At 64.4% G+C, this 57,671-nt stretch carries 49 protein-coding genes (1 of these 49 running past the window's edge); 25 read left to right on the plus strand and 24 right to left on the minus strand.

Annotated features, from left to right (window positions below; translation table 11 throughout):
* Positions 1-72: 72 nt before the first annotated feature.
* The gene (locus tag QA609_RS07130; RefSeq protein WP_278301904.1) at positions 73-1,515 is read right to left on the minus strand and encodes an O-antigen ligase family protein; all 1,443 of its coding nucleotides are present in this window, start codon (positions 1,513-1,515) and stop codon (positions 73-75) included.
* 209 nt (positions 1,516-1,724) lie between these two features.
* Between QA609_RS07130 and aglF the strand changes: the two genes are divergently transcribed.
* The 4 genes from aglF (at position 1,725) to QA609_RS07150 (ending at position 6,089) form a co-directional block, all read left to right on the plus strand.
* The gene (gene aglF / locus QA609_RS07135) at positions 1,725-2,462 is read left to right on the plus strand and encodes a UTP--glucose-1-phosphate uridylyltransferase AglF (protein WP_278301905.1); all 738 of its coding nucleotides are present in this window, start codon (positions 1,725-1,727) and stop codon (positions 2,460-2,462) included.
* Positions 2,463-2,540: 78 nt separating this feature from the next.
* Entirely contained in the window at positions 2,541-4,346 is a 1,806-nt protein-coding gene (locus tag QA609_RS07140; RefSeq protein WP_278301906.1) for an ABC transporter ATP-binding protein, read from the plus strand.
* Positions 4,347-4,351: 5 nt separating this feature from the next.
* Positions 4,352-5,110: a hypothetical protein gene (locus tag QA609_RS07145; RefSeq protein WP_278301907.1), complete on the plus strand. Its 759-nt coding sequence runs from the start codon at positions 4,352-4,354 to the stop codon at positions 5,108-5,110.
* A 250-nt stretch (positions 5,111-5,360) separates the two neighbouring features.
* Positions 5,361-6,089 (plus strand): phosphatase PAP2 family protein, encoded by a 729-nt coding sequence (locus QA609_RS07150; RefSeq protein WP_278301908.1) that lies wholly within the window; start codon positions 5,361-5,363, stop codon positions 6,087-6,089.
* Between the two features lie 28 nt (positions 6,090-6,117).
* Here the strand turns inward: QA609_RS07150 and QA609_RS07155 are convergent, their stop codons facing one another.
* Positions 6,118-7,566, minus strand: a complete 1,449-nt coding sequence (locus QA609_RS07155) for an O-antigen ligase family protein (protein WP_278301909.1) — start codon at positions 7,564-7,566, stop codon at positions 6,118-6,120.
* 228 nt (positions 7,567-7,794) lie between these two features.
* On the opposite strand from QA609_RS07155, the gene QA609_RS07160 reads away from it, so the two are divergent.
* From QA609_RS07160 to QA609_RS07170, 3 genes are all read left to right on the plus strand, one after another.
* Complete coding sequence (locus QA609_RS07160) at positions 7,795-8,781, plus strand: SDR family oxidoreductase (RefSeq protein WP_278301910.1); 987 nt, start codon at positions 7,795-7,797, stop codon at positions 8,779-8,781.
* Between the two features lie 109 nt (positions 8,782-8,890).
* Complete coding sequence (locus tag QA609_RS07165) at positions 8,891-10,099, plus strand: hypothetical protein (RefSeq protein ID WP_278301911.1); 1,209 nt, start codon at positions 8,891-8,893, stop codon at positions 10,097-10,099.
* A gap of 34 nt (positions 10,100-10,133) precedes the next feature.
* A complete protein-coding gene (locus QA609_RS07170) occupies positions 10,134-11,597 on the plus strand; it encodes a flippase (protein WP_278301912.1) in 1,464 nt (487 codons plus the stop codon).
* 14 nt (positions 11,598-11,611) lie between these two features.
* On the opposite strand, the gene QA609_RS07175 is transcribed toward QA609_RS07170, so the two are convergent.
* Positions 11,612-12,283, minus strand: a complete 672-nt coding sequence (locus QA609_RS07175; RefSeq protein ID WP_278301913.1) for a hypothetical protein — start codon at positions 12,281-12,283, stop codon at positions 11,612-11,614.
* A gap of 150 nt (positions 12,284-12,433) precedes the next feature.
* On the opposite strand from QA609_RS07175, the gene QA609_RS07180 reads away from it, so the two are divergent.
* From QA609_RS07180 to QA609_RS07190, 3 genes are read left to right on the plus strand one after another with little or no spacing between them, the layout of a single operon-like run.
* On the plus strand, positions 12,434-13,390 hold the full coding sequence (locus QA609_RS07180; RefSeq protein WP_278301914.1) for a glycosyltransferase family 2 protein: 957 nt from the start codon (positions 12,434-12,436) through the stop codon (positions 13,388-13,390).
* A gap of 50 nt (positions 13,391-13,440) precedes the next feature.
* The gene (locus QA609_RS07185) at positions 13,441-14,538 is read left to right on the plus strand and encodes a glycosyltransferase family 4 protein (protein ID WP_278301915.1); all 1,098 of its coding nucleotides are present in this window, start codon (positions 13,441-13,443) and stop codon (positions 14,536-14,538) included.
* A 46-nt stretch (positions 14,539-14,584) separates the two neighbouring features.
* Positions 14,585-15,328 carry an AAA family ATPase gene (locus QA609_RS07190; RefSeq protein WP_278301916.1) on the plus strand — a complete coding sequence of 248 codons (744 nt, stop codon included), beginning with the start codon at positions 14,585-14,587 and terminating at the stop codon, positions 15,326-15,328.
* 12 nt (positions 15,329-15,340) lie between these two features.
* On the opposite strand, the gene QA609_RS07195 is transcribed toward QA609_RS07190, so the two are convergent.
* From QA609_RS07195 to QA609_RS07210, 4 genes are all read right to left on the minus strand, one after another.
* Positions 15,341-16,555, minus strand: coding sequence for an MFS transporter (locus QA609_RS07195; protein WP_278301917.1), 1,215 nt, complete (start codon positions 16,553-16,555; stop codon positions 15,341-15,343).
* A 117-nt stretch (positions 16,556-16,672) separates the two neighbouring features.
* Positions 16,673-17,770 carry a glycosyltransferase family 4 protein gene (locus QA609_RS07200; protein ID WP_278301918.1) on the minus strand — a complete coding sequence of 366 codons (1,098 nt, stop codon included), beginning with the start codon at positions 17,768-17,770 and terminating at the stop codon, positions 16,673-16,675.
* Positions 17,771-17,915: 145 nt separating this feature from the next.
* A complete protein-coding gene (locus QA609_RS07205) occupies positions 17,916-18,848 on the minus strand; it encodes an SDR family oxidoreductase (RefSeq protein ID WP_278301919.1) in 933 nt (310 codons plus the stop codon).
* The gene (locus QA609_RS07210; protein WP_278301920.1) at positions 18,848-20,320 is read right to left on the minus strand and encodes a sugar transferase; all 1,473 of its coding nucleotides are present in this window, start codon (positions 20,318-20,320) and stop codon (positions 18,848-18,850) included. The genes QA609_RS07205 and QA609_RS07210 overlap by 1 nt, the downstream gene beginning before the upstream one ends.
* Before the next feature lie 369 nt (positions 20,321-20,689).
* On the opposite strand from QA609_RS07210, the gene QA609_RS07215 reads away from it, so the two are divergent.
* A complete protein-coding gene (locus QA609_RS07215) occupies positions 20,690-21,268 on the plus strand; it encodes a hypothetical protein (protein ID WP_278301921.1) in 579 nt (192 codons plus the stop codon).
* A 248-nt stretch (positions 21,269-21,516) separates the two neighbouring features.
* Positions 21,517-21,735, plus strand: coding sequence for a hypothetical protein (locus QA609_RS07220; RefSeq protein WP_278301922.1), 219 nt, complete (start codon positions 21,517-21,519; stop codon positions 21,733-21,735).
* Positions 21,736-22,080: 345 nt separating this feature from the next.
* Here QA609_RS07220 and QA609_RS07225 read toward each other — a convergent pair whose 3' ends face one another.
* The 3 genes from QA609_RS07225 to QA609_RS07235 all read right to left on the minus strand — a co-directional run bounded on the left by QA609_RS07225 (position 22,081) and on the right by QA609_RS07235 (position 24,321).
* On the minus strand, positions 22,081-22,959 hold the full coding sequence (locus QA609_RS07225) for a hypothetical protein (protein WP_278301923.1): 879 nt from the start codon (positions 22,957-22,959) through the stop codon (positions 22,081-22,083).
* Positions 22,956-23,171, minus strand: coding sequence for a hypothetical protein (locus QA609_RS07230; RefSeq protein WP_278301924.1), 216 nt, complete (start codon positions 23,169-23,171; stop codon positions 22,956-22,958). Before QA609_RS07230 ends, QA609_RS07225 begins: the two co-directional genes overlap by 4 nt.
* Positions 23,172-23,313: 142 nt before the next feature.
* Complete coding sequence (locus tag QA609_RS07235; protein WP_278301925.1) at positions 23,314-24,321, minus strand: Cdc6/Cdc18 family protein; 1,008 nt, start codon at positions 24,319-24,321, stop codon at positions 23,314-23,316.
* A 181-nt stretch (positions 24,322-24,502) separates the two neighbouring features.
* Here QA609_RS07235 and QA609_RS07240 point away from each other — a divergent pair, with 181 nt between their 5' ends.
* Entirely contained in the window at positions 24,503-24,688 is a 186-nt protein-coding gene (locus QA609_RS07240; protein ID WP_278301926.1) for a hypothetical protein, read from the plus strand.
* 97 nt (positions 24,689-24,785) lie between these two features.
* On the opposite strand, the gene QA609_RS07245 is transcribed toward QA609_RS07240, so the two are convergent.
* The gene (locus QA609_RS07245; protein ID WP_278301927.1) at positions 24,786-25,250 is read right to left on the minus strand and encodes a winged helix-turn-helix transcriptional regulator; all 465 of its coding nucleotides are present in this window, start codon (positions 25,248-25,250) and stop codon (positions 24,786-24,788) included.
* A gap of 160 nt (positions 25,251-25,410) precedes the next feature.
* On the opposite strand from QA609_RS07245, the gene QA609_RS07250 reads away from it, so the two are divergent.
* Positions 25,411-27,105: a transposase gene (locus QA609_RS07250; RefSeq protein ID WP_278301928.1), complete on the plus strand. Its 1,695-nt coding sequence runs from the start codon at positions 25,411-25,413 to the stop codon at positions 27,103-27,105.
* Positions 27,106-27,387: 282 nt separating this feature from the next.
* Positions 27,388-27,768 (plus strand): hypothetical protein, encoded by a 381-nt coding sequence (locus tag QA609_RS07255; RefSeq protein ID WP_278301929.1) that lies wholly within the window; start codon positions 27,388-27,390, stop codon positions 27,766-27,768.
* Between the two features lie 162 nt (positions 27,769-27,930).
* Here the strand turns inward: QA609_RS07255 and QA609_RS07260 are convergent, their stop codons facing one another.
* Positions 27,931-28,131: a hypothetical protein gene (locus QA609_RS07260; protein ID WP_278301930.1), complete on the minus strand. Its 201-nt coding sequence runs from the start codon at positions 28,129-28,131 to the stop codon at positions 27,931-27,933.
* A 513-nt stretch (positions 28,132-28,644) separates the two neighbouring features.
* Here QA609_RS07260 and QA609_RS07265 point away from each other — a divergent pair.
* Positions 28,645-29,622, plus strand: coding sequence for a formyltetrahydrofolate deformylase (locus QA609_RS07265; RefSeq protein WP_278301931.1), 978 nt, complete (start codon positions 28,645-28,647; stop codon positions 29,620-29,622).
* Positions 29,623-29,787: 165 nt separating this feature from the next.
* Positions 29,788-31,038 carry a serine hydroxymethyltransferase gene (gene glyA / locus QA609_RS07270; protein WP_278301932.1) on the plus strand — a complete coding sequence of 417 codons (1,251 nt, stop codon included), beginning with the start codon at positions 29,788-29,790 and terminating at the stop codon, positions 31,036-31,038.
* Positions 31,039-31,170: 132 nt separating this feature from the next.
* Here glyA and QA609_RS07275 read toward each other — a convergent pair whose 3' ends face one another.
* The 5 genes from QA609_RS07275 to QA609_RS07295 form a co-directional block, all read right to left on the minus strand.
* Complete coding sequence (locus QA609_RS07275; protein ID WP_278301933.1) at positions 31,171-32,811, minus strand: BCCT family transporter; 1,641 nt, start codon at positions 32,809-32,811, stop codon at positions 31,171-31,173.
* Between the two features lie 198 nt (positions 32,812-33,009).
* Positions 33,010-34,254, minus strand: coding sequence for a threonine ammonia-lyase (gene ilvA / locus QA609_RS07280; RefSeq protein WP_278301934.1), 1,245 nt, complete (start codon positions 34,252-34,254; stop codon positions 33,010-33,012).
* A gap of 17 nt (positions 34,255-34,271) precedes the next feature.
* Positions 34,272-36,821 (minus strand): FAD-dependent oxidoreductase, encoded by a 2,550-nt coding sequence (locus tag QA609_RS07285; protein ID WP_278301935.1) that lies wholly within the window; start codon positions 36,819-36,821, stop codon positions 34,272-34,274.
* Between the two features lie 194 nt (positions 36,822-37,015).
* The gene (locus QA609_RS07290) at positions 37,016-37,909 is read right to left on the minus strand and encodes a bifunctional methylenetetrahydrofolate dehydrogenase/methenyltetrahydrofolate cyclohydrolase (RefSeq protein ID WP_278301936.1); all 894 of its coding nucleotides are present in this window, start codon (positions 37,907-37,909) and stop codon (positions 37,016-37,018) included.
* Positions 37,910-38,359: 450 nt separating this feature from the next.
* Positions 38,360-40,927 carry an FAD-dependent oxidoreductase gene (locus QA609_RS07295; RefSeq protein ID WP_278301937.1) on the minus strand — a complete coding sequence of 856 codons (2,568 nt, stop codon included), beginning with the start codon at positions 40,925-40,927 and terminating at the stop codon, positions 38,360-38,362.
* A 314-nt stretch (positions 40,928-41,241) separates the two neighbouring features.
* Here QA609_RS07295 and QA609_RS07300 point away from each other — a divergent pair, with 314 nt between their 5' ends.
* The 4 genes from QA609_RS07300 to QA609_RS07315 all read left to right on the plus strand — a co-directional run bounded on the left by QA609_RS07300 (position 41,242) and on the right by QA609_RS07315 (position 45,481).
* On the plus strand, positions 41,242-42,459 hold the full coding sequence (locus QA609_RS07300) for a hypothetical protein (protein ID WP_278301938.1): 1,218 nt from the start codon (positions 41,242-41,244) through the stop codon (positions 42,457-42,459).
* Between the two features lie 215 nt (positions 42,460-42,674).
* On the plus strand, positions 42,675-43,760 hold the full coding sequence (locus QA609_RS07305) for an aromatic ring-hydroxylating dioxygenase subunit alpha (protein ID WP_278301939.1): 1,086 nt from the start codon (positions 42,675-42,677) through the stop codon (positions 43,758-43,760).
* Positions 43,757-44,134, plus strand: a complete 378-nt coding sequence (locus tag QA609_RS07310; RefSeq protein WP_278301940.1) for a hypothetical protein — start codon at positions 43,757-43,759, stop codon at positions 44,132-44,134. The genes QA609_RS07305 and QA609_RS07310 overlap by 4 nt, the downstream gene beginning before the upstream one ends.
* 336 nt (positions 44,135-44,470) lie before the next feature.
* Positions 44,471-45,481 carry an SRPBCC family protein gene (locus QA609_RS07315; protein WP_278301941.1) on the plus strand — a complete coding sequence of 337 codons (1,011 nt, stop codon included), beginning with the start codon at positions 44,471-44,473 and terminating at the stop codon, positions 45,479-45,481.
* Positions 45,482-45,498: 17 nt separating this feature from the next.
* On the opposite strand, the gene QA609_RS07320 is transcribed toward QA609_RS07315, so the two are convergent.
* Entirely contained in the window at positions 45,499-46,782 is a 1,284-nt protein-coding gene (locus QA609_RS07320; protein WP_278301942.1) for an MFS transporter, read from the minus strand.
* 322 nt (positions 46,783-47,104) lie between these two features.
* A complete protein-coding gene (locus QA609_RS07325; RefSeq protein WP_278301943.1) occupies positions 47,105-47,758 on the minus strand; it encodes a bifunctional 4-hydroxy-2-oxoglutarate aldolase/2-dehydro-3-deoxy-phosphogluconate aldolase in 654 nt (217 codons plus the stop codon).
* Between the two features lie 579 nt (positions 47,759-48,337).
* Here QA609_RS07325 and QA609_RS07330 point away from each other — a divergent pair.
* Positions 48,338-48,523 (plus strand): hypothetical protein, encoded by a 186-nt coding sequence (locus tag QA609_RS07330; RefSeq protein WP_278301944.1) that lies wholly within the window; start codon positions 48,338-48,340, stop codon positions 48,521-48,523.
* 57 nt (positions 48,524-48,580) lie between these two features.
* Here QA609_RS07330 and QA609_RS07335 read toward each other — a convergent pair whose 3' ends face one another.
* The 4 genes from QA609_RS07335 to QA609_RS07350 all read right to left on the minus strand — a co-directional run bounded on the left by QA609_RS07335 (position 48,581) and on the right by QA609_RS07350 (position 54,178).
* Entirely contained in the window at positions 48,581-49,357 is a 777-nt protein-coding gene (locus QA609_RS07335) for a methyltransferase domain-containing protein (protein ID WP_278301945.1), read from the minus strand.
* 96 nt (positions 49,358-49,453) lie between these two features.
* Positions 49,454-50,590 (minus strand): dehydrogenase, encoded by a 1,137-nt coding sequence (locus tag QA609_RS07340; protein WP_278301946.1) that lies wholly within the window; start codon positions 50,588-50,590, stop codon positions 49,454-49,456.
* Between the two features lie 6 nt (positions 50,591-50,596).
* Positions 50,597-51,199, minus strand: a complete 603-nt coding sequence (locus QA609_RS07345) for a 4Fe-4S dicluster domain-containing protein (protein WP_278301947.1) — start codon at positions 51,197-51,199, stop codon at positions 50,597-50,599.
* A 9-nt stretch (positions 51,200-51,208) separates the two neighbouring features.
* The gene (locus tag QA609_RS07350; RefSeq protein WP_278301948.1) at positions 51,209-54,178 is read right to left on the minus strand and encodes a molybdopterin-dependent oxidoreductase; all 2,970 of its coding nucleotides are present in this window, start codon (positions 54,176-54,178) and stop codon (positions 51,209-51,211) included.
* 253 nt (positions 54,179-54,431) lie between these two features.
* Here QA609_RS07350 and QA609_RS07355 point away from each other — a divergent pair, with 253 nt between their 5' ends.
* Positions 54,432-54,593: a hypothetical protein gene (locus tag QA609_RS07355; protein ID WP_278301949.1), complete on the plus strand. Its 162-nt coding sequence runs from the start codon at positions 54,432-54,434 to the stop codon at positions 54,591-54,593.
* A gap of 47 nt (positions 54,594-54,640) precedes the next feature.
* Positions 54,641-56,629 (plus strand): serine hydrolase domain-containing protein, encoded by a 1,989-nt coding sequence (locus tag QA609_RS07360; protein ID WP_278301950.1) that lies wholly within the window; start codon positions 54,641-54,643, stop codon positions 56,627-56,629.
* 48 nt (positions 56,630-56,677) lie between these two features.
* Here the strand turns inward: QA609_RS07360 and QA609_RS07365 are convergent, their stop codons facing one another.
* Positions 56,678-57,121, minus strand: coding sequence for a hypothetical protein (locus tag QA609_RS07365; RefSeq protein WP_278301951.1), 444 nt, complete (start codon positions 57,119-57,121; stop codon positions 56,678-56,680).
* 306 nt (positions 57,122-57,427) lie between these two features.
* Here QA609_RS07365 and QA609_RS07370 point away from each other — a divergent pair, with 306 nt between their 5' ends.
* On the plus strand, positions 57,428-57,671 hold the 5' portion of the coding sequence (locus QA609_RS07370; RefSeq protein ID WP_278302016.1) for an MFS transporter. It continues 929 nt past the right edge of the window; only the first 244 of its 1,173 coding nucleotides appear in the window; the start codon lies at positions 57,428-57,430; the stop codon falls past the right edge of the window.

Below are 57,671 nucleotides of genomic sequence, written 5' to 3' on the forward strand. Positions count from 1 at the left end.
ACTATCGACCGCCGGTCGCCGACCGTCGATCCGCGGCGCTCTCCAGACCGATCCCCGCGAGTCGATCCGCCGCTACGGGCGCGGCTCGGTTCGGCGTCCGAATACGAGGTAGCCGACGGCGGCGGTCGCGAGCACCGCGCCGACGGACCAGTCGAACAGGGTGTAGGACTCGAAGAACTGGTGGATCGCCCAGCCGACGGCGAGTGCGAGCATCGCGACGTCGACCTCGCGGTAGTCGACCGTGCGTGCGACGATGCTGCCGGCGACGAGCCCGACGTAGGCGATCCCGCCGACGAGTCCGGTCTGGATAAGGACGACGAGATAGGAGTTGTGCGGCGTCGGCGCGCCGTCGCCGGGGAGGTAGGGCTCGATGACGGTGCTGGCCGGTCCGCTACCGTGCCCGAACAGCAGGGGGCCGTCGCCGATCGCGCTCAGGCTCGCGGCCCAGAGTTCGAACCGACCCGTCGCGGAGACGCCGACGACTTCGAGTGCCATCGCGGCGATGAGCCCGAACACGCCGAGGACAGTCGTCGCGACCGCGATCGGGACGAGCTTTCGGTCGCCGACGGCGTAGGCGGCGTAGATCGCCGTCGCAACCGCCGCGGCGAGCATCGCCGCTCGAGCGTTCGAGAGGAAGAGTCCGATCCCGCAGGTGACCGCGAGAATCGCGGCGACGGGCGTGCCGATCGGTCGTCGTTCGTCGAGCGAGCGGTGGAGTTCGACGACGGCGGCGACGAAGCCGGCGAACGACAGCAGGCCCAGCCCGTTCGGATTCGGGAAGATCGACTGCAGCGTCAGGATATCGGGGTCGAATCCGGGAACGCTCGGCGAGGACGGGGTGTACCGGCCGACTTCGAAGAGCCACAGCGTGTAGTCGCCGACGGCGTACGTCGCCAGTCCGAGCGCCACGACGACCGCGGCGAAAGCCGAGAGAACGCGAAGGAACACTCGTCCGGGAACGAGCCGGGGGAGTACGAAGAGACTCGTTCCCATCACCGTCGCGGCCCACACCGGCCACCGCGACTGCGGGCTCGAGGGAACGAACGCGAGCGTGTGTGCGAGGTAGACGCCGACGATCACCGCGAAGCAGCCGACGACGGCCCACTGGCCCACCGTATACCGTCTGGCGTCGGTGACGACCAGAACGTACGAGAGGAGGACGACGAACGCGAGGCCGATCCCGAGCACGCGGCTCGAGCCGATCCCAAACCCCGGCGAACTGGTCTGGTAGAGCAGGCCGGCGACGACGACCGCGATACCGAACACGGAGAGGATCGCCGCCCACCGGTGCGTCCGACTCTCGTCGGTACCGACGGCGAGTCGAGTGCCGAGAGCCGCGCCGAGAACGACCGCAGCGACCGAGAGCTGCCACGCCAGGATCGCGTCGGTCGCGTGTGCGACGAGGACCAGAAACAGGTAGAGCCCGAACAGTCCGTAGATCACGCCCTCGAGGAGCCGATCGGGTTCCAGAGTCCCGACGGGAGACGAAGTCGAGTCTCGCTCAGCGGTGCTCACTGTCCTACAGGCTCGAAGTCGGAAACAAATATTTGCTCCTATTCGCACGACCGCTGTCGCGGTCTCGAGGACGGATCGGATGTGGTCCGATAGGGGAACGAACCACCTCTGAGTCGCACACAGCAATCGTCTTGCGGCCGAAATATACAAAATAAATACCGGTCCGTACCAGAACGTTATTGTAAGGAGAGACTCACCAGTTAGTGTCAATGCAAGCCGTCGTACTCGCCGCCGGAGAGGGGACGCGACTCCGGCCGCTAACCGAAGACAAGCCAAAGGGACTCGTCGAGGTCGACGAGAAGCCGATCATCACCCACTGTCTCGACCGCCTCGTCGAGCTGGGCGCGAGCGAGTTCGTTATCGTCGTCGGCTACCTCAAGGAGAAGATCATCGACCACTACGGCGACGAGTACCGCGGCGTTCCGATCACGTACGCCCACCAGCGCGAACAGAACGGACTGGCCCACGCGCTGCTCTGCGTCGAGGAACACATCGACGACGACTTCATGCTGATCCTCGGCGACAACGTCTTCGAGGCGAACCTCGAGGACGTCGTCCGCCGCCAGCAGGAGGAACGCGCGGACGCGGCCTTCCTCGTCGAGGAGGTCCCCTGGGAGGAGGCCTCCCGCTACGGCGTCTGCGATACGAACGCCTACGGCGAGATCACGGATGTCGTCGAGAAACCGGAGGACCCGCCGTCCAATCTCGTGATGACCGGCTTCTACACGTTCACGCCCGCGATCTTCCACGCCTGTCACCTCGTCCAGCCCTCCGACCGCGGCGAGTACGAGATCAGCGACGCCGTCGACCTGCTCATCCAGTCGGGTCGGACGATCGACGCGATCGGTCTCGAGGGCTGGCGCATCGACGTCGGCTACCCCGAGGACCGAGAGGAGGCCGAGAAGCGACTGCAGGAGAAGGTGCCAGCCGGGGCCACCTCGGACTGAGACGGCCGAGATGAACCGATCTGGACGGGTTCCGACGGGACTATACGATTCCGACGGCGATACAGCACTACTTCCGAAATGTCTACTGACGATGCCGAGCGTATTTCTCGACGCGACAAGATCGACGCACTGTTAGACGTCGCCCGGTTCAGCCCGAAGTTCACGACGCTGATCGTCGGCCTCGGGCTACTCGCCGCGGTTCTCGAGGGGATCGGACTGAGCTTCATTCTGCCGATCATCGAGATCGTCCAGGCCGACGATCCCGTCGCCGAGGCCGACGGGCTGATGGAGGCGTTCGTCGTCGCCTACGACGCCCTCGGCGTCCCGTTTACCCTCGGATTCGTGGTCGCCGGCGTCGCGGTCGTGATGACGGTGCGGTACACGGCGAGTTTCCTCGTCGGCTGGTTCCGCGAGGCGCTGCGAACCTACTACATTCGCGATCTGCAGGTTCGGGCGTTCGACAACGCTCTCGACGCCGAGGTGAAGTACTTCGACGAGGAGGGTTCCGACGACATCCTCAACGCGATCGTCACCCAGACCTACTACGCGGGACGGGTGATCCGACGCGTGATCAAGGTTCTCGAGCAGCTGTTTCTCTCGCTTGCGTACCTGACGATCGCGCTGGTGATGGCGCCGACGTTGACGCTGATCGCGATCGCGATCCTCGGCGGCCTGACGGTCCTGCTTCGCGGCGTACTCGAGGGCGGATACGACCTCGGTGACGAGGTCGCGGACGCCAACGAGCGCCGACAGGAGGCCGCCCAGGCCGGCACGCAGGGGATCCGCGACGTGCGGATCTTCGGGCTCGCCGGGGAGCTGCGCGGGAACTTCCTCGACGCCGTCGACCAGTACACGACCGCACGAATCAAGCTCCGGCGCAACGAGGCCGCGATCGACAACTTCTACAACCTCGGCGTCGCGGTCTCCGTGTTCGTTCTCATCTACCTCGCGCTCACGTTCGCCGACCTGTCGATCGGCGCGCTCGGCGTGTTCCTCTTCGCGATGATGCAACTCGGCCCCAAGGTCAGCGCGCTCAACGAGTACTACTACAAGGTCGAGAACGACCTCCCCCACCTCGTCCGGACCCAGCAGTTCATCGAGGGCCTCGAGCGCCGCGAGGAGGTCAACGAGCCGACCCGCGAGGTGCCCGACACGGTCGACCACGTCGAGTTCGACGGCGTCGAGTTCTCCTACGACGGCGACGAACGGGTGCTCAAGGGGATCGACTTCGAGGTCGAGAAAGGCGAGTTCGTCGCCTTCGTCGGCCAGTCGGGTGCCGGCAAGTCGACGATCGTCTCCCTGCTGGCCCGGCTGTACGAGGTCGACCGCGGCGAGATCCGCGCCAACGGTGTCCCGATCGGGGAGATGGACGTCGACGAGTGGCGCGAGCGGATCTCGATCGTCCGCCAGGACCCGTTCATCTTCAACGACACGCTGCGCTACAACCTCACGATCGGCAACCGGGACGTGACCCAGGCCGAAATCGAGCGGGCGTGTTCGATCGCGAAGATCGACGAGTTCCTCGAGGACCTTCCGGACGGGTACGATACCGTTCTCGGTGACGACGGCACACGGCTGTCGGGCGGCCAGAAACAGCGCGTCTCGCTCGCACGAGCGCTACTCGAGGACACCGAACTCCTCATCCTGGACGAGGCGACGAGCGATCTGGACTCGAGTCTCGAACAGGAGGTTCAGGCGGCGATCGAGGGGATGGACCGGGACTACGCGATGCTCGCGATCGCCCACCGACTCTCGACCGTCGAGAACGCGGACCGCATCTACACGGTTTCGGACGGCGAGGTCGTCGAGGCCGGCCAGCACGGCGACCTGATCGACCGGGGCGGACAGTACGCCGACCTGTACGCGATCCAGTCGCGCAAGTGACTCGAATGTCCCCGACCGACCGCTCACACGTCGAGTTTCTCGGTCCCCCGGGAGCGGGCAAGTCGGCGGTACACGGACGGCTCACGTCCGATCCGCGGTACTACGGTGGAATCTACGAGGACGGTCTCGAGCGAGTGATTCTGGACAGCTACGACGGCCCCACCCGGCTGGCGTACCGACTGCTGCCGTCGCGTCTGCGCTCGTCCGTCGAGACGCTCGCTCTACAGCACCCGATTCGGAAACGACTGTTCTCGTCGTTCCTGCTCGAGCAGCCGTCGTTTCCGGAGGCGATGGTCGGCGCCCGACGAGCGGTCTCCCGGGAACCCGACCAGGCTGCGTCGCTGCTCAGAGACGCCGCGGAGCGCTACCAGCTCGGGGCCGAGACGGTCCGGCCCGACGAGCGATTCTGTATGGACGAGGGGTTCGCAATGGGTGCCGTCTCGGTCCTCTGGCGGGGCGGAGACCGGTTCTCGCTCGAGGCGTACTTCGATCGCGTGCCGACGCCGGAGACGCTCGTCTACGTCACCGCGCCGACGGCGGTCTGCCTCCGGCGCCAGCGCAGCCGGGAGAAGTCCCTCGCGGAGCGACACGGCGTCGCGAGGATGGATGACGCACAGGAACGCCACGAGCGGGCCTGCTCGAGAGTCGTCGAGGCAGCCGAGGCCGACGACTCGATTACCGTCGTCAGGGTCTCGAACGAAGGTCGCCTCGAGGACGCCGTCGCGGCAGTCGACCGCGCGCTTCGTCCCGACGGGAGCGGATGAGCCGCCGTCTACCGCCGACACCGACCGAGTTCGAGCGCCGGCCCTCGAGAAGCGACGGTCGCTCCGGATTCCACGGCCGTTTCCGGCTCCCCGATCCGGCGACTCGATAGGCTTTTGAAGCAGAGCTAGCAGGTATGCTGTAACGCACGCGCAGAGAACCGATGATGGGCTGTGTACCGACGCGGGGCGGTCTCCGCGTCCCGAACTCGAGGGGGGAGTGGACGGCCGAGCGCGGCGTCCGCGGGTCGTCGTGAGCCGAAGCCTCGGCGTGATGGAGGCGATCCGAGCGACCCTCCCGGAGTGGCTCCTCGAGGCGTTCCTCGCGGCGACGCTGCTCGGGGATCTCCTGCTCGTCGCCCCCGCGCTGGCGCTGTTTTACCTCGTCGACGTCGGCTCGTCGATCCGACGCGGCCGGCGAGAGGAGTCGCTGTGTTCGGACCGGACGGCGACTCTCATCGCGACCGTCTTCGGCGGTCTCGCGCTCGTCGTTTTGCTCGAGTCGGTGTTCGCGCTCCCGCGGCCGCCCGCGGAGTACCACGTGATCGAGCCCAGCGAGTTCGGCTTCCCGAGTGGACACACGATGGCCGCCACGGTGTTCTGGGGCGCGCTCGCCCTGTGGCTCCCGCGGGGCCGGCGGTCGGTTCGACTCGGCGTCGCCGGGACGATCGTCGCTCTCGTCGCCGTCTCCCGGCTCGCGCTGGGTGTTCACTACCTCGTCGACGTCGTCGCATCGGTCGCGTTCGGCGCCGTCTACCTCGCCGCGATCGGTTGGCTCGCGCGGGGCCGACCGCTGCGAGCGTTTCTCGCGGCGCTCGGAATCGCGCTTGCGGCGGCGGCCGCCACCGGGATCAACGATCGGGCGCTTCTCGCGGTCGTCGGGACCGTCGTCGGACTGGTCGGCTGGTGGTTCGTCGAACGGCCGCCGATCCGACGACGGGTGTACGGCGCGGCCGCTCGTCTCGGATCGAGTTCGAGCTGAGGTGTCGGCCGGCGACACCCTCGAGACGTCACCTGTGCGCTTGGCTCGAGTCCGTCCAGTCGCCAAAGAGCAGGTACCCGATCGCCATCGACGCAAGCACGCCGCCGATCGACCACTCGAACAGGGTGTAGGACTCGAAGAACTGGTGGATCGCCCAGCCGACGACGAACGCGAGCATCGCGACGTCGACGTCGCGGTAGGCGATCAGTCCGCGAGCGATGCTACCGACGACCAGCCCGCCGTAGGCGAGGACGCCGACGATCCCGGTCTGGATCATCACCTCGAGATAGGAGTTGTGTGGCAACGGCGCCGTCTCCCCCTCGAGATAGGGCTCGATGACGAGGTTCGCGGGACCGCTTCCGTGGCCGAACAGGAGCGGACCGTCACGGATCGCCCGCAGGCTCGCGGCCCAGAGCTCGAATCGGCCGGACGTGGAGATGTCGATCACGTTCGCGTAGATCGCGGCGAGCAGTCCGAAGACGCCGACGGTGCTCGCCACGGCGGCGACGGGGACGGCGAGGCGGCCGCCGGCAACGTAGGCGGCGTAGATCACGAGGACGACCGCCGAGGCGAGCATCGCCGCCCGAGCGTTCGAGAGGAAGACGCCGGCCGCACAGAGACCGGCGAGCGCGGCTGCGAGCGCGGTTCCCAGCGGTCGGCGGGCGACGGCCGAGCGGTGGAGTTCGACGACTGCGGCGACGAGGCCGGCAAACGACACCAGCCCGAAGGAGTTGGGGTTCGGGAAGAACGACTGGATCGTCGAGCGCTCGGTCTCGATCAGTGGTACCGACGGGGTTCCCGACCACTGGCGAACCTCGAACGCCCACAGGCTGTACTCGCCGACGGCGTACGTTCCCAGGCCGAGCACTACCGCGACTGCCGCCAGCCGAGGGAGAAACCAGAGGAAGATCCGTTCGGGAACGAGTCGCGGAACGACGAAGAGACTCGTCCCCATCACGACCGCGGCCCACAGCGGCCACCGGGACTGCGAACTCGAGGGGTCGTACGCGAGGGTGTGGGCGAGGTAGATCCCGGTCAGAACCGCAAAACAGCCGACGGCGGCCCACTGGCCCGCCGTGTACCGCCTGGCGTCGGTGACGACGAGAAAAAAGGAGACGGTAAGAACGAACACGATCGCGATCGCGAGCGGGCGGCTCGGCCCGAGACCGAACCCCGGCGAGGAACTCTGGTAGATCACGCCGAGGGCGACGAAGGAGACGCCGAGTACCGAGAGCAGCCCCGCCTGGAGCTGGTCGAACTCCTGGTAGGCGTTTGCGACGATCCGACAGCCACAGACCGCACCGAGCAGGACGGCGAACGCTGCCAGCTGCCACGCGAACACGGCGTCGGTCGCGTACGCGAGAAGGACCAGAATCAGATGGAGGCCGAACAGCCCGTAGACGAGTGCGTTCACGAGCCGCTGGGTGTCCCACCCATAGGCGAGCAACGTCCCCGGCTCTCGTTCGACAGCACTCACGTCTCGAGTAATTATCGGCGACGAATAAATAACTGAGCCAGTAACTATATCCCGGCGGTTCAGTCCCCGCTCGAGGCCACCAAACACCCGAACCGCGGACCCGCGCCGTTCGCTCGTCGCCTTCGCTGAGCGGACCGACGAGTCGGCGTGTTCGGTCGCCCGGTCGACCCACGTCCACACATAAGAAGTCCGATGTGTTTTTGGGAGTCGGTGGTCTGTTGGCGAACGATGCGCGTTCTCGTCACCGGCGGCGCCGGATTCATCGGGGGACACCTCGCCGAGTCGTTCACGAAAGCGGGACACGACGTGACGGTACTCGACAACCTGGATCCGTACTACGATACCGGGATCAAGGAACGGACCATCGAACTCGGTCGAGCGGCTGCAGCGGAGGGCGAAGGCGCCTACGCCCTCGTCGAGGGCGACGTTCGGGACGCGACCCTCGTCGACGAACTGGTCGAGGACGCCGACATCGTCTACCACCAGGCGGCCCAGGCGGGCGTTCGAACGAGTGTCGACAACCCGCGCAAGCCGAACTCGATCAACGTCGACGGCACGCTGAACGTGCTCGACGCGGCCCGCGAGACCGACCTCGAGCGGGTCGTCCTCGCGAGTTCGTCGTCGGTGTACGGCAAACCCGAGTCCCTCCCCTACGACGAGGACCACCCGACGACCCCCGTCAGCCCCTACGGCGTCTCCAAGCTGGCTGCCGAACAGTACGCCCGCGTCTACTGCGAGGTGTACGGACTGCCGACAGTGTCGCTGCGCTACTTCACCGTCTACGGCCCGCGGATGCGCCCCAACATGGCGATCTCGAACTTCGTCTCGCGCTGTCTGAACGGCGAGCCACCGGTGATCTACGGCGACGGTCGGCAGACGCGGGATTTCACGTACGTCGACGACGTCGTCGACGTCAACCGGCAGCTGCTCGAGGACGGCTCGGCGGACGGCGAGGTCGTCAACGTCGGGAGCACCGACACCATCGACATCCGAACGCTCGCGGAGCTGGTTCGCGACGAAATCGATCCCTCGCTCGCCCTCGAGTACGGCGAGCGACGGACGGGTGACGCCGAGCACACCCACGCCGACGTCTCGAAGGCCCGCGAGCTGCTCGGGTACGAGCCGACGACGTCGATCCGGGATGGCGTCTCGCGGTTCATCGACTGGTACCGCTGGAACCGGGGCTGGTACGAGCCGCTAGTGTTGGACTCCTGATCGGGCGACGAAGCGGTTCGCGTCGCGTGGCCGGAACGCCTCCGCGAGCGACGCGGGCGCAGACGTTTTCGCGGAAAAGGTAAAGGGACGGACCTTCCGTTACTGAGGCATGGCGAAAACGGCCGCGGCGTTCGTCGGTGCTGCACTCATCGTCGCGGGGCTCGCCCCGACTACGTGGCTCGTCGATCCCGCCGTCGGCTACGTCGTTTCCGGAGCCATCCTGCTGTCGATTTTCGCGCTCGGCGTCCTATACGGACTCGAGGACGGCCGGCTGGCCGGCGCCTCCCTCGAGTGGTCGATCGTCGCCCTCTTCGGCCTCTACTGGGTCGGTCTGGTCGTCCAGTTCGGCCTCACGGGCTCGACATCGTTCGTGCCGTACATCCTGCTCACGCCGCTGGTCTGCGTTACACTGTGGTACGTCTGTCCCCCGCTGCTTCTCACACACCCGAGACGGTTCGTGGGCGGGCTCGTGGGCGCCGTCACCGCCCTCACCCTGCTCGGTATCGCGCTCCTCGTCCTCGAGACGGTCACCGCGGCGAACTTCCCGTGGACGGGCAACAGCGTCCTCGGTCGGCCGGGCTTTCGCGTCGCGTCGGTGTACGGCAACTCCAACGCCTTCGGGTTCGCGGCCGCGGTCGCGAGCCTCGGCGCGCTGTGGGCGTTCCTCGAGTCGCGACGCCGACCCTGGGGTGCGGCGCTGTTCGTGACGCTGACGGGGCTCGTCCTGAGCGATGCGACGATGGCGCTGCTATCGTTCGGTGCGGGAACGGCCGTTCTGCTGTTCGTTCGCGCTCCGATAGCCGGGCTCACGTTCGCCGCCGTCGGCGCGGTCGCCGCGTCCGCGTTCCTCCTGACCGATCTCGGCGCGTCCTACCTCGCGCTCGTAATCGAACGCGGCGGCAGCGAACGCCTCGAGTTCTGGGGGGTCGCCCTCTCGCAAGCCGCCGAGAGCCCTTTCATCGGCGTCGGATTCGACGCCGGAACCCCGACCCACAACTCCTTCGTCGCGATCGTGTTGAACGCGGGGTATCCTGTCGGCGGGGTGTACATCCTCGCGATCGCCGGGGCGGTCGCGTCGGCCCTGCGGAAGGTGCGGGCGCGGAACGCTCCGTCGTGGAACGGGTTCGTCCTCGCCGCGTTGACGCTGCTCGCGTTGCAGATGCTGACCGAGTCGTTCACGCTCGGAGGGCTGTCCACGCCGTCGCTGATGCTCGCGACGTTCGTCGGTTTCGCGCTGGTCGATCCGTCGGGGGAGACGACGATACCGCTCTCCCGGGGGTTCCTCGAGACACCCGACTCCGGCGACGTCGATCAGTAGCCTTATTCCGCCCTGCTCGGAACGAACGCCGAGCATGGCTCTCGCAGCGAAGATCGCGTCCGGACTCAAGGCCGACTTCGCCTCGCAGGTCGTCCGGAACCTCTCGAGCGGCCTCCTGGTCGTCGTTCTCGCCCGCCTGCTGGAGCCCAACGAGTACGGACTGTTGTACCTCGCGATCTCCGTCTTCGCGATCGCGACGGTGATCGGTCGGCTCGGACTCGGCAAGTCCGCCGCCCGCTACCTCACCGAGTACGAGGAGCGCGACGCCGGCCAGATCCCGCACATCGTCGAGACCGTCGCGCTCGCGCTCGCGATAACCCTCGGAGCCGTGACGCTCGTCCTGATCGTCGCTCGCGAACCGCTCGCGGCGCTGCTTGGCGAGCCCGGACTCGAGGAGCTGTTGCTCGTCGGCGCGCTGTACGTCGCGGGCCACGGGCTCGTCAACTCCGGGAGAAACCTCTGTCAGGGGTTCAAGGAAATCGAGTGGGCCGCCTACATCACGCTCGTCGAGGCGGTCGTCCGTCCTATCGTCGCGATCGGACTCGTGCTGGCCGGCCTCGGCGCGGTCGGCGCGCTCGTCGGCTACGTCGTCAGCTCGCTCGTCGGCGCCGCGCTGTTCGCGGCGGTCGTCTACCGGCTCTACGCGCGCGCGGAGCGTGGCGAACTCGAGGCGGGACTCCGCCGCCGGATCGCCGAGTACGCGCTCCCGATCACGCTGACCGAGAACGGGAGCACGATCATCAAGCGCGTCGACGTCGTCCTCATCGGGGCGTTCCTGACGCCGCTCGCGGTCAGCTACTACGTCGTCGCCAAACAGCTCCTGACGTTTATCAAATCACCTGCGAACTCGCTCGGGTTCGCGATCTCGCCGCGCTACAGCGAACAGCTCCAGCGGGGCAACCTCGAGACCGCCTCGCGGCTCTACGGCGAGGCGCTGACGGCCACGCTCGTGTTCTACGTTCCCGCGGCGGCCGGACTGGCGATCGTCGCCGAGCCGACGCTCGCGCTCGTCTTCGGCGCCGAGTACGCCGGGGGTGCGATCGTCCTGCAGCTCCTGACGATCTACCTGGTCGCCCAGGCCGTCTCCTACGTCACCAGCGGCGGGCTCGACTACCTCGGCCGGGCGAAACACCGCGCGTACGCGAAGGGGGCGGCGGCAGTCGCGAACCTCCTGTTGAACCTCGCGCTCATCCCGACGATCGGGATCGCCGGTGCGGCGATCTCGACGGCGGGCACGTACGCGGCGTACGTCGCGGTGAACGTCTACCTCATCCACCTCGAGCTGGACCTCGACTGGCGGGCGATCGGCCGTCGCTGTGCCAAGGTCGGGGCCGTCACGGCGATCATGTCGGCGGTCGTCCTGCCGTTCGCCACCATGATCGACGGCGCCGTCTCGCTCGCGGCGGTCGTCGCCATCGGGACGGCCGTCTGGCTCGGAACGACGGTCTCGATCGGGCTGGTCGAGCGACAGCAGCTCCGTTCGGCGGCGCCGTTCTGACCGCCCCGAGGGCGTCACGCTCGCGCCAGGACGTCCCGCCACCGGATCGGAATCTGCCCCGCGTAGGTTAGCTGCGGATGGTCGTCCAACGGGTTCGCCGCGTCCCGGTGGGCCCGCCACCAGCGGTCGTGGATCGCGTTGATCCGGACCGGAATCCCCTCGAGTCCGACCAGCTGCGACGCCACCAGCCGGTGGAACCCACAGGAGTTGAAGATCAGCTCCCCGTCGCGACCGACGTTGACGGCCACCTGGTCGTACCGGTCGGCGGTTCGCTCCGTCTGGGGAGCGTCGCGCTCGAGTTCGATCCCCCGTTCCCGGATCGACGCGAACAGCTCGTCGAGGTAGGCCCCGTACCCGGACGACGCGTAGGAGCGGGCCTCGCGCTCGGGGTAGCCGGCCTCGCGCAGCGACTCGACCGTGAGATCGGCTTCTTCCAAGCGACCGTCGTAGTAGCCTCGAAGCAGCCGGTACTTCGGGCTCTCGGACAGCGGCTTCGCCCGTAGGTCCCACGCTCCGGACTCGATCCGGCCGGCCGAGCGGTACTTGCGCAACACGGCGTACTCGAGGTACGTCCGGATCTCGCGGGGGTTGACACGACAGATCACGAACGGCGGGACAGTCGGTCCCGTGATCCGCCAGGGGAGGGCGTCTCGGAGTTTCAGTCGCAGCAGGTTCCTGTTGATCATGGGGCGAACCGCGTCGGCACGCGGGGTTACGGCTCGAGTAGCGACCCCATCCCTATAGCTCTCGGTGGTCGCAGCCGATTCCGCTTCGCGAGCGTTCGCCACCGCCTGCGGAAGCGACACCCTGAAGATGCCGAAGAAAATCTCACCGGTATGGCAACCGTCAGTGTAGTGATCCCGACCTACGAGCGTCCCGCCTTTCTCGAGGGCGCCATCGAAACTGCACTGGACCAGACGTACGACGATCTCGAGGTGATCGTCGTCGACGACGGCTCCGAGACTGCCTACGTCGGGAGGATCGTCGACGACTACCCCGATCGCGTCGTCGGGATCGAACACGAGGAGAATCGAGGACTCTCCGCGGCGCGGAACACGGGGATCGATCGGGCCTCGGGGGAGTACGTCGCCTTTCTCGACGACGACGACCGGTGGGACGAGACGAAGATCGAACGGCAGGTTCGCTGCGTCGACTCGAGCGACGACGTCGGTCTCGTCACCTGCCTCTCCGTGTCGGTGACCCCCGACGGAGAGGTCATCCACGTCGAACGCGACGTGCCCAGCGGCGATCTCTCGGACGCTATGCTGCGGAAGAACCTGATCGGCTCGCCGTCCCGCGTGCTCGTCCGCCGGACCGCACTCGAGGAGATCGGCGGGTTCGACGAGAACCTGCCGACGAAACAGGACTGGGACCTCTACATCCGGCTCTGCCAGCGCTGGCACGTCGGTGCCGTCGACGACCACCTCTGCTTTCGAACCTCCCACGAGAGCATGTCCAGTTCGCCCGAAGCCGTGACCCGCGATTATCGAGCCGTGCTCGAGAAACACGAGTCGCTGATCCGCGAGCGCGGCTACTGGAAGCCGGCGACGGCGGCGATCGCCGAGCGAGCGGGGCGGGCGTACCTGGATCACGACGAGCTTCGAAGCGCCCGTAGCGCTCTCAAGGCGGCGCTCTCCGCGGAGCCGACGAAACGCAGGGCGGCCCTGTTAGCGCTTTCCTACACCCACCCCGCGGTCGTCCGCTCGGCGATCGCCGCGACGCGATACCTGCGCTCGAGGCGCGACTCCAGCGGGTTCGAGTACGGAGAGGTCGTCCGGCCCGGCCCCGCGTAGCTCCGTCCGCACCGAAGCCTTTACCCGTCCGATCGGAAATCCCTCGAGCAATGGTTCGCGTCCTCGCCGTCCTCACGCACGTCAAACCGACGACCTTCTCCTACGAGCTCTCCGAGGCGCTGGCGGCGATCGACGGGATCGAGGTGACGATCGTCGCCTACTACGACGCCGCCGTCGAGGAGACCGCGATGGCGCCGGACTCGGCCGTCGAGTTCGTGCCGCTGAACGCGGACTCGCGTCTCGATCCGGCCGCGATACGCCACCTGCGGTGGGTCCTGCGGACGAGGTCGTACGACGTCCTCCACACCCACCACAACTTCGTTGGCTCGCTGGCCCGGCTGCTCGCCCCCCGCGGGACGCGGATCGTCGACACCGAACACGCCGACCACGAGCGCCACTACTCGCTCCCGCAGGTGCTGGTCAACGCCGCGACGCTCTCTCGAGCGGATCGAGTCGTGGCGAACTCGAAACGGACCCTCGAGTCGCTGTACTGGTTCGAACGGCTCGGGATCGGCGAGGAGCAGTGCTCGGTGATCTACAACGGGATCGACGTCGATCGGATCGACCGCGTGCTCGAGGAACCCCGCGACTCTCGAGGGACCGAGAGGGCACGGATTACGACGGTCGGCCGGCTGAGCGAGACGAAGAACCAGTCGACGCTGCTCCGGGCGTTCGCGTCGCTCGCCGACGAGTACCCCGAGAGTCGGCTGACGATCGTTGGCGACGGCCCCCTGCGCGAGGATCTCGAGTCGCTCGCCGACTCGCTGGGGGTCCGAGCGCGCGTCGAGTTCACGGGCTTCGTCGACCGCGAGGAGGTGTACCGGATCCTCGCCGCGAGCGACCTCTACGTCCAGCCCTCGCTGTCCGAGGGTTTTTGCGTCGCCCTCGTCGAGGCGATGGCCTGTCGGCTCCCGGTCGTCGTCAGCGACGTTCCCGTCCTCCACGAGGTCGTCGGCGAGGCGGGCTCCTACGCGATACCGACCGAGCCCACCGCGTTCGCCGACCGCCTGCGACGGCTGCTCGCGGACGACGAGCTGCGGCGGGCGTTCGCAGCGCGGGCGTCCGACCGCGCGCGAACCGAGTTCCCCCTCGAGCGGACCGCAGACGCCTACGCCGAGCTGTACCGGGACCTGCTCGAATCGTCGTAGGGACCGAACCGGAACGGCTTTTAGCCGAACGTCGGACGATCCGACCGTGACGGGGTCCGCAGACGGCGTGACGACGGTGGAGTTCTTCGGCGTCCCGGGAGCGGGAAAGTCGACGATCGCCCGCCGACTGACCGAGCGGCTGGCGGCGACGGGACGACCGGTCGCGGAGCCGACGTACGAACTCGCCCACGAGGTCTCGAGCGTTCGGCGGTATCTCTCGAAGAGCGGCTACGCCGCGGTCGGAACGCTTCGCCAGCCTCGACGGGCGCTTGTGGGTGCTCGAGCGATCGCCGACAGCGGCCAGCCCTCTGGCCGCGCGCTGGTGAAGACGACGTTCAACTGGCAGTACGTGACCGGCGTGCTCGAGTTGCGGGCGCCGGGAGAGCTGCAGGTGCTCGATCAGGGACTGGTACAGGCCGCCTGGTCGGTCGGCCTCGGCGCCGAACGGGATCGGACGCCCTCGCTGTGCGAGCTGGCCGTCGACGCGCTCTCTCGAGGAGGAACGGCGCTGGTCGTCGTCGTCGACGTCGCGCCCGAAACGGTCCGCGAACGGCTCTCCAGGCGCGCGGACGGCGACACGCGGGTCAGCCCGACCGGCGACGGGCACGGCGTCAGCGAGGCGCTCGAACGGAAGGAGCGGGTCGAACGCTCGCTCGTGGACGCCGTCGCCGACGAACCGTCGGTCGACCTGCTTCACGTCGACAACGAGTCGCGGGCCGACCTCGAGGACGCCGTTGCGACGGTTTTCGAGCGTCTCGAGGGCGAACGACACGGGGTTAGCGGTCGTTAGGTCCGGGAGGGTTCAGGGGCCGGCAGTCGGCAGAAGTAGGGTCAGCAGCAGGCTGGCACCGGCGATGACCCCGAGTCCGAGGAAGGCGCCGTCGAAGTACCCCCACTCCGCGAACGTCCCGACGATCAGCGGCCCCGTTGCCCCGAGCGCGATGTACCCCGTTCGGAGCAGCCCGAGGCCGGTCCCCCTGACGCTCGCGGGCAGTTCGTTGACGAGGTACGTCTGGGTGAGCGGCGTCGCCCCGAGGAGCACGCTGGCGACCGTAGTGATCAAGAGGAGCGAGCCGACCGTCTCGGCGAACGGAAGCGCGAGCAACACGACCGTCGAAACGCTGGCGACGATCAGTAGCATGGGTCGGTAGCCGAACCGATCACCACCGGCCCCGGCGGCCGGTTGAACGGCGATGCCGACGACGAAGAACCAGCCGAAAAGCGTCGCGGCGGCGGTCGGGGACAGCCCCTTCATCTCGACGAGGTAGATCGGGTAGAACCCGGTGAACCCCTGGTAAACGAAAAAGAGCACGAGGTGGACGCTCGTGATCAGCAGAATCAGTCGATCCGCGACCCCGTCGATCACATCCCGGAACGTCGCCACCGACAGCGAGTAGCCGTCCGTTTCCGTCGAGACCCGACCGGGGACCGCCCGGAAGATCAGAACCGCAACCAGGAAGAACAGGGGAACAGTAATACCGAAGCCTACCCGCCAGGACAGCACCCCAGCGAGGACGGCGGCGATGACGGGGAGGGTGGCGTTGCCGGCCTCGCCGGCCGAGAGCGTCAGCCCGATGGCGGTGCCGTCCCGCCGCTCGTAGATCGCCGAGAGAATCGTGAACCGCGCGGGGCCGAACAGCGCGGTCGAAAATCCGAAGACTCCGGTGGCCACGAACAACATCGCCGGCGTCGTCGCGCCGGCAACGGCGGCGATCGCGATCCCAGAACAGACGGTACTGATGACCAGTGCGTTCCCCTCGCCTAACAGATCACCGACGATCCCACCGGGGAACTGTCCGAGCGCGTAGGCCGTCCAGAGCACCGTAACGAGCAACCCGAGAAGTGCCAGGTTGACCTCGAACGTCTCCCGAATAGACGGGAGGAGTGCGGGAAAGATCAACCGGACGCCCAGGGACAGAAACCAGCCGCTGGCTACGCCGACCAGAATCCAGCCGCGGCCGCCGCTCCAGAGTTCGTCCGCGACGTCCCGAACGCTCCCGAGTCGGTTTCCGTGCACGCCTTACTACTCGAAAATCGTAAGCTCTCTTAGTTGTTTGTTCGTGTGCGGTACTCGCCGTTCACATCCTCGAGGAGTGAGCCGAGTCAGCGGTGAGCGAGTAGGGCGCGGCGGAACTCACCGGCGGCTGATCTCCCGGAGTACGCTCGTGGTCTGCTCGACGGTCGACCGCCAGTCGTACGTCGATCCGAGCCCCCCGTCGCTTCGCGGGCTCGAGCGCGAGAGCTGTGTCTCGATCTCGTCGGCGAACGCCTTGACGTCGCCGACGGGGGCGACCGACCCCGCCTTGCCGATAACCGCAGCGACCTGCTCGAGGTCCGAGCAGACGACGCGAACGTCCGAGGCCATCGCCTCGAGGACGGTTCTGGGGACGCCCTCCGTCCGGCTCGGGAGGACGAGCACGTCCGCCGACCGGTAGACGCGGGGCATCTCCTCGTAGGGGAGGTGGCCCAGAAACTCGACGCCGTCGCCCAGTCGGTCCCCGGCTCGCTCCTCGAGCCGGTCGCGGAGCGGTCCCTCGCCACAGAAGTACAGCGTCACGTCAGGGTAGGCCTCGCGCACGCGCTCGACGGCCGCGAGGGCGTCCTGCGGTCGCTTCCCCTCGACCAGTCGGCCGACGAACAGCACGATCGGCCCCGACGACTCGAGCAGGTCGCTTTCGGGACCCTCGGGCCGGAACCGTTCGGTGTCGATCCCGTTGGGAACGACCTCGATCGGCGCCTGAACGTCGAATTCGCGGAGTTGTCGCTTGCAGACGTCAGTGTAACAGAACGCGACGTCGGCCTGGTCGAACGTCCACCGGCCGACGGTCTTCAGGTACCATTCGAAGATCCGCTCGGGTGCGGTCTGGGAGTACAGTCCGTGGTTCGTGATCGCGAGTGGCGTCTCCCCGAACCGACGCTTCAGCGCCGCCAGGTTCGTCGAGAAGTACAGGTGCGAGTGGGCGTGGACGACGTCGAACCCGCGGGCGTCGTGCAGATACTGCGAAGCGCCGGCCGAGAGATCGTTGCCGAGCGGGCTGACCGTCGGATCGTACCGGACGACGGTGTAGCCGTCGCGCTCCTCAAGGTGGGGCGTTTCGGTCTCGCGTCGCACCGTCAGGACCGTGACGTCGTGGCCCATCGCGGCCTGGTCCCGACTCATCGCGTGAACGTGGTAGGCCCCGCCCCCGTTTACCTCGGGATAGCTCTTCTGTGCGACCCGAAGGATACGCATCGGCTGCTCCGCGTCAGATAGTTCGAGCGACATATGCGTGATAGGCGCCGCCACCGTTTGCTTCGGCGTAAGTCTTCTGTGCAACTCGGAGGCTCCGCATCGGTCGTTCCGCGTCGGGTAGTTCGAGCACCATCTTTGAACCCACTCAGTCGTTTTCCGCAAGCCGGGAGAGGCCCTCCTCGAGGTCCACCGTCGGCTCGTAGCCGAGTTCGGTTCGGATCTTCGAGATCGCTGCTCGACTGTGTTCGATGTCGCCGGGCCGGGGCTCCCCGTGAACGATCTCGGAGTCCGAGCCGACGACCTCGCGGATCGTCTCGGCGAGTTCCCGAATCGTCACCGACGAGCCGGTTCCGACGTTGAACGACTCGCCGACGGCGTCGGTCGTCGCCGCCAGCAGGTTCGCCCGTACGACGTCCGAGACGTGGACGAAGTCCCGCGTCTGGGTGCCGTCGCCGTCGATCGTGATCGGTTCGCCGGCTCGGGCCTGCTCGAGAAAGATACTGATAACGGCGCTGTAGTCGCCGCCGACCTGTCTCGGGCCGTAGACGTTGAAGTATCGCAGGCTGACGGTCTCGAGGTCGTACAGCTCGTGGTAGAGGCGCGCGTACTCGTCGGCGGTCGCCTTCTCCAGTCCGTACGGCGAACTCGGTTCCGCCGGGTGATCCTCGTCGACCGGCGTGTACTCGGGGTGGCCGTAGATCGCCGCGCTCGAGGCGAGTACGACCCGGGCGTCCTCGGCGCGAGCTCGCTCGAGCACTCTCAGGGTCCCGTCGACGTTGACCGCGTGACTCTCTACGGGGTCTTCGACCGACCGCTCGACGCTGACGAGGGCCGCCTCGTGGAAAACGAGATCGATCCCGTCCGTCGCTCGCGCGACGGCGTCGCCGTCCCGGAGATCGCCCTCGACGAGCGTCACGCCGTCGGGAACGCGATCGCGACGACCGGTCGAGAGGCTATCGAGCACGCGAACGTCGTTCTCGTCGTCGAGAGCGTCGACGAGGTGGCTGCCGATAAATCCCGCCCCGCCCGTCACCAGAATCGTCTCTCCCGTCGGCGGCTCCGGTAGTTGACCTGACATCAGCTGCTACTCGACTCTTCGTCACCGCCCTTAGTTAAGCGTTCAGACAACAGCTCGACGACGTCCGCCGCAACCGACCAGATCTGGTAGGCGACGAGTTTGATATCCAGCCACAGCGACTGCTGGCGCACGTACTCGAGGTCGTACTCGAGTTTTTTCGCGGGTTCGAACCCCGTCACGTCGTTGACCTGAGCGATACCGGTAAGTCCCGGTTTGACGAACCAGCGTTTCGACCAGTCGATACCCTCGGCGTCGATCTCGCGATCGATCTCGGGTCGTTCGGGCCGCGGGCCGACGACGCTCATCTCCCCGCTGAGGATCGAGAACAGCTGCGGGATCTCGTCGATGTGGGTCCGTCGAAGGATCCGACCGACGCTCGTGACGCGAGGGTCGACGCCGCCGGCGTCCTCCTCGCTCAGTTGGACACCGTCGCTTTCGGCGTCGGTGACCATGCTCCGGAACTTCGAGAGGGTAAACGTCCCCCCCAGTGTCGACGTTCGGGTTTGATTGTAGAGGACGGGGCCGGAGGAGTCCAGCTTGATCGCGGTCGCGACGAGCAGGATCAGCGGTGCCAACACGAGCAGGCCGACCGTCGCGAACGTCAGATCGAACGCTCGCTTTGCCAGACGGCCGTACCACGGCCACGGCTGGAGGTCGACGCGCACCAACGCGTCGCCGACGCGCTCGTCCTCGAGAACTCGGTCGGCGAGCGAGTCGTGGACGAGCGCGTCGACGCCCCGTTCACGACACGTTCGCAGGACACCGAAACACTCCTGGCGGTCGTCGTGGGCGAACGCGAGCACGACGGTGTCGACGTCGCGCTCGCGGACGACTCGCTCGAGCCGCGAGAGTCCGCCGAGACGGTCGATTCCGGCGATCAGCTCGACTCGGTTGACCCGATCGCTGGCTGGGAGGCCACCGTCGGTTCTGAGAACCTGTTCGTCGTCGGAACGTCGATCCAGTCCCGAGTCACCGGGATAGGACATCTCTATCGACTGCTCGGTCAGTACCGGTGACAGGAAGCCGAGGGGCGAAACGGGAAGCGAGAGGATCGAGGATTTGATCAGCGTGGGCTCGTCGCCGACGACCAGGACGCGCTCGGGACGGTCACGGCGACGACAGAGTCCGTACCAGGCGGGAAGCGTAAGTGCGAGGACGGCACCCGAGGCGAGGGTCGTCGAAACCGCGGGAGCAGCGGGGACCCCCGCGACGGCGAGGAGGATAAGAACGAGACACGCGATACCGATCTGTCGCCAGGTCTCCGAAAGCACCGTCGCTACCGAGCGCGGTCGGGAGACGTACAGCGGGGTCAACGCGACGCTGACGATCCCACCGACGAGCGCCGCGACGAGGAGGCCCTCACCGAAGGTGGTTGGCGCGCCGGTGAGGATATCCGCGACGAATCCCGTCGCGAGCGCGAGCAGCAGCGTCCCTGTGGCTGCGGCGCCGCGATACCCCCAGCGTAGTAACATTCAACATATTCTCTCCCTCAGACGCCGTATTAAAGCTTGTGAGACGGTGTAAGATAAGTATACGACTATTTCAGGATAATCGCTCAATAGTAACTCGTTGTTACTTATCAGACGGTTTATGACACATCTAACGAGCGAGAGTGGGCGCTCATCACCCGGTCGATCGGGCGGCGAGCAATCCGAGGTTTTCGGGATCCGATCGTCGACAGTGAGAGGGGAAACTAACCGACGGCTGTCGCTCTCTCCACGAAACTCGCTCCAGAACTCGTGATCTGAGCCGGGGATCACGAACAGTTTCGGCGTCCACAACGTCCTGTTTCTCGGTTATGTGACTATTACTAACCACGTCGTCGGACGAAGGTGTCGCGTATGAACCGACGGACGATGCTTCTCGGAGCCGGCGCCGCACTCACGGCGACGATAGCCGGGTGCGGAAGCGCGGACGGAGAAGATACGGACGAACCGGACGACGCCGACGAACTGGACGACTCGCTCGAGGACGATAGGGACGACGACGCCGACGCCGACGACACCCCGACCGACGAACTTTCCGGGGAGGACGACGAGGACGACGAGGACGATGACCCAGTCGAGGACCGAATCCCCGGGTTCGAGGACGACGCATTTGCTGTCGACAGCGACGACGTCTCGATCGGAGCGGTGACTCGCGATGATGAGACGGTTACCGTTCGGATGGAGGCACACACCCTCGACCAGGAGGCACTCGAGGACGACATGGAGGACGCCGGTCGGGCGTTCGTCGGGGCCATCGACGACGTCGACGAGTTCACCGGGGCCGTCTCGACCGTCGAGTGGGACGTCGTGTACGGGGGTAACGAACTCGCCGACTTCCACATCGAATCGGAGTGGCTCGAGGCCTACGACGCGGGCGAACTGTCGGAGGACGAGCTCCTCGATCGGATTCTCGAAACGGGATCGATAGACTAAGCCTCGAGGAAACCGGATAGTAAACTGTATATGGCGATACAGAAATGGTGGCAGAACGCCGCAGAACTTCGGAGGATGGGTTTTGACAAACCACCAAATTAGTGACGTTTCTATATTCGGACATGCATGATTGGTATGAAATGTGACCGGTTAGTTCCAGTTTTAGATCTAAGACAGTTAGAATGTGATGTAGGTGAGTGAATGAAAGTGCAGGAAACTTATTACTGATAGAGTTATAACCATTACATATGAGTCAGAACAAATCTGACGGTGGGAAATTCATTGCTTCAATTCATCGTTCAATACTTGGTGCGCTACTTGCAATAGCCGGAATTGTAGGGCTTGCTGGGGTAATGGAAGCGGTTACCGGAGGGCATCTGTTGTTTGGTGTTGTTGGAATCGTAGTTGCTGGAATCGCAGTTTATTGGATCTATTACCTGTTTATGGAAGGTTTGCAAGAACGGTAAGACAGATTCGCTATCTACAGATGTGTATGGAACAGACAGCAACAGACCAGCAATGTTTATAAGTTATTGTTGGTAATAGTACATATGGAAGTTACGCGTAAAAATGTCCTCAAGGTATTTGGGCCAATATCTATACTAACAGTCCTGATATTAGTGTATCTTACATCGCTTTCTTCTTGGTGGGTTCTCGGAATAACGGTCCTCGTTGCCATAATTATCCCTCAGTCGATAATTCGGTTTCATCCCAGAATTAATGTCTGAGTTCCCACACATAACGGATCTCCCTCTACTGACTATTGAAACCTACTACAGAACTCTATGCTATCGACACTGACCAGCACCTCATCACAGCTTCTTGTATGTGAGATCTTTTGAAGAAACATATTCACGAATCAGTTCACCAAGTTCCCATGTACGATGTACGTCTGCTAAATTATGCTGAAGTATCGGAAGAAATTCTTCGCGTTTATAGCGTTCGACAGCACTCCCAGAGTCTTCGAACGGATCATACGGCTCGCCCTGATACCAGATGTGATCCACACTTTCGGAAGTGGTCTCTATCGGAACCTGATCAACTTCATTAAACAAGATGTCATGTGATCCGACAAGCGTGTTTATATCTGATCCGTTACCGTAGGCGGTGTGCTGCGTGTTGAGTCGCTTCTTGACTGGTTCAAAAATGTCTGCGAATTGGATGTTGTCGAACACCCAGTTGAGATCGTTCTTGATGCATCGGGTGCGTAGGAACGGAAGATCGAAGCCACCAGACCATGAGTCGGCGTTATAGGCAATAAGTCGGTTGTAGTTTCTGTCGAACTTCTCAAAAATGATTTCTTGTACTGCCTTCAGTAGGTGCCATTCATTTTCTACTACGGTCACTGAGACCGGAACACCACCACTCACACTTTCAAGCCGTTGTTCGCTTTTCTGAGACGATAGTGTACTTCCATCAGTATTGATTACGAGTTCTGCTCGTCCTGTTGGAAGCCAGAAACCGGAGACCGTGATTTGATCAGACCACCCGAATCCTGTTGTTTCGATGTCCCATGCGACGTGTGTTCGATCTATTTCTTGGATCATCGCACCTGTAGCATCAGGAAGAGATAACAAAACGAACGGGGCTGAACTTCCGGAAGTCCGTGAGATGATTCTATCAGTAGTTGGTAGTACGGTTTCTTTATTCAGAACTTTGCCTGAAGCCCACGTTACGCACAGGGGACTCATTGACGACGGGTGTAGATGAATTGTGAAATAATGAACACAAGCGCGGCAGAAAAGAAGATTCCCATTGTCTCAATTGCCAACTCACCAAGAGCCCAGTACTGATACGAGAGAACAATAAAGCCAGCAACCAGAGCCGCTGTGAACCCGTTTCTGTAGCTCCTCGCTTTATTATCATCTAAGTCTGAATCTAAAACGATTTCTGCAATTCCCATAGTGTATATGTAATCATAACAACTGGATCACTAATAGGTTTCTGCCGTTCAGTACGCATACCTACGTAACGAATCGACCAATTCAGATTCACGGCTCAGATTGAATAAAGAAGCCGTACTACCAACTACTGCTAGGTACGGGCTATGAAGAATGAGTATTGTATGTACGCCCCCGGTTTTCGCCGTTAGCGACAACAAGGTTGTAGTGCTGCATCTTCTGTAGATAGTACCGCATCATTCGCTTTGTCTTCGGCTCATCAATCCGATTTTGGTAGACCTCATACAGACGGCCAGCCGAAGTCTCTCCTTCCTCAGTTAGAACATCATAGAGTATCCGTTGATCCTCTGTAAGTTTCTCTACGTTTTTCTGCTTGATTTCCGTTTTCGCTTCCGGTACTGCATCATCAATATACTCGTCTGAAATACCGTTCTCATTGTTTTGTGAAGCCAGTCGTGCAGCTTTTCGAAGCACTCCTATTGCAACACGAGCATCGCCTTTAGACGCGACAGCAATGCGCTCTAACTGATCAGGAATAACAGCATCTGGCTCCAACCCCCAGTGTACCCTGTCTTCGAGTATGGATACGATCTCCCCACTCCGATACGGTTTGTAATGGATGCGTGTTATCGTCTGCAGACGGCTTTTGAGACGATTATCTAGCCGGGAGAACAGATCCTCCTCTTGATTCGCTATGAGAACCATTTCGACGTTTGGTGTGCGGTATATGTTGTAAAGTACGTCGGTGGTTTCGAGTTGATCTGCTTCATCAAGAACGACTACGTAGGGTGGGCCGTCGTAGTTGTGTAGTCGGTCACGGAGTTTGTCGGTGGGTGTGGATTGACGGTGGATGTCGAGTGTTTGGTCAATGCCTTCAAGGATGCGGTAGAGGGTCTGGAACTGCGTATGGTCTTTCCAGCAGTTGACGTATTGTGTGTTGAGATCGATTACGTTTTCGTGGAGTTGTTTGAGGATGTACTGTGTAGTGCAGGTTTTTCCGACGCCTGGGGGTCCGTGTAGGAGGGTGGTTTCTCCTGGTTCGCCGTTGGTGAGTGGTTTGAGAGCGGCGGAGAGTGTAGTGAGTTCGTTATCGCGGTGAACGAGGTCTTTGGGTACGAATTCGGCTTGGAGGACTCGCGCGTCTGTTATCATAACGCATACTTCAACAGCATCCTAAATAAGTGGAAGTGGTGAATTTCCGCTTTTCCGATTTACTGGTTAGTAGTTAGTAGTGCAGTTTCTTTATTCAGAATTGTGTGTGAAACTCCCGATCAGTATAGGTCAGGGAAATAAAGAGCATAAGAATTAAACTCTTTGACAGAATACGACGCCTATGAACCAGACTACGGAACGTCTTGAATATCACATCAAGGGTGCATTCATAGTCCTGCTCGTCCTCGCGGCATTCCAGTACTGGCAGAGCAACCTCGATCTCGGATTCCTAGTTGTAGTGGCAGCTGGTTACGTTGTTCTCAGGATGGCGTTTGATATTATCCAGGAACGATACATAAACGCCTGAACGCTGTTCCCTTCGCACTCTATACATAACGTATCGACAATTCAGATTCACGGCCCAGACCAAATAAAGAAATTGTACTACCAACTACTACTGACAGTCATTCATCCTTGTCTACTCTTCCTTGTTCTTCCTTTGCAGGGTCCGTAGTGGTGTACAGCGTAGGTGCAATCGGAATAAATTCATCATCCGCATATTTTTTGTCCATTTCTTCATAACCATCTACAATAGTGTCTAACACATTATCACGCGCATCATCGAATCCTTTACGCGCATCTCTTAATTCGTAATGATAGTGAACTAAGCCAATATGCTCCATATTCATCAATAAATACCTGCCCCTGTTCGTCAAAATATACGCATGTGATTTTCCCTTCTCTCCATCAACTACTTCAGTGTCAACTAGTGACAAATATTCTGCCCGTTTCAACCTTTTAGTTAATGTTCCTTGACTAATGTCGAGTGCATCATCTAATTCGTTGAAACGAGACCCATTATATCCCATCTCACACACCATTCGTATTGACCCTTTTTTCCACAGAAACCCTCTAACATCTCCTGACATTAATCTCTAATTCATATTGCAACATATTAAATTCTACAGTACACTCTAATTTAGCGCACGCTCTCACCTTTTTGATTAAATACACCCATCAACTACGCCGATTACCGGAAATCGGAAACTTCGCACTTAAATCTTAGTTTAAAACCAGATGACATCTACCATGAAACCATCAAACCACGATTCTCTCCTTGACGATCTAGCTGAGCAGGCAGAAGAGCGCTGCCAAGTCCGCGACCATATATCAAAAGTAATTGCTGATCTCGAATTTTCAGACGAAATGTTCACAGACCAGCACGATGGGTCTGCTTTCTACGATTTTGAGGGAATGGTACGTATATTCCTTTACAAAGAAGTTCGCGGCCTCAGCCAACGAGAAACTGCACGACACTTGGAGCAATGGCCACACATACTGATGAAATTCGGGCTGGACCGTTCTCCAAGACAAGCAACATTGTCACATACGCGCCAAAATCGGTTTTCCTTCACTGATTGGCTATTCCTGCGTGATGCTGCATCTCAAATCCAAGAAATCGCGGAAGAACACGATCTGATTCATGTTCCAAACGACTCTCCACCAATTTCACCGGACGAAATTCAGGACGGTGGGCTAACTGAGAAAGAAATTCGACGGGCCACGCAACTCGCCCGGAAACACGTATTCAAACCGTTCAGCACAGGACGTGCTGAGAACGCAAAATACGACGATAACATTTTCTGGGAGATGCAGGCCTACTTGTCGATGGTTAGATGTGGGACTGCACAAGGCGGTCGGCGCTTTGCTCGAATGAGCAAACGAAGCGAGACACCACACGGGGACACACACGAAAGAACAATAAAGAAAATTGGTGCTCCTAATCCCCAAACCAGTCTCAAAGAATGGAGTGATGGATCAGACACGGTGAATTGGAAACGGACTCGGAAACAGTTACTTGATCCGTTCAATGACGCTATTGAACATCTCTTAGAAGAATCCACACTCAAAAACGATATTCGGGAACCAGTTAACGTCGCCATTGACATTACACCATGGCAGTTCTATCCCTCCCCATGGAAGGACAGAGACCGGAATCTTCCAAAAGAAGACTATCCAGAAATGGTTGCAGGGTTGAAAGATAGGGGTGTTCGTGGATATGAGTTTGCGACGTTAACTGTCGTAGGAGTAAACACCCCGATTATTCTTGCTGTTGAACCAGTTAAACGTCGCTCTGCATGGGAAAATGATGGGGTTGGATCAACACCAGTAGCGGATGTAGTAGAGCGGCTTCTGAATAAGGCGCATCAGTATGTTGAGATCAACAAGGTGATGGCTGACCGGGAGTTTGACACCCATCGTGTTCGAGATATTGTTGACCGAAAGGGGATGACCTACTTGATTCCGAAGCGGTTCAGTGCCTCGAAGGATTTTGAGAACGCTGAAAAGGTCGAGCAACATCCTCACGCAGATGTGGCAGTCGAGCAAGATGTTTCGCTTTCAGTTGATGATAGAACACATGAAGTAAATTTCATGTATGTCCCGTCAAAATCGGGTGAGGGTTCTGCACTGTTCACAACAAATGCAGATGTAACTCCGGATCGGGCACAAGGTTTGGTGGCTCAGTACCGGGACCGATGGATGATTGAGAACGAGTACAAGTCGATCAAAGCGGATTTCCTGCCGGTCACCTGCTCGAAGGACTACCGCATGCGGATGTTCTATTTTATTGCGGCTACCCTGATGTACAATCTGTGGCGGTTGACGAATCTTGTTCTTCGGGACTTGGTGGATGTGGATCTTGGTGAATCTCCACCAATAACAGCAGGAGAATTCGTGGAGTTGTTGGCGGTTTTCGTTGAGCCGCAGACAGAATACGGGTAACTGACTGTTGTTATCGTATTCGCCTTTTGAGTAGTTGCATCGCTCGTTAGCGCTTCTTATTTTTATCAATAACTAACCGTATTTTATATTAGTAAATAATTTTAAATCCGTATCTTCTCTGACCTGATTTCTCAGATAAACAGAATTGGTCAGCGGACCGCTTTTCGTTTGTCAACCGGTCAAACTCCGAAGTTGTGACGCCGACTCCTGTGGGGCGATCCCGGAGCACCCCGGCTCGAGGTAATCCTCGGCTTCGCGGTGCTGGTTGCAGGTGTGCTGATCATGACGGCCGTTTCGAACGGTCTCGACGCGGGACATCCCGGGAGGCGGTTTCTCCACGATATCGGGCTCCCGTTCGTTCTCTTCTACGCCCCTGGAGTGGTCGCTGCCGTCGGCTCGTTTCTCAGGTGCGGTGCCGCGACGTGTCTGGTGGTCGGCCTGATTCCGGCTGGCGTCTTCGCGTCGACCGCGATCCTCGGGAGCGTGCTCGGGGTTCCGGGAGTCGGCGGCGGAGATGCCCCGCTCTGGAGCATCACGCTGGCGTTCGCGACGATCAGCCTCGTCGCCGCTATCGTCGGGTGCGTCGTGGGTCTCGCGATACGAGTCGTCGTCGCCCGCGTTCACCGGAGACGCGCCGGGCGTACCGAGTCCGAAGGCGAGTAGACACGGGGGACGTCGGTCAGTAGACGCCCCGCGATCGGAGCGATTCGACCGATGCGCCCAGAAGGTGATCGCCGCGACCTCGGTCTCGCTTCGCGTTGGGACCGTCTCGACGGGCGGGCCGCGGTTGCGGTCGGGCGTCACCGGTTGACAGCCGTCGATGCCTCACTCCTCCCACGCGCTGGGAGCGATACCGAGGACCTGAACGACGGGACGGTACAGAAAGACGAGAACGAAGATGATCGCGAGTTCGATCCAGAAGCCGACGTCGCCGGCGAGGGTTCGCACGACTCCGAGCACGAGAAACACCAGCAGTAGCATCGCGAGGTAGTGCGGGACGAGCTCGAGCAACCGGTCCGTGTCCATGGAAGGCGTTCGACGACGGCGACTATATGCGTACTGGCTGGTCGGTTCGGTCTCGAGTCCACGACCCTCGACTGCAACCGCGGCTCGCTCGGAACCGGTCGTCCCGTCGGTCGCAGCCTGATTGTTATAAACATAACTACGATTGTAGTATCTATCAATTCGGGCAGCTATTCAGGTCTCTCGAGCTCGGACAAATTAACAAACTTCCAAGAGTTATATCTAGTCTCTAGTTCGTTCCGACAACGAGGGAGGCGGTGCGGTCGGTACTCGGACCGATACCGCCCTCGGTCGGCGACCCCCGTTCGTTCACGAGCTATAAGTTTCCAAACACGACGAGCGTTCCGAACCACATCCCCTCTCAGTGATTTCAGGAGAGCCAACGTTCATTACCGGCGAACCGGAACTACGGTAGTAGATGTCACACCACAGGCAAGCCCCTCGAGGCGAGGAGCCACTGCAACGACGACAACGACGGCGGTCGGCGAGCGCCGACGGTCGACGGAGGCGGCAGCGATGACCCGCGAGAGCACCGAGATCACCCTTATCGGTGAGGACGATTCGGGAGTACTCGCGGAGCTGACCACCGCACTCTACGATCGCGACGTCGAGTTGCTCGAGCTGGATCAGGCCGTCCGCGACGGCACCTTCCGGATGAACGTCCGGGTCGACACCGACGGGATGGCCGTCTCGCAGTCGACCCTGCGGACCGAGCTGCAGACGCTCGGCGACGAGTTCGACGTCGACGTCCGGGTACGGTTCCCCTCGAGCTGCGACGACCAGTCGATCGCCGTCCTGGTCACGAAGGAGAGCCACTGTCTGGAGGCGCTGCTCGAGGCCTGGGACGAGGGCGAACTCGGCGCGGATATCGGGGTCGTCATCGGAAACCACGGCGATCTGCGTCCCCTTGCGGCAGAGTACGACGTCCCGTTCTACGACGTCGGCGACGAGAGCGGCTCGCCCGACGAGGACGAACTCCTGGAGCTGCTCGCGGAGTACGACACCGACCTCATCGCGCTGGCCCGATACATCCAGATCCTCTCCCCGGAGGTCGTCTTCCGGTACGAGGACCGTATCATCAACGTCCACCCGAGCCTCCTGCCGGCGTTCCCCGGCGCTGCGGCCTACCGCCAGGCCCTCGAAAAGGGCGTTCGGATCGCGGGCGTCACCGCCCACTACGTGACCACGGACCTCGACCAGGGACCGATCATCACTCAGCGCGCGTTCAACGTTCCCGCCGACGCCGCCGAGGCCGATCTCAAGGCGCGCGGCCAGCCCCTCGAGGCCGAGGCCCTGCTCGAGGCGATCGAGCTCCACCTCGAGGACGAACTCGCCGTCGAGGACGGCCGAGCCGAACTCGAGCAACCGGATCGGACCGCGACCCAGCTCGGCGCACCCGCGGAGCTGGACCGGGCCAACCCCGAGGCTCCGGTCGACGAGCGCGAGTCGCTCGTCGCCGACGACCGCGAGGGAACGGCCGTCGCCGACGACTGACGTCGATTTCGCCACCCGTTCTGTGGCCCGTGCTCGTCGATTGTACTCGAGGAGAGGCGTCCACTTTCGTCGCCATCCGTTCCACGCACAGTCAGCTATCTTACGTATCGTGGTTGAACACTCACGCTCGCAAGATACTTACTCCGGGTTCCCGCTACTCGTAGTATGGCGTTCGACCAGCCACTCGACAGCATCTCGCCGAGCGTAGCGACGGCCATCGATCGCGAACGCGACCGACAGGAGTCGACGCTCGGCATGATCGCCTCGGAGAACCACGTCTCGGAAGCCGTCCTCGAGGCCCAGGGCAGCGCGTTAACGAACAAGTACGCCGAGGGCTACCCCGGCGGCCGGTACTACGGCGGTTGCCAGCACGTCGACACCGTCGAAGAGGACGCGATCGAATCGGCGAAAGCGCTCTTCGGTACGGACCACGTCAACGTCCAGCCCCATAGCGGGACCCAGGCGAACATGAGCGTCTACTTCGCCGTCCTCGAGCCCGGCGACGGCATCCTCTCGCTGTCGCTCTCCCACGGCGGTCATCTGAGCCACGGCCACAGCGTCAACTTCTCCGGACAGCTCTACGACGTCGATCAGTACGAGGTCGATCCCGACACGGGGTACATCGACTACGACGACCTCGAGCGACAGGCCCGCGAGACCGACCCCGAACTGATCGTCAGCGGTTCGTCGGCGTACCCCCGCGAGTTCGACTACGAGCGGATCGCCGAGATCGCCGACGACGTCGACGCCCTTCACCTCGCGGACATCGCCCACGTGACCGGGCTCGTCGCGGCCGGCGTCCACGCCTCGCCCGTCGAGCACGCGGAGTTCGTCACCGGGAGCACGCACAAGACGATCCGCGCGGGTCGCGGCGGGATCGTGATGTGTGACGAGGAGTACGCCGACGACATCGACTCGGCGGTCTTCCCCGGCGCGCAGGGCGGCCCGCTGATGCACAACGTCGCCGGCAAGGCCGTCGGCTTCGCGGAGGCCCGAACCGACGCGTTCGACGAGTACGCCGAGCAGGTCGTCGCGAACGCGAAACGCCTCGCCGACGTCTTCGTCGAGCGGGGGCTCTCGCTGGTCAGCGGCGGCACCGACAAACACCTTCTGCTGGTCGATCTCCGCGAGTCCCATCCCGACCTCACGGGCAAGGAAGCCGAGTCGCTGCTGAGCGACGCCGGCATCATCGTCAACAAGAACACCGTTCCCGGCGAGACCAGATCGCCGATGGTCACCAGCGGGATCCGCGTCGGCACGCCGGCGCTCACCACGCGAGGCCTCGAGGAGGCGGAGATGGAGACCGTCGCCGACTGCATCGTCGACGTGCTCGACGCACCGGACGACGAGGCCGTCACCGAGCGCGTGGCCTCGCGGGTCGACGAACTCTGTACGGCGTACCCGATCTACGAGTAGCGCTCGAGCGGTTCGATTTCTTCCGTCGTAACGACCCATTCGATCGCATAGCCGTCGTGCGATCGAGTGCGCACTGAGTCCCAGTGGCTACTATAGCCGGGAAAACCGAGCCAGGAGAACAGCGACGCCCGTTCAGTCGTCGGACGGATCCGCAGTTTCGGGTTCCGTCCGGGTTCCCTCGAGGTCGGTCGAGCCGATCGAGACGTCGTCCTCCTCGCGGAGGAACAACGGTTTGCGAGCCCCGAACGCGGACATCATCGAGATCATGGCGAGCAAGGCGATGATCGAGAACGGGCCACCGGTGATGATCGCGGCCTGCTGGAGCGCGTCGACGCCGCCGGTGACCATCAGCAGGGAGGCCAGCGCCCCGATGAGAAAGCCCCAGATGACGCGGTTGATCGTCGAGGGGTCCTCGACGCCGCCGGTGGTCAGCATGCCGAGTGCGAGCGTCGAGGAGTCGGCCGACGTGATCAGGAACGTCGTCACGAGCACCAGAAAGAGGACGGTCAGCACGCCACCCAGCGGGAGCGCCTCGAACAGCGGGTAGCCCGAACCCGCCTCGCCGAGTTCGCCGACGACCGCGAGGATGTCGGCTCGGCCGCTGTCCTGGAGGAAGATCGCCGCCCCGCCCATGGTCGCGAACCAGGGGACCGTGATGCCGGTCGAGGCGATCACGCCTGTCACGGCGACCTGTCGAACCGTCCGCCCTCGAGAGATCCGCGCGATGAAGAGGCCGACGAACGGCGTCCACGAGAACCACCAGGCCCAGTAGAAGATGGTCCAGCCGCCGACCCACTCGTCGACGCCGGCCCCGGCGCCGTTGCCGGAGCCGGTGTAGAAGCTCATCGTGATGAACTCGTTGATATAGGCCCCGAGCGCCTGGGTTCCCATCGACATGATCTGGGTCGTGGGTCCGAGCAGGAACGTCGCGAGGGTCAAGAGCGCGAACAGCCCCATATTGAAGTAGGAGAGCCGTCGGATCCCCTTGCGAACCCCGAGCGCGACGGAGATCGTGAACGCGACCGTGAGACCGGTGATCACCACCACGGTACCGGCGTCACCGACGCTGGCGCCGGTAGTCCACTCGATACCGACGAGGAACTGGCTTCCAACCAGCCCGAGCGTCGTCGCGACGCCCCCGATCGTGGCGAACACCGCGAGGACGTCGATCGACTTCGCCAGCGGGCCGTCGAGGTTCTCGAGGCCGACCCACGGCGCGATCACCGTCGAGATGCGAAGCGGCGCGTCGTACCGGTAGGCGAAGTACGCGATCGGCAGCGCCATCACGACGTACGCGGTCCACGCGGAGACTCCCCAGTGGAAGAAGGTGTACTGAATCGCACTGACCGCAGCACCGGAGGACTGGGCCTCGGCGTCGACGAACGGCGAGACGGCGTCGTAGTGGAAGATGGCCTCGGCGGGGCCCCAGAAGACGATTCCGGCGGCGATCCCCGCCGAGTACAGCATCGCGAAGTATGCGGGGAAGGCAAACTCCGGCTGCTCGTCGTCGGCGCCGAGTTTGATGTTCCCCCACGGACCGAAGATGAGGAAGCCGACGAACGCGACGAGGACGAACATCGCGACCAGGTACCACCAGCCGGCGGCGGTCCACAGAACGTCGTTCGCGTCGGCCATCACGCTCGACGCGGCTCCGGGCCGAATCACGAACGCCAGCACCGCTACGGCCGCGATGACGAAACCGACCGTGAAGACGGCGACATCTAGCTCCTCGGCGAACCGCTCCAGCGGTCCGGTCGACTTAGAGCCGGCCACGCGCTCTCACCCTTCTGTTCCCGGGTCGATCTGAGTCCCGGACCGGTCGCTCGGTTCGCCGTTCGATGCGTCGTCTCGTTCGCTCGGTACGCTGATATTTCATGCTAGTCACTATCTCTCATCCGAATCGATTCGACGGGCGTCCGCTATCGTCGCCCGTGGTGTCCGTAAACCGTGTTCGGTGGGAGGCGCTCCCCCCTACTCGCGGTTGACGTCCTCGACGTCGTACCCCTCGGCCTCGATGCTGTCGATGATCGCGGCGGCGTGTTCGATCCCGCTCGTCTCGATCTGGAAGACGAGGTACGCTTCGCCGACGTTCAGCGATTCGACCGCGCGGTCGTGGCGGACGGTCTGGATGTTCGCCCCGTGGTGGGCGATGATCCCGGAGAGCTCGTTCATCTTCCCCGGCATGTCGTCGATCTTCACGCGCAGGCGCAGGATCTGGCCCCGACCGGTGAGCGCGTGGATCAACACCGTCTGCAGCATCGTCATATCGAGGTTGCCGCCACACAGCAGCGGCATGACGGTCTCGCCCGCGACGTCAAGGTCGTCGCCCAGCAGCGCCGCGACCGATGCCGCGGCCGCCCCCTCGACGACCTGCTTCGCCCGCTCGAGCAGGAGCAAGATCGCCCGTGCGATCTGTGAGTCGGTGACGGTGACGACCTCGTCGACGTGTTCCTCGATGAGCCCCAGCGTCAGCTCGGAGATCCCCCCGGTGGCGATCCCGTCGGCGATCGTGTCGACGTCGTCGAGCGTCACCGGGACGCCCTTGTCGAGGCTCTCGTGGACGGTCTGGGCGCCCGTCGCCTGGACGCCGACGACCCGCGTCTCGGGAGAGAGGTGGTCGAGCGCCGTGGAGATCCCGCTTATCAGGCCGCCCCCGCCGATCGGGACGATGACGGTGTCGACCTCGGGGAGGTCCTCGTACATCTCGATTCCCAGGGTGCCCTGGCCGGCGACGATCGCCGGGTCGTCGTAGGCGTGGACGAACTCGACGTCGTTGTCGGCCGCGTACTCCTTTGCGTAGGCCATCGCCTCCTGGAAGTCCTGGCCGACGAGTTCGACCGTCGCGCCGTAGCTTCGAGTCGCGTCGATCTTCGCCTGGGGGGCGTGTCTCGGCATGACGATCGTCGAGTCCGCCTCACACCTGGTCGCGGCTAGCGCAACGCCCTGGGCGTGGTTGCCGGCGCTCGCGGCGACGAACTCGTCGGCACCGTCGGCGACGGCCTGACTGATCCGGTTGTACGCCCCGCGGGTCTTGAACGAGCCGGTCCACTGGAGGTGTTCCATCTTCAGGTAGACCTCCGCATCGACCAGCTCCTCGAGGGACGTGGATCGCTCGATCGGCGTGCGCTTGACGACCGTCTCGTCGGTCAGGCGTTCTCGCGCTCGTTCGATGTCCTCGTACTGGATCTCGGGTTCGCGTTTTCGTGATTCGTTCATACTCTCGTCTCGACGGCCTATCGGATTATTTTATCCCGTCCGGGGTCGAACAGCGGCTCGTCCCGAACCGTCGCGTCGTAGCTCCGTCCCTCGCAGTCGATTTGGACCGACGTCCCCGTCTCTGCGTACTCGCTGGGGAGGTAGGTGTAGGCGATCGACTCGCCGATGCTGTAGCCGTAGTCGCCGGCCTGGACGTAACCGAGGACGTCGCCGTCCTTCGAAACCGGCCGTCCCCCGAGCGCGACGTCCGTCGACTCGTCGAGGGTGAGGCAGGCAACCCGGTTGTCGATCCCCTCGTCTTTCGCCTCGACGAGCGCCTCCCTGCCGACGAAGTCGGTGTCGAGATCGACCGCGAACGGGAGCCCCGCCTCGTAGGGGTTGACGTCGGTATCGACGTCGGTTCCCCACAGCCGGAACCCCTTCTCGAGGCGCATCGACTCGACCGCGCCGGCGCCCATGGGACGGACCCCGAGATCCTGACCGGCCTCCCAGAGGGTGTCCCACAGCTTCTGTGCGTACTCCGTCGGCGCCCACAGCTCCCAGCCGAGTTCGCCGACGTAGGAGAGCCGCAGGGCGATCACGGGGACGTCGCCGACGTAGATCCGCTTCCCGCTGAAGTAGGAGAAGTCGTCGTTCGAGAGGTCCGCGTCGGTCGTCCGCTGGAGGAGCAATCGTGCGTTCGGCCCCCAGAGGCCGATCGTACTCTTCGCGGACTCCTCGACCGTGACCGACACCGTCTCGGGGGCGTGACTCTCGAGCCAGGAGCCGTGGATCCCCGGCGAGTTCCCGCCGCCGGTCGTCACCATGTACTCCTCGTCGTCGAGGCGGGCGACGGTGAGGTCCGCGAGGACGGTTCCGCCCTCGTTGAGCATCGTGGTGTAACGGACCTGGCCGATCGAGAGGTCCATGTCGTTGCTACAGACCCGCTGGAGGAAGTCGCCGGCGTCGCTGCCCTCGACCATGATCGAGCTGAACGTCGTCATGTCGAACATCGACACCTTCTCCCGAGTGTGGAGGTGTTCGGCGCCCTCGATCGGGGAGCGGTTGACCCCCTGCCAGCCGTCCTGCTCGGGGATGCGGTCCTCGTACTTCGAGACGAGGTCGGCGTTGGACTCGTACCACTGGGGGACTTCCCAGCCGCCGCTCTGGTAGAACTCCGCGCCCAGCTCCTGCTGGCGGTGATAGAACGGACTCGTTCGGAGCCCGCGGCGGTCGGCGGGCTGCCAGCGGGGCTCGACGATGCTGTAGACCTGCTGGTAGCGCATCCCGCCCCGGTCCATGAAGTACTGCTTGTTCCCCGCGTGGGGTTCGAACCGGTTGACGTGGATCCCGCTCGTGTCGACGGGGCCGGAGGGGAGCCGGGGGACGCCCGTCTCCATCCACTCGGCGAGGATCTTCCCGTAGCCGCCCGAGTGGGTCCACCAGATCGCGAGCCCGGTCCAGAGCCCGTCGACCTGTGCGGTTTCCCCGAGGACGGGCATCCCGTCGGGGGTGTAGACGAAGATCCCGTTCTCGGTGGCGTCGAACTCCTTGCCTGCGGTCGCGGGCAACAGCTCGTCGAACGCCTGTTTCGGTGACTTCTCGCGGTCCGGGTGGGTCGCCTTCGTCCAGTGTTTCTCCGTGAAGCTGTGGACGGAGGCCTGGCTCTCCTCGGTGTTCGATCCCATCTCGTCGGGGTCGACCACGAGTTGCTCGTGGTTGTACGAGCCCAGACCGTACCCCTCGCCGTGGGTCCGGAAGTACAGCGAGTTGTCCTGGTCGCGGCCGACCGGACGGTCCGGGGGCTGGGCCATCGACTCGGTGATCTCCCGGTCGCCCGGGATCTCGAGCCCGGTGACGGCGTCGTCGGCCCGTTCGTTGCCCCGGAGCTCCTCGAGCGGTTCGGTGACGACGTACTGGTGTTCGACCGGGGCGATCGGCAGGTCGACGCCCGCCAGCTGCCCGGTCTGGTAGGCCCAGTTGTTCGTCGCGAGCACGCAGCGGTCACACTCGATGCGACCGCGGTCGGTGACGACCGCCTGCACTTCGTCCCCTTCAACCTCGATGTCGGTCACCTCGGTGTGGCCGTGGAACGACGCCGGCGTCGTCTCGAGGTACCACTGGAGCGCGTCGGTGCCGGCGACCTGGCCGTCGGTCGGCGAGTAGTATCCCCCGAGGATCTCCTCCTCGTCGACCAGCGGCAGTCGTTCGGTTACCTCCTCGGGCTCGAGTAGCTCCGGCTCGGGGAGACCGTACGATTTCGCCCACTCGACCCGGCGCTGCAGGAAGTCCATGCGTTCCTCGGAGCGAGCGAGCTCGATTCCGCCGGTCTCGTTGTAGACGCCGGCCTCCTTCAGCAGTCGGGTCGTGTAGTGTGCGGTCTTCGTCTGGAGTTTCGACGGCGAGGTCTGGAACATGATCCCCGGCGCGTGGGTCGAGGAGCCGCCCGTTACAGGGAGCGGTCCCTTGTCGAGGACGACGACGTCGTCGGCGCCGAGTTCGGTCAGGTGGTAGGCCACGCTGCACCCGACCGCCCCGGCACCGACGATCACCGTCTCGGCGCTCGAGGGCGGGTTGTCTGTGCTCATATAACACACCGTGGTACAGTGGGTATGATAAGTGCATCGGTGACGGTCGAACGTGGCCGGCGATTCGGGTGCTGCGGGCCGAGTACCGGCCACGAAGCGACAGTGCAACTCGGCAGTCCACAACTACTCCGTTGGCCGACACGTGTTGTGATCCGGCCGTCGGGCGATTGAGGACGCCACGAACGCGTCCGTGGCTACGGCAGCGAGACGGGGACGTCTGCCTGAATACTCGCCGCCTTCACGGTGTTGTAGAGCAACATGGCGATCGTCATCGGACCGACGCCGCCGGGAACGGGCGTGATCGCGTCGGCCTTCGCTTTCGCGCTCTCGAACTCGACGTCGCCGACGAGCTCGTACCCCTTCTCGGTGTCCGCCTCGACACGGTTGACGCCGACGTCGATCACGGTCGCGCCCTCCCCGATCATCGAGCCGTCGATCAGCTCGGGGTAGCCGGCGGCCGCGATCACGACGTCCGCCTGCCGGGTCTTCTCGCCGAGATCGGCCGTTCTCGAGTGACAGACCGTCGTCGTCGCGTTCCCGCCGTCGGCCTTCTGAATCAGCAGGTTCGCCATCGGCTTGCCGACGATGTTCGACCGACCGACGACGACGGCGTCTTTCCCCTCGGTGTCGACGTCGGCCGCCGCAAGCAGCCGCTGGATGCCGTGGGGCGTACACGGCTTGAACCGGGGCTCGCCGGCGACCAGCAGGCCGGCGTTCTCGGGGTGGAAGCCGTCGACGTCCTTCGTCGGCTCGATCCGCTCGAGAACGGCTCGGTCGTCGATGTGATCCGGTAGCGGCAGCTGCACGAGAATCCCGTGTACCGCGGGGTCCGCGTTCAGGTCGTCGATCCGCTCGAGCAACACGTCCGTCGGCTCGGTCGGATCCAGCTCCGCGTGGACGCTCTCGATCCCGAGTTCCGCACACGCCCGCTGTTTCATCGAGACGTACGTCTCGCTCGCCCCGTCGTCGCTCATCAGCACCGTCGCCAGCCCCGGCGTCACGCCGGCCGACTCGAGCGTTTCGACGCAGGACTCCAGTTCCGATCTGATACCGTCGGCGACCTCGTTTCCGTCGATGATCCGTGTCATAGTGGGTCTTCGCTGCGACCGCCGACGTCCGCGCGACCCGCGAGCGACTACGATCTCGCTCCGGGCGGCGTCGACCGCCGGCTGCAGCGCTATCGGTTGCTCGCCCGGCCGGACAATGAATCCTCGGGGGCGATGTTCGACGTTTCATCCTCGAGACAGCTTCTGGACTACGATTCGCGAAATCCCGCTCTTGGGATAAACACCACAAGTATTCCCCCTGCACCTACTTTGAGATCGGATGTCAAGGTCCAGGTGACACCTGTTGAGGGGTGTCGCTGCCATACGGAGGGAGGCGTACCGCCGTTCCGCCTCCCTTCTCTCCCATAGCAACGCGCGGTGCGGCTCCGTTCCGGTTTTTTCGCTCCCGTGGGGACTCGAGCAGGTAGCGCTCGAGATCGTGGAAACGTCACTACGCATCGATAGCGAGTCAAAAAAGCGCTCGAGGCCGAACTACAGCAGCGGGCCGTCCCGCACCGTCGCTGCGTAGCGTTCGCCCTCGTGGAGGATCTCGACCTCGGTGCCGGGTTCTGCGTACTCCGGCGGAAGGTAGGCGTAGGCGACGCAGGCGCCGACGGTGTACCCGTACTCGGCGCTGTGGACGTACCCCAGCGATTCGTCACCGTCGAGGACGGGTCGGTTCTTGAAGACGACCGCGTCCTCGTCCTCGAGGGTCAGACAGGCCACCTTGTGATCGATCCGTTCGCCCTCGGCGGCCTCGACGACCGCGTCCTTCCCGATGAACTCGGTCTCGAGGTCGACGGCGAAGCTCAGCCCCGCCTCGTAGGGGTTGTGCTCGGTGTGGAGGTCCTCTCCCCACAGCCGGAACCCCTTCTCGATGCGCAGGGAGTCGAGCGCGCCGTTGCCGTACGGCCGGAGGTCGTGGTCCTGACCGGCCTCCCAGAGGTGCTCCCAGAGCTGCCCGCCGTACTCGCTGGGCGTGTACAGCTCCCAGCCGAGTTCGCCGGCGTAGGAGACCCGCAGCGCCCGCACCGGGACGTTCTTGACGAACATCTCCTGGGAGGTGAAGTAGGGGAAGGCATCGTCCGAGAGATCGGTTCGGGTCACCTCGCTCAACACGTCGCGGGCGTTGGGCCCCGTGAGAACGAACGAGGTGAGCTCCGAGGTGACCTCCCGGACCGTGACGTCCTCGGGGGCGTGTTTCTTGACCCAGGCGACGTGGTTCTGCCCGACTTCTCGACCCGTGGTGAGCACGAGGTAGCGATCGTCGTCCGTTCGGGTGACGGTGATGTCGGCCCGCACGCCGCCCTCCTCGTTGCACATGAGGGTGTAGCGCACCTGGCCGACGTCGATGTCCATGTCGTTGGTACAGAGGTACTGGACGAACTCGCCGGCACCCTGTCCGCTGACTTCCATCTTGTTGAACGAGGTCATGTCGTGGATGCCGACCTCGTTGCGGACGTGTAGCGACTCGGCGCCCTCGATCGGCGACCAGTACTTCGCCTCCCAGCCGTCCCGCTCGGGGACGTCCTCGCCGTAGCGCGCCAGCAGGTCGGCGTTCGAATCGAACCACTGGGCCTCCTCCCAGCCCGCCTCGGCCCACAGCTCGGCGTCGAGCTCCTGGAGTTTGTGGTAGACCGAGCTGCGGCGGATGTCCCGCTGGTGGTCCGTCCAGGTCCACTTGGGGTGGACGATGTTGTAGACGATCCGGTACTCCTCGCCGCCGATGTCGCGGGCGAAGTCCCAGCTGCCCTCGTGGGGCTGGAACCGGTTGACGTTACAGTGCGAGAGGTCGATTCGGCCGTCGGAGAGCTTCGGGGCACCGGTCTCCATCCACTCGGCCAGCGCACGCCCCGCGCCGCCGGCGTGGGTAACCCAGATGGCCGCGGCGGTCCAGAGCCCGTCGTACTCCTGGACGGGGCCCATCACGGGGAGGCCGTTGGGCGACTCCGCGAACATCCCGTTGTACTTGTGCTCGAGCTCCTTGCCCTTGGTCGCGGGCAACAGCTCGTCGCTGGCCTGACGGGGCGCCTTGTCCGGACGGTCCGGGTGGGTCGCGTTGTTCAGGTGGTAGTCGGAGAACTCGTGGATCGAGCCCTGCTCGCCGCCTTCCTCGTTGCCGCCCAGCTCCTGTGGGTCGGGGACGAGGGGCTCGTGGTTGTACGAGCCGATTCCGTAGGCGTCGCCGTGGGTCCGGAAGTACAGGGCGTTGTCCTGGTCCCGAAGGATCGGTCGGTCGGGGTTCGCGAGCAGGCGGTCCGCCTTCTCGCCGGAGACCTCGCGGTAGTTCTCGTAGACCGGGTCCTGGGTAACGTCCTGGTCGCCCGAGAGCTCCTCGAGGGACTCGGTGATCGTGTACTGGTGTTCGACCGGCGTCACCGGGAGGTGGACACCGAGCTGTTCGCCAAGCTGGCGCGCCCAGATGTTCGTCGCGATCACGACCTCGTTGCACTCGATGTCGCCGTGTTCGGTGACGACGGCCTGCACCTCGCCGTCCTCGACCGCGACGTCCTCGGTCCGCGTGTGAGGGACGAACTTCGCACCCCGATCCATCGATGCCCTCGCCAGCGCGGCGCAGGCCTTGACCCCCGACACCTGGCCGTCGGTCGGCGAGTAGTAGCCGCCCTGGATGACGTCGCTGTCGACCAGGGGGAGCTTCTCCTCGACCTCCTCCGGCGAGAGGAGCTGTGGGTCCGGAACGCCCCAGGCGGTGCCGTGCTCGACCCGGCGCTGGAGGAAGTCCATCCGCTCGTCGCTCCGGGCGACCTCGATCCCGCCCGTCTCGCTGTAGAGCTGGTTTCCGTCCTCGTCCTCGAGCTGGGAGTACAGCTTGCGGCTGTAGTTCGCGAACTTGGTCAACACCTTGTCCTCGGCGGTCTGGAACATGATCCCCGGCGCGTGACTCGAGGATCCTCCGGTGGTCGGAAGCGGCCCCTGGTCGACGACGACGACGTCCTCGCGCCCGAACTCGGTCAGGTGGTACGCCGTGCTGCAGCCGACGATTCCGGCGCCGACGACGACGGTGTCGGCCTCGGCCGGCAGACTGTCGTGTGTATTCATAACTCACCTCGATATGCTGGTGGGGGTCGGATATAGCTGTCGCCATCCCGGATCGTCCAACGAACGATACGAAAACTGAGGGATCGTGTTTCGAACGACGAGTCGGTCTCGGTAAGCGCACGACGTCGTCGGGCTGCGTCGCCTCGTCGGAGCGCTCGGGGAACTCGATCGGGCGGCCCGTCGGACCCGGTTCGATCGCTCGTAGATTCTCGATTATCACGCCCGCTACCAGGTGCTCAACCTCGATGTATATGAAGGGACGGAGTATTCCCCACTCAGTATTACCCCGACCGAAACCCAAGCGTAGATAAATCATGAGGATCGGTGACTCGGTTGATACACTCTCGCAAATAGTAGACCGGTACGAGGCGGACGGCGGCGTGATCCGGCAGGTCGACGCGACGATCTCCGGGCGAGCGGACTCGGCCGGTCCGAGCGTCTCGGTCGACGTCGTCGCCCCGCTGTGTGACGCGACGGCGTCCGAATCGGAATCCGGAACGGCTCCCGAAGCGGCACGTCTGGACGACGACGGCGGACTCCGCCTCGAGTTCGCCCCGTCGGCACTCCCCACGATAGCCGAGTACGCGCCGGAGGACGTCGTCGTGGCGAAAGACGACGCCCGCGTAACCGCGGACGGCGACGTCGTCGTGACGTTTGCGCTCGGGTTCGAGGAGGAGTCGGAGCCGGCTCGAGACGAGACGCCGGCGAGTTCGGCGGCCGAATCGGACGCCGGGGTAGAACCGGCCGAGACCGACGGACCGCTCGAGACGGACGAACCCCTCGACGGGGACGCCGTCGACTCGGTGTCGACGGACTCCCGACTCGAGAGCGAACCCGAAACGGAGTCCGCGATCGACTCCGAGGTCTCGCGGGCCCTCGAGGACGCGCGCAACGAGGAGCTGCCGCCGTACGACGACGCCGAGTACCTGCAGTGTCTGTACGAGTCCTTCGAGACGTTCGCGGCGATGGCCGACGTCCTCGAGATGGACGTCGCCGCCGAGACCGTCCGTCGGTACATGATCGACGCCGGCGTGCACGACCCGGTCTCCTACGACGTGGACGACACGGCGGAAGCGGAGGACAGAACTGAGTCGGTCGCCGACTCGAGCGAGCGGCTCCCCGCGGACGGATCGGAGTCCGTCGCGAGCGACGCGGAGCCGGAGCCTGATCTCGCTCGTCCCGACGGGACCGCCGAACCGGCCGACGATATCCCGGAGCGGCCCCTCGTTGCGGACGGGATCGGCCTTCCGGACGACGTCGAGGTCGAGGGGCTGATCGACGCGGTCGAGTCGTCGATGACGCTGTACGACGTCTCTCGAGCGCTCGACCTCGAGCGCGACCGGACTCGGGAGCTGCTCGAGGGGCTCGACCTGATCGATCTCGTGGTCAGACGCGTCTACGCCTCGAGAACGCCGGAGGAGGGTCCGTCGCGGGAGGAGATCGCCGAGCGGATCCGCGGCAGCGACCGGCACCGATCCGAGCGACGCGCCGGGGATGCCCACTCCGGCGATCGGCAGTCGGCCGTCCCGTAGCGTCGCTCGCCGATCGACACCGATCCGCGACCGTCGACCGAGTTCCGCTTTCCCGTCCTCACGTACTCCGTTCTCTCCCAGCTCGTCCGCTACGAGCCGGTTTCGACTCCTCGAAGAACCGGGTCGGGTCGAGTCGTCACTCCCACGGGGGTATATATTGGTGTTCAATAACACGGGTGAACGACTTTCAGTATATCCTGTGTTGGTGGTGCCATATGACACAGTGGGACGACTCACGAGCCGCCGCGGTGAGTGAGAACGTTGCAGACGAGTCGAGCACGTCATCGGCAAATCAGCTCGCCGACCCCGATCCCTTCGAGACGGAGAAGGAGACGGTCTTCGGCGAGTACTGGATGTACGCCGGCCACGCCAACAGCATCGCCGAGCCGGGACAGTTCTTCACCCGGACCGTCGGCGACCGGCAGCTGATCGTCGTCCGCGGTCACGACGGCGAGATCAAGGCGTTCGACAACGTCTGTGCCCACCGCGGCTCCAAGATGGTCGAGGATACGCCGATGACCGATCCCGGCGGCGGGAGCCGGATCCAGTGTCCGTACCACCTCTGGACGTACGACCTCGACGGCGAGCTCCGGAGCACGCCCAAGAGCTTCGAGGACGCGAGCCTGAACCCCGACCTCGAGAACGAGGACGTCCAGGAGTTCGACTGCGAGACCAACGGCCTGAACGACGTCCACGTCGACAGCGTCGGCCCGCTGCTGTTCGTAAGCCTGAGCGACGATCCGCCGGCGCTGTCCGAGCAGGTCGGCGTGATGACGGATCGGCTCGAGTCGCTGTCCCTCGAGGGGTACGAACACGGCCGACGGATCGCCGAGGAGGTCGAGTGTAACTGGAAGACGGTCGCGGGCGCCGCCCTCGAGCGTCTCCGTCGCGGCGACCGGCTCGCGGGGCTCGAGCCGTCGGACGCCGCCCTCGAAACCGCGGATCGTCACTGGCTCGTCCGATCCACCCGTGATGGGGGCCGCGAGGCGCAGGTTCACTACCTGTGGCCGAACCTCACGATCGAAGTGTACGACGACGTCGACGGCTACGGAACCTGTCGCATCGATCCGATCGACGGCGATCGGTGTCAGCTGATCGCCGACTACTACGTCCGGGACGGCGACCTCGAGGAGAAAGAGCGCGAACGGATCCGGACCAGTCGCCGACGGCGCGCCGAACTGGTCGAGCTGGCCGGACGCCGTCGGGACGACCACGAGGCCTCCGCGCAGGCCCGACTCGAGCCGGACGATACCGTCGGGAGTCTCCATCAGCTCGTAACGGGAGGTGACGCCGACCGATGAGCGCGCAACGACAGGTCGCGTACGCCGCGAGCTGCCCCGACTGCGACGTCGACCTGCACGGCGACGACCCGAACGAGATCGTCGAGTTCTACCGCCGCCACTCGAGCGTCACGGGCCACGACGTGGAGTTTACGCGGATCCAGCCCGACCTCACCGACGCGGTGACCGAGGACGACCTCAAGGAGGTGTACACGCTCGAGGACGTCGTCGCCAAGCTCGAGGCGGAGTACGAGGACGGCGTTCCGATCGGCGCCGTCGCGGCGGCGATGAGCGAGCAGGGACTGTCGATCGGCGAGACGCTCGAGAAGATCCACGAGATCCGAATGGGTGGTGGGCTGTACGAACCGCAGGACGACCACCTGCGTGCGTTCTGATCGGGTAGCCGTCGCGGTCGGCGCATCGGCTTCCGGATCGTCCTGCTGTCGACGAACGCCGGTCCTACACTGCGAAGACGACCGCCCGAACGACCTCTTCTCGGCTGCGACCACGATCGTACCCAGTACCGCCGGGAACGGCGGTCGTTGACCAGTGAGATCCAGAACTCGAGTCGCAACGCTGCCGACGATACTGGCTCGACGAACGCGAGCGACGGCGGGCGACTCGAGACCGGAGCGGCCCCGCTGCCGGCGCGGCGGGAACCACCCGTCATATAAATGGGCGCTATATACCTAGTTAACTTCTTTCATGAACTCGATCATCATAGAGAGTGTATGACACAGTGGGAGCACGCTCGGACGAAGCCAGTCAGCCCGGATATCACGGAAAAGTCGAACGCGTTGCCGGCGAAGTACTTCACCGAGCCCGAGACCTTCGAGATGGAGAAGGACAAGGTCTTCGGGCGGTACTGGGTGTACGCCGGCCACGCCAGCTGTATCGACGAACCGGGACAGTTCTTCACCCGCAGCGTCGGCGGTCGCGACCTCGTCGTCGTCCGCGGGACGGACGGCGACGTCGAGGTCTTCGAGAACTTCTCGGCACGAACGGGGTTCCCCGTGGTCGAGGAGACGTCGATGACCGATCCCGGCCGCGTCGACCCGGCCGAGTTCGAACACGCCGAGTCGGTCCGCGTCGACAGCATCGGACCGCTTTACTTCGTCAACCTGAGCGACGAGCCGCTGTCGCTGACCGAGCAGGCCGGCGTGTTGAAGGAGCGACTCGAGTCGCTGCCCCTCGAGGAGTACGAGCACGGCTGTCGGGTCGTCTCGGAGGTCGAGTGCAACTGGAAGGTGTTCGCGGGCAACTACTCCGAGTGCGATCACTGCCAGGCCAACCACCAGGACTGGATCAAGGGGATCGAGCTCACCGACTCCGAGCTCGAGGTCAACGACTACCACTGGGTGCTCCACTACACCCACGACGAGGACGTCGAGGACGACCTCCGGATCCACGACGAGCGCGAGGCCCAGTTCCACTACTTCTGGCCCAACTTCACGATCAACATGTACGGCACCGCCGACGGCTACGGCACCTACATCATCGACCCGATCGACACCGGCCGCTTCCGCCTGATCGCGGACTACTACTTCCGTGACGGCGATATCTCGGAGGAGGAGCGCGAGTTCGTCCGTACGAGCCGCCAGCTCCAGGAGGAGGACTTCGAACTCGTCGAGCGCCAGTGGGCAGGATTGCGGACCGGCGCGCTCGCACAGGCTCAGCTCGGCCCGAACGAACACACCGTCCACAAGCTCCACCGCCTCGCTCAGGAAGCCTACGACGCCTGATTCTCGAGCGAACCCACTTACGTGTTGATGGTGTCGGCTCGACGGTGAAGCCAGATCGCACAGCCGATCGTCACGAGCCCGGCGACAGCGGCGATTCCGAACGCGACGCGGTACCCCGTCACCGTGTAGACACGGACGCCGCCGACGAACTCGCCGGTCCAGTAGGCGTCGAGTACCCACCCCATCGCCGTCGGGAAGACGGCGGCCCCGAAGAACGAGGCGCCGTTGATCGCGCCGAGCGAGATCCCGCTCGCCCGGCTCGAGTGGCGCTCCTTGATCAGGGGATAGGTGAGGACGAACGTCCCCAGCAACGCACCGGCCACGAAGAACACCGCTCCGACGACTGCGAGCGGCGGGTCGCCGACGATCGCGAGCAGCGCGAGCGCGCCGGTGTAGACGAGCCCGCCGCCGAGGACGAACTCGGTTCGACGCTCGAGACGATCGGAGAGCCAGCCGAACGCAGGCGGGCCGACGGCGCTCCCGACGCCGCCAAGCAGCGTACACAGCGACGCCACGGTGACGGAGGTGTCGTACACCTGCACGACGTAGGGGATCCCCCAGAGGCCGAACAGCGTGAGGTTCACTCCGCCCGTACAGAACAGGAGGACGCTGACGACCCACGTCCACCGATCGCGCAGGACGGTGGCGCCGTGGGTTCGGATCTCTCCCAGCGTGAGCCGGGACTGCTCGGGAACCCCCGCGATCGGTTCGAACCCCGCGCGTTCCGGCGAGTCCCGGACGACGAGCGCCGTCACGGCGGCGGCGACCAGTCCGACGGCCGCGAGCATCGACAGCGAGGTTCGCCAGCCGGTCGCGTCCACCAGCACGGCCAGCGGCGTCGTCGCGAGCACGCCGCCGACGCCGCCGACGGCGAAGCTCAGCCCGTTCATCGTGCCGAACTCGTCGACGCGGTACCAGCTGGCACAGAACCGCAGCATACAGACGAAGATCACGCTGCCGCCGAGCCCGATCACCAGCCGACCGGCCAGCGCCGAGGGGTACCCCTCCGCGAGCGCGAACCAGAGCGCACCGGCGTTCATCGTCACTGCGCCGACCGCCGCCGTCCGCCGTGGACCGATTCGGTCGACGAGGACGCCCGTCGGCAGCTGCATCAGGGCGTAGACGAGGAAGAAGACGGCGTGAAGCGTGCCGAGCTGCCCGCCGGTCGTCCGAAACGCCGCCATCAGGTCGTCGGCGAGGACAGCCGTCGAGAGCCGGTAGACGTTGACCAGCAGGAAGGAGACGGCCAGAATCCCCCACAGCAGCCAGCGACGGTTTCTCGGCGACGACCAGTAGTCCATACTGGACGTCTCGAGTGCGCCCTCAAAGCGTTTGATATTACGACCGCGAACGGGGATCTCTTACGGACCCGTCGGCTCGAACGACACCTCGAGTCGTCGTTCCTGCCGCCACCGTCATCATCCCATCATATGTGGGTGTTCGGACACGTCGTGTTTCCCGGAGCCTCGTTCGCTCGCGAGTTTTACAGTCATATGGATGTATACAACGCGTTCCTCGTGAGCGATCGTGTCGTCCCACGTCCGTCCGAAGATCGCTTGGCGGCCCGCTCGAGCCCGCGACGCCGATCGAGGAAACAACGGGGTCTCTCGAGCAGGAGCGTTCCTACCCCGACCGAGCAGACTCGACCGCGGCGACGAACTCGGCGGCGGTCTCGCGGACCCGATCCATGTCGTCGTCCGCGATCGCGTCGTAGTCGACGATCGCGCTCCCGACGCCGACGGCGAAGGCTCCCGCGTCGAAGAACGACGCGACGTTGTCGGCGGAGACGCCGCCGGTCGGCACGACGCGAACGTTTCCGAGCGGGCCCTGCAGCGCGCCGACGTGGTCGGGACCGACGGTCGTCGCCGGGAACAGTTTCAAAATATCGGCACCGGCCTCGATCGCCGTCACGGCCTCCGTCGGCGTCGTGACGCCGGGGATCGAGACGACGCCGTGGCGGTTGCACGTTCGGATCACGTCGGGGTTGCAGTCGGGCGCGAGGACGAACGTCGCCCCTGCGTCGACGACCGACTCCGTCGTCGCGGCGTCGAGGACGGTCCCGGCGCCGACGACGGCGTCGGTATCACGCAGTTCGCGGTCGACGGCCGCAACCTTCTCGCGGACGCGAGTTCCGTCGGCGGTCACTTCGATCGCGCCGACCCCGGCGTCGTGGATCGCTCGAGCGACGGAGGCGATTCGATTCTCGCTGATCCCGCGAAGCACTGCGACGACGCCGCTGTCGCCGATTCGTCGTTCGACGGCGTTCGATCCGGACATACGGACGCTTTCTCGATCGCGGGCTTGAACGTAGCGGTTCATCACTCGGACGAGGGTTCGACTGCGTTCTACAGGACCGGGACGGCTGCCGTGGTGCAATCGGCAGGCTCCGTCCGCGAGAGAGTGGAGTGATCGACGAACCGATGCTTGGGTTCGCCAACCGACTCGAGAGGTATCTATAGCCAGATAGCTCCCCCGAAATATTGGAAAAAGTGCTAGACTGCTGCTCGAGATAGAAGGGTACACGTTCGGTTTCTCTCTTGTCGGCTTCGCTCCGGAGCGGGCCTCGCCAACACCGATCCCTGTCGTATATCGCCTGACAGTGAGAACCCGCTCAGAAGAAGAGGTGTAATAGGTAACTACTGAATCGATCGGTAGTGTTACCCTGATCTCAGTACGACCAGTTTTACCTATTCCCAGTAATGTAGTGAAATCAGACAGTACGATTGGAACGAGCCGCCGACTCGTCTCTGAACCGGGCCGAGTCGCTTTCGTCGGTCGCGCGAGCCGACGGGTCTGGCTGGCGTGGTTCGTCGATCGGCGAAAACACTCATATCGGATCGTGCGGTATCCCCGGGTATGACGCGTCCACTGCGGATCGTCGGCCTCGCCATCGCCGGCATCGTCGCCCTCTGGCTCGTCCTCGAGCTTGTCGCGCTCGTGTTCGGGCTCGTGACGTGGATCGTGAACACGGTCGTCTCGCTGGCGGTGCTCGCCCTCCTCGTCTACGTCGGCTATCTGGTCGTCTCCTCGATAGCTACCTAACGCAGAACAGCTGCAATAGGTACCTCTTTCGAACGAGTCACCTCTCTCCTTTCCCGCCTACTCCTTCGCGAGAGTGTCCGCAACGGCGACAAAGCGAAGCCGTCGGTAGTCGGCGACCCACGAGCCGTCGCGGAACAGCTCCGGGCGGAGTCGGTCCTCGACCGCCCCGACGATCGCGTCGCGCTCGGCGTCGGGAACCTCCTCGAAGAATTCGTCTCCGAACATCCCGATCCAGTTCGCGAGGCCGTCCGCGCCGTTCTCGAGCTCCGTCGGCCGGTCGAACAGCGTTGCCGAGCGCACCTCGAACCCGTGGGCCTCGAGGCGCGGCGCGTACTCGCCGATCGAGGGGAAGCACCAGGGGTGGTCGCCGTCGTACCCCCGGTCGGCGAGTTCGGCCTCGAGCGCGTCGACGATCGCTCGGACGTTGCCCGTTCCGCCCAGTTCCGCGACGAACCGGCCGCCCGGCCGAAGCGCGTTCTGCACGGTCTCGAGGACGGCGTCCTGGTCGTCGATCCAGTGCAGCGCCGCGTTCGAGAGCACGGCGTCGAACGGCTCGTCAGCGTCGAACGTCGTCGCGTCGGCTCGAACGAACGAACAGTCCGGGTGCGCCTCGCGGGCGGTCGCGATCATCTCGCCGGAGCTGTCGAGCCCGACGGCGGTCGCGCCCGCGTCGCTGACAGCCGCCGTCAGCTCCCCGGTGCCGCAGCCGAGATCGAGCACGCGCTCGCCGGCGGTCGGCTCGAGGAGCTCGAGCAGGTCCCGACCGTACTCGTAGACGAACGAGTGGTCGTCGTCGTAGGCGGTTGCGTCCCAGTCGTCTCGAGGGGGCGTCATCGTCGAGTGCTACGGCGACAGGTTCCCTATCCGTTCTGGTTACGGCTGGAAATCCTTCCCACTCGTAGTCACAGCAGGGGTAGCCGGGTGGAGAGCTCAGATCGGGAGCGGCATCGGCGTGAACTCGGCGGCGAGCAGGTAGGTCAGCGCGAGGGCGACCTTACCGGCGACCACCAGCAGCCCGGCGACAGCGTAGGACGTCGCCGCAGCGGTCCCCGAGAGCGCGTCGCGCCGCTGGCCGACGACCGTTCCGACCGACAGCAGGATCGGCACGACCAGCCCGGCGAACACGGCCCCGCCGAGGAACAGGGTAGCGTGGGTGGTCAGCATATTCTCGACGGCCGGCTCCGCCGCAGGCACCTGTTCGGGCAACAGCGTAACGGTCGCGAGGACCGCCACCAGCGTCGCCGCGAGCAGTCCGGCAGCCGCCAGCGAGTAGCGCTGTACCGTCGGAGTGACGGATCGGTCGGCGACCGCCGTCAGCCCGACGGAGACGGCCAGCCCTGCGCCGAGCCCGCCGAGGATCTGGACCGGAACCAGGAACGTTTTGTCCCACAGCGCGACCCGCTCGGTCGCCCCGGAGCCGTACGCCATCGCCGAGTAGACGAGGACGCCGGCGGCGAAGATCGCGAAGACGCCCCCGATCGCGAGGCGGATCGGCTCCGAGGGGCGAGTGTAGTCGGCGAGCGCGTCGAGTCGGTCCAGGAGCCCGATACGGTTGAGGATGCCCCGGATCCCGCCGGTCGTCCCGCCCGTCGCAGCCCTGGCGGGTCCGTCCTCGGCTCCGCCGTCGGAGGAGACGTCCCGTCCGCCGTCGGCCGCGAGCGTTCCCTCGCTCCCTTCGGCGACGGTCGGGGAGTGCGGTCGGTTCCGCCCGAACGCGACCCAGGCGAACATCAGGAACGAGCCCAGCCCGAACCCGAGCAGCATGTACGCCCCGATCGCCATCCACGACCCGAGGTTCGTCATCGTCAGCGGAATCAGCATCGCCCGGAACGGCGTCGCGAGGTGTGACAGCAGGACGGGCGGTCCGATCGCCAGTCCGAGCAGTCCGACGAGGTAGCCGTACTTGGCGATCCGGCCGTGCTCGCTCGCGTTGCCCCTCGCCGAGAGGAGGTCCGCGACGTATCCGGTCAGGTACGCGCCGCCGGCGATCCCGATCATGGCGACGTAGACGCCGATTCGCCAGTTCCACTCCGTGTACGGAAGTTCGAACGCGATTTCTGTTGCCATCGTGTATCACTCCCCCACGATTTCGTCCGCGTCGTCTCCGAAGACGATCCGTGCAGCCTCCTCGTTGAACGGCGTCGAGACGTGGTCCTCCTCGAGTTTCTCCGAGAGTTCGTCGGGCGTGCCGAACAGCAACGCGTCGGTCGGACACTCCGAGGAGCAGGCTGGCTCGAGGTCCTGCTCCTGGCGGGGCTCACAGGTCGTGCACTTGTCCATCAGGCCGTTCCCGCGGGCGCCCAGCGGCGACGCCTCCTCTGCCTCGGGGACCTCGGCGTCGGGGTACTGCGGCGCGCCGAACGGACAGCCGACGCCGCAGTAGTGACAGCCGATGCACATCCCCGCGTCCACCCGGACGGTGCCGTTGTCGCGAAACCGAAGCGCGTCGGTCGGGCAAACCTCGACGCAGGGCGCTTCGGCGCAGTTGTAACACTGCATCGGCTTGTTCGTCTCGTCGTCCGTGCCGTGGGCGAGCGCGACGACCTGAATCCGGTCGCTTTCGGGCGGCAGGTCCCACGTCCGCTGACACGCGACCTCGCAGGCGCCGCAGTCGATACAGGACTCCCAGTTCGGGATTACCCGGGCCGTTCCTCCGTCTGATTGGTGTGTGCTCATCGGTTTCACCTATCGCTTGTGGCGGTTCATGCGCTGTTCTTGCCACTGGAGCTGCCGATCCGACAGCTCCGGAATCTCGCCGTCGTCGGCCACCCGGACGCGACACAGCGTCACCTTCGTCTCCTGCATCTGGGTCTCGCGGTCGTAGGCCGGCGCCGTCCCGGCGTTGATCGACTCGCCGATCACGAGCGGCCCCAGTCCCTCGGGGACGGTCTCCAGCATACTCTCCCCCTCGAGGATGCCGCTCCAGTGGTAGGGGGCGAACGCGTGATCGGGGGCGACGCGCTCGGTGACGTTGGCCTGGACGACCATCTCGGCGTGGGGCGTCTCGACGACGATCCATTCGCCATCCTCGACGCCGAGGTCGTCCCCGACCTCGGGGTGGAGCTCCAGGTACATCATCGGCGACCGCGATGCCGTGCCGAGCGTACTGCGAGTCTGTGCGGCGGCGCCCTGGTGTTCGACCTGCCGGCCCGACGTGAGGACCAGGTCGTACTCCTCGTGGGCGTCGATGTTGTCCTGCTGGACCCGTTCGTTGTCGAGCTCGACGCGCCAGTGGTCCTCGACGCGCTCGTTACAGGGGTAGTCCTCGACGAGATCCGCACGCGGCGTGACCGCGGGCTCGCGGTGGACCGGGATCTCGTCGGTGAGGTTCCAGGCTTTCATCCGGGCTCGGCCGCGACCCCACGGGGCGTCGGGCTGGGGGGTGTCGAACTCCGCGTAGCGCTCGAGGTCGACGTCGTACCCCTCGTCGGCAAGCGCCTCGGCGGTGTCGGCGACCGACTGAGACTCGTCCTCGGCGTACTCCACGGGGAGCGTCGCCGCAGCGGGGTTTTCGGGGTCGGGCAGCACGGTCGAGAACAGCGGGTACTGTGGGACCCCCTCGAGTTCGCCGTCCCACCACTCCGGCTCGAACGGCTCCCGGAGCTGCTCGTCGGGCTCGACCTCGGGGTCGTCCTCGTCGACCGCCGCGTCCCACCAGTTCGCACGGAAGTCCATGCCGCCTTCCGCGGGGTGAAGCGATGCGTCGTAGAGGATCGGCGTTCCAGGGTGGTCCTCGTGCCAGGACGGCCACGGCAGGCCGTAGTAGTCGCCGTCGAGTTCGTCGTACAGCTCGTGGTCCTCCTCGAGGTCGGCCCGGAGGTCCTCGACGCTGAACAGGTCCGCGTGCTCCTGGTGGAGTTTCAGCCGTTCGGGCGTCTGGCCGACGTAGCCGATCGAACGCGTCCCGAGGTTGATCTCCCGAAGGATCTCCTCGGGCTCGTCGTAGTCGAAGTGGTCGCCGAAGCCGAGCCCGTCGGCAAAGTCACACAGCAGCTCCCAGTCCGTCCGGGAGTTGTGTCGCGGGGTGACCGCCTGGTTTCGCCACTGGAGCTGCCGACCGGTGTTGGTGGCGCTGCCGGCCTCCTCCATGTTGGTCGCCGCCGGCAGCATGTAGACGTCGGTGTCGGTCTCGGCGAGTTCGGCGATCTGGTTCGGGTAGACGTCGACGTTGACGATGAACTCGAGTTCGTTGACCGCCTCGCGAACCCGCTTGTACTCGCTGAGCGAGCCAAGTCCGTGCCCCCAGAAGACCGCCGCCCGGAGCGGGTCGGGCTGGTAGATATCCCACTCGTCGTCGAGGACGCCCTCGAACCAGCGGGCGACGGTGAACCCGTTCTTTTCCATCAGCTCCGTCGAGTGGAACCGATCGACCAGCTCGTCGTAACCGATCTCGCCGGAGGTGCTCTCGGTTTCGGTCCAGACGCTCGTCCAGTGCTCCCAGGCGCCGGGATCGAGCCCGTAGTAGCCCGGCGTGTTCCCGGAGTCGACGCCGAGGTCGGTCGCGCCCTGGACGTTGTCGTGGCCCCGATAGATGGGCGTCCCGCCGCCGGACTGGGCGGCGTGGCCGAGCGTCAGGTTCAGCATGGCGTAGGCCCGAACGTTGCCCGTCGCGTTGTTGTGCTGGGTACCGCCCATCGCCCACTCGACGCAGCTCACCTCGGCGTCGGCGAGGGTTTCGGCGAGTTCGGCGAGCTCGTCCTCGGACGTCCCGGTGATATCCGAGACGGTCTCGAGGTCGTACTCGGGGAGGACGTCGTCGCGGAACTCCTCCCAGGTCGGGACCATCACGCGGCTCTCGATGAACTCCTCGTCGTGAAGGTCGTTCTCGACGATGTGGTAGATCAGGCCGTAGATGAACGCGACGTCGGTTCCCGACCGGAACTGGTAGTAGTCGTCGGCGGCGGCGGCCGTCTTCGTGTACCGCGGTTCGGCGACGATGTGTCTGCCACCCCGTCGCTGGGCCTCCTGGAAGTGCTGCCAGGCGACGGGGTGGCTCTCGAGCGGGTTGTGCCCGATGATGAGGTTGACGTCGACGTTCCGCATGTCGTTGTTGTTGTTGGTCATCGCGCCGACGCCCCAGGTGTTCGCGATTCCGGTCACCGTCGTCGAGTGACAGATCCGTGCCTGGTGGTCGATGTTGTTCGTCCCGTAGAGCGCGGCCAGCTTCCGGATCAGGTACGCACACTCGTTGGTGTGTTTGGCTGACCCGACCCACATCGTGGCGTGGGGACCGGTCTCCTCGCGGATATCGTCGAGTCGGCCGGTAATCTCCTCGAGGATCGCGTCCCACTCCATCCGGGTCCACTCGCCGTCCTCGAGTTTCAGCGGCTCCTTGAGTCGCTTGTCGGAGTTGACCGACTGCGCGAGCGACGCTCCCTTCGAACAGAGCCCGCCCTGGTTGATCGGATTGTCGTCCCACGTCTCCTGTCCGACGACGGCATCCCCTTCGACGGCCATCTGTACCCCACACCCGACCGAGCAGTGCGTACAGACCGTCTTGACCAGCTCGTCGGCCGCGTCCGGATCAACGACGTCGTCCTCCTGTGCATCCCCTCGCTCGAGGAGCGTTCGCCCCCCGACCGCCGTCGCGAGCGTCCCAGCAGCACCGGCCTTGAGGAACCCCCGACGATCGAGATCGAGCGTCGATCGTGGCATACAATGACAAACAGAGTGATCGGTAATAAATATAGCCGGTACCCATACCTTCTTTGATCTATAATTTTTAGCCCTGTTATATCTACCGACCAAACGCAACTCGTCCGGCGCCGACAACTCGTCGGCGAGCGGACGCTGTCTCGGCTGACGCTTTTTCGTCGCTGTCGGCGTCGAGACCCCACTTCGGAGCGGCGAGATGAAACACTCGCTGAACGTGGGTACAGATATGGTACTACGTAGCATACTATGATCTATGCGTGTTCGATGTACCCTCTGCAGACGGACCATCCCGGACCGGTCCCTGCAGCGCGTCTGCGAGTGTGGCTGGTGTATGGACCCGAACTGCCAGCGAAACCACGAGTCGTTCTGCCCGGTCCACGGCGAGGATCGGTGGATCGGCGCCGTCGAGATCTAGCCGTCAGCGACCCGTACCGTTTTCTCGCGAGGTACTGTTCGTAGGTCATGGCTCGAGGGGCGACACTGACGGCACTCGTTTGTCTGCTTCTGGTAAGCGGGCTCGTCGGCCCGGTCGTCGGAACGGCGATGGCCGACTCCGGCGGCGCCGCGGCGGATGGACTCGACGACGCGGCCCACCCGTCGACCGACGACGCTACCGGGCCGACCGCGAGCGATCAGGTCGTCGGTACCGAGGTCGACCAGTTGATCGAGAGTGCGATGGCCGACCACGACGTCGCGGGCGCGTCGGTCGCGGTCGTCGAGGGCGAGGAACTCGTCCACGCCGAGGGGTACGGTGACGCCGACGCCGCGACCGGAACCCCGGTCGATCCGAACGAGACGTCGTTCATGGTCGGCTCGGTCGGAAAACTGATGGTCTGGACCGCGGTGATGCAGGGCGTCGAGAACGGCGACCTCGAGCTCGACGAACCCGTCGGCACCTACCTCGAGAACTACTCCGTCGAGGGCGAGGACGAGGTGACCCTCGAGCACCTCGGGACCCACACCCCCGGCTACGAGGATCGCCTCCAGGGGCTGTTCGTCGAGAGCTACGACGAAGCCGACGACTGGGAGGCGAAACTCGAGCGGGAGCTGCCCGCACAGGTCAGACCGCCGGGCGAGACGGTCGCCTACTCGAACCACGGCACCGGGCTCGCGGCACTGGTCGTCCAGGAGGCCCTCGACGAGCCGTTCGAGGAGTACGTCGAACGCGAAATCTTCGACCCGCTGGCGATGGAGGGCGCGACGATTGAACAACCCGTTCCCGACGATCGAGGGCCGGTCTCACAGGGTCACGCCCCGACCGAGGACGGGTTCGAGACGGACGATCCCGTCATCGTCGGCGTTCCCCCGGCGGGTTCGATGAGCGCCACCGCGACCGATATGGGGAACTTCGCGGTCGCGGCGCTGCAGGACGGCGCGTTCGAGGACGAGCGCGTCCTCGAGTCCGAGTCGGCCGAGGCGATGCTCGAGCAACGAGCGACGAACCACCCCGACGTCGGCGGGGTCGGCTACGGCTACATGCTGGGCGAGCGCGGCGGCGAGGAGATCGCCTGGCACACCGGCGGCACCGAGTACTTCAACACGCTGTTCGCACTGTTCCCCGAACACGACGTCGCGCTCTACGTGAGCTTCAATACGGCCGGCAGTGGGACCGGGCTGGCGGACGTCCTCGACGGGTTCATCGAGCAGCGCTTCGACGACGAGGCGGGCGAGGACCTTGAACCGGATCCGGCCACCGCCGACCGCGCGGACGCGTACGAGGGCGAGTACCGGAGCACCGGGTTTCAGACCACTCCCGAGAAGCTCGTCGGGCTCGCCGACGCGTACACCGTCTCCGTGACCGACGAGGGGTACCTCGAGCTGGGCTCACCCCTGATCGGCGGCGAGACGCGCTGGGTCGAACTCGAGCCCGGCGTCTTCGCGCCCGACCCCGACGAGGACGACGCGACGTTTACCTCGAGCGTGGTGATCGAGGACGGAACCCTCTACACGGACGCGCCCGCGGCTCCGTACGAGGCGGTGTCGTGGTACGAGCGGGCGACGGTCCAGCTCGGCCTGGCGGTCGTCGCGCTCGGCGCGGTGCTCTCGACGCTCCTCGTCTGGCCGATCAGCGCGTACCGCAACCGTGGGTGGGGACGGATGCGGACTCACCTTACTCGCCCGCGGCTGGCACTCCTCGCCGGCGCCGGCCTTCTCGTCGCGTTCGTCGTCGGCCTGCTCGCGAACGGGGTGGGTGACCCGAATCAGTTCGTGTACGGTTACACGCCGTGGCTGCGGCTCACCCTCGCGCTCCTGCTCGGGCTTCCGCTGGCGGCCCTGGCCGCGCTGGCGTTCGTCGGCCTCGAGTGGTACCGAGTGATCGCAGCGCGGAATCTCGAGGCGAGTTCGACGACACCGGTCGGGCTGGCGTACCTGACCGCGCTGTCACTCGCCTTGCTCGCGTTCGTCTGGCAGCTGTGGTACTGGAACCTACTGACCGCAGCGACGTTCTGATAGGTGGGGTGAACGCGGGGGTCGTCCCTCGAGAGCCGGGGACGGCCCCTAGAAGGGACCGCCCACCGTCGCGACGACGACCAACAGCGCGGGAATCGTCGCCGTCGCAAGCGCCACGAGGTGGGGTGCGGGCGTCTCGTCGACGGTGGACCGCGCCTTTGCCGCGGTCGCGACGGTAAACGTCGTGCTGGCGGCGAGGAAGAGGACGATCGACCAGAAGATGCTCTCGTTGTACCGGGCACGAACCGCCGGCCGATCGAGCGTGTAGTGGAACGCGAACAGGTCGGCCCACTGAGAGTTGTGGAACGCGTAGAGTTCGGTCTCGTACACCGGCGCGATGTGGTGGATATCGGGGAACAGGCCCCAGAGCCCGCCGACCGCGACGAGCCACAGCGGCAGCCACGTCGGGAGTCGGTACCGGAGCGCCAGCGGTGTGAGGAGCAGGAGGACGAGCGCTGCGCCGACCAGGAAGTGGACGATTGCGGGTGCCATTGGAGCGGACCGGCGGGGACCCGGTCGAAGACTTCGGTTTCACGGCCTCGCGCTTCAGTAACCGGTGAGTACACCGACTCGAGCGACCGCCGGCCGACGAGTACCGAGAGATTTCCGGCCCGTCGACTCGGGAGCGATGCGCAGAGATGTCCTCTCGAGCGCTGTACCGATCGAACTCTCGATCAGCACGGGACTACCGGCACTCCGGCGCGGGAGCGGCCGAATCCGGTAACTCGGTGTTGCCTCGAGCCGGTCGGAATTCAGCGGGCTTATGCGTCCGCCGGAGAAGTGATCGACGTCTCCATCATGCGCTGGCGGTATCGGACGACGGTCCTCGTCCTCTGTCTGCTCGCCTTCTTCGTGACGTACTTCGCGCGGATGGCGATCAGTCCGGTAATCCCGTTTATCGCCGCGGACTTCGACGTCTCGAACACCCAGATCGGATTCGCGCTCTCGGGGATGTGGCTCGCCTACGGGCTCTCGCAGTTTCCCAGCGGCGTCCTCGGGGATCGGTACGGCGAGAAACCGGTGATCCTCGTCGCCGTCGGCG

Origin of the sequence: Natronococcus sp. A-GB7, from assembly GCF_029688865.1 — an archaeon.
In the GTDB taxonomy this organism is placed as follows: Archaea; Halobacteriota; Halobacteria; order Halobacteriales; family Natrialbaceae; genus Natronococcus.

Coding starts and splice junctions, on each gene's coding strand:
- aglF (WP_278301905.1), top strand. CDS start 1,725: ATGCAAGCCGTCGTACTCGCCGCCGGAGAGGGGACGCGACTCCGGCCG.
- QA609_RS07140 (WP_278301906.1), top strand. CDS start 2,541: ATGTCTACTGACGATGCCGAGCGTATTTCTCGACGCGACAAGATCGAC.
- QA609_RS07145 (WP_278301907.1), top strand. CDS start 4,352: ATGTCCCCGACCGACCGCTCACACGTCGAGTTTCTCGGTCCCCCGGGA.
- QA609_RS07160 (WP_278301910.1), top strand. CDS start 7,795: ATGCGCGTTCTCGTCACCGGCGGCGCCGGATTCATCGGGGGACACCTC.
- QA609_RS07165 (WP_278301911.1), top strand. CDS start 8,891: ATGGCGAAAACGGCCGCGGCGTTCGTCGGTGCTGCACTCATCGTCGCG.
- QA609_RS07170 (WP_278301912.1), top strand. CDS start 10,134: ATGGCTCTCGCAGCGAAGATCGCGTCCGGACTCAAGGCCGACTTCGCC.
- QA609_RS07175 (WP_278301913.1), bottom strand. CDS start 12,283: ATGATCAACAGGAACCTGCTGCGACTGAAACTCCGAGACGCCCTCCCC.
- QA609_RS07180 (WP_278301914.1), top strand. CDS start 12,434: ATGGCAACCGTCAGTGTAGTGATCCCGACCTACGAGCGTCCCGCCTTT.
- QA609_RS07185 (WP_278301915.1), top strand. CDS start 13,441: ATGGTTCGCGTCCTCGCCGTCCTCACGCACGTCAAACCGACGACCTTC.
- QA609_RS07200 (WP_278301918.1), bottom strand. CDS start 17,770: ATGCGTATCCTTCGGGTCGCACAGAAGAGCTATCCCGAGGTAAACGGG.
- QA609_RS07205 (WP_278301919.1), bottom strand. CDS start 18,848: ATGTCAGGTCAACTACCGGAGCCGCCGACGGGAGAGACGATTCTGGTG.
- QA609_RS07210 (WP_278301920.1), bottom strand. CDS start 20,320: ATGTTACTACGCTGGGGGTATCGCGGCGCCGCAGCCACAGGGACGCTG.
- QA609_RS07215 (WP_278301921.1), top strand. CDS start 20,690: ATGAACCGACGGACGATGCTTCTCGGAGCCGGCGCCGCACTCACGGCG.
- QA609_RS07220 (WP_278301922.1), top strand. CDS start 21,517: ATGAGTCAGAACAAATCTGACGGTGGGAAATTCATTGCTTCAATTCAT.
- QA609_RS07225 (WP_278301923.1), bottom strand. CDS start 22,959: ATGAGTCCCCTGTGCGTAACGTGGGCTTCAGGCAAAGTTCTGAATAAA.
- QA609_RS07230 (WP_278301924.1), bottom strand. CDS start 23,171: ATGGGAATTGCAGAAATCGTTTTAGATTCAGACTTAGATGATAATAAA.
- QA609_RS07235 (WP_278301925.1), bottom strand. CDS start 24,321: ATGATAACAGACGCGCGAGTCCTCCAAGCCGAATTCGTACCCAAAGAC.
- QA609_RS07240 (WP_278301926.1), top strand. CDS start 24,503: ATGAACCAGACTACGGAACGTCTTGAATATCACATCAAGGGTGCATTC.
- QA609_RS07245 (WP_278301927.1), bottom strand. CDS start 25,250: ATGTCAGGAGATGTTAGAGGGTTTCTGTGGAAAAAAGGGTCAATACGA.
- QA609_RS07250 (WP_278301928.1), top strand. CDS start 25,411: ATGAAACCATCAAACCACGATTCTCTCCTTGACGATCTAGCTGAGCAG.
- QA609_RS07255 (WP_278301929.1), top strand. CDS start 27,388: ATGACGGCCGTTTCGAACGGTCTCGACGCGGGACATCCCGGGAGGCGG.
- QA609_RS07260 (WP_278301930.1), bottom strand. CDS start 28,131: ATGGACACGGACCGGTTGCTCGAGCTCGTCCCGCACTACCTCGCGATG.
- QA609_RS07265 (WP_278301931.1), top strand. CDS start 28,645: ATGACCCGCGAGAGCACCGAGATCACCCTTATCGGTGAGGACGATTCG.
- glyA (WP_278301932.1), top strand. CDS start 29,788: ATGGCGTTCGACCAGCCACTCGACAGCATCTCGCCGAGCGTAGCGACG.
- ilvA (WP_278301934.1), bottom strand. CDS start 34,254: ATGAACGAATCACGAAAACGCGAACCCGAGATCCAGTACGAGGACATC.
- QA609_RS07285 (WP_278301935.1), bottom strand. CDS start 36,821: ATGAGCACAGACAACCCGCCCTCGAGCGCCGAGACGGTGATCGTCGGT.
- QA609_RS07290 (WP_278301936.1), bottom strand. CDS start 37,909: ATGACACGGATCATCGACGGAAACGAGGTCGCCGACGGTATCAGATCG.
- QA609_RS07295 (WP_278301937.1), bottom strand. CDS start 40,927: ATGAATACACACGACAGTCTGCCGGCCGAGGCCGACACCGTCGTCGTC.
- QA609_RS07300 (WP_278301938.1), top strand. CDS start 41,242: ATGAGGATCGGTGACTCGGTTGATACACTCTCGCAAATAGTAGACCGG.
- QA609_RS07305 (WP_278301939.1), top strand. CDS start 42,675: ATGACACAGTGGGACGACTCACGAGCCGCCGCGGTGAGTGAGAACGTT.
- QA609_RS07310 (WP_278301940.1), top strand. CDS start 43,757: ATGAGCGCGCAACGACAGGTCGCGTACGCCGCGAGCTGCCCCGACTGC.
- QA609_RS07315 (WP_278301941.1), top strand. CDS start 44,471: ATGACACAGTGGGAGCACGCTCGGACGAAGCCAGTCAGCCCGGATATC.
- QA609_RS07320 (WP_278301942.1), bottom strand. CDS start 46,782: ATGGACTACTGGTCGTCGCCGAGAAACCGTCGCTGGCTGCTGTGGGGG.
- QA609_RS07325 (WP_278301943.1), bottom strand. CDS start 47,758: ATGTCCGGATCGAACGCCGTCGAACGACGAATCGGCGACAGCGGCGTC.
- QA609_RS07330 (WP_278301944.1), top strand. CDS start 48,338: ATGACGCGTCCACTGCGGATCGTCGGCCTCGCCATCGCCGGCATCGTC.
- QA609_RS07335 (WP_278301945.1), bottom strand. CDS start 49,357: ATGACGCCCCCTCGAGACGACTGGGACGCAACCGCCTACGACGACGAC.
- QA609_RS07340 (WP_278301946.1), bottom strand. CDS start 50,590: ATGGCAACAGAAATCGCGTTCGAACTTCCGTACACGGAGTGGAACTGG.
- QA609_RS07345 (WP_278301947.1), bottom strand. CDS start 51,199: ATGAGCACACACCAATCAGACGGAGGAACGGCCCGGGTAATCCCGAAC.
- QA609_RS07350 (WP_278301948.1), bottom strand. CDS start 54,178: ATGCCACGATCGACGCTCGATCTCGATCGTCGGGGGTTCCTCAAGGCC.
- QA609_RS07355 (WP_278301949.1), top strand. CDS start 54,432: ATGCGTGTTCGATGTACCCTCTGCAGACGGACCATCCCGGACCGGTCC.
- QA609_RS07360 (WP_278301950.1), top strand. CDS start 54,641: ATGGCTCGAGGGGCGACACTGACGGCACTCGTTTGTCTGCTTCTGGTA.
- QA609_RS07365 (WP_278301951.1), bottom strand. CDS start 57,121: ATGGCACCCGCAATCGTCCACTTCCTGGTCGGCGCAGCGCTCGTCCTC.